The organism is Leptolyngbya sp. AN02str (assembly GCF_050565595.1).
Classification (GTDB): Bacteria; Cyanobacteriota; Cyanobacteriia; order Elainellales; family Elainellaceae; genus Kaiparowitsia.
The window spans coordinates 57,672-115,342 of sequence record NZ_JBNXVR010000005.1; the positions used below are offsets into that span (position 1 = coordinate 57,672).

A 57,671-nucleotide genomic window follows, 5' to 3' on the forward strand; every position below is an offset into this window, starting at 1 on the left:
CAGCATTTCTGCGGTGGTGCAGCATTTGGCCCAGCGTGACATGCTGCCCGCCATCTACTTCATCTTTAGTCGGCGCGGATGTGACATGGCCGTGAGTGAAATGCAGGGCCAAAAGCTGATTACAAGAGAAGAGCAAGCGTCTCTAAAAGCGCAAATTGATGCCTTTTTAGAACGCAATCCCGAAGCTGCCCGCGCTGGACAGGTTGAGCCGTTGTATCGGGGCATTGCCGCCCACCATGCCGGAATTTTGCCCGCGTGGAAGGTGCTCGTTGAGGAGCTATTTCAACAGGGGTTGATCAAAGTGGTGTTTGCCACAGAAACGCTGGCAGCCGGAATTAACATGCCGGCTCGCACCACTGTCATTTCTAGCCTGTCGAAGCGGACGGATCGGGGGCATCGCCTGCTCAATGCCTCAGAGTTTTTGCAGATGGCGGGGCGGGCCGGACGACGCGGAATGGATGAGCGGGGCTATGTGGTTGCGGTGCAAACTCGATTTGAGGGCGCAACAGAAGCCGCTTATCTGGCGACCGAAGGCCCGGATCCGCTCGTGAGCCAGTTCACTCCGGGCTATGGCATGGTTTTGAACTTGCTGCAAACCCATACGGTTGATGAAGCGCGGGAGCTGGTAGAGCGCAGCTTTGGGCAATATTTGGCGACGTTGCACTTGCAGCCACAGCAGCAGGCGATCGCGGATATTGAAGCTGAAATTGAAATGCAGGAAGCGCAGTTGGCCCATGTTGATATGCCCCAACTGTTGCAATACGAAAAGCTGAATGAGCGCTTGAAGGAAGAACGGCGACTGCTCAAAATTCTGCAACAGCAAGCTATGGAAGTGCGATCGCAGGATTTGCTGACGGCCTTGCCTTATGCCATTGGGGGCACCATTCTCACCCTCAAGGGCAAGCATGTTCCGGTTGCGACCCCTTTGCCTGCCGTGTTGGTGAGTAAGGTGCAAGGTTCGGGCCAGTTTCCCTACTTCATTTGCCTATCGCGAGAAAATCGTTGGCAGGTGGTGACTGCGCATGATGTGGTAGGTCTGCATGCTGAGTTTCCCCGGATTCAGCAGGTCGATCATCTAGAAATTCCGCCAGAGCTGCCGCATAAGCCAGGACAGGCCCGCTCCGGTGGAGATGAGGCGGCTGCGATCGCCCAGCTGATTCCTTCTATTACTTCCGAAACCTACACCGCGCCCGAAGTTCAGGCCCAGCAAGAACGGGTCGAAGCCGTCGAAGCAGACTTAGCCAATCACCCGGCTCAACATTGGGGGAATCCGGCTCAGTTGCTGAAACGGGTGCGCCGACTCCAGCGTTTGCAAAATGAGATGGGCGATCGCCAGCAAAAGCTGGGCAGACATGTGCAGCGCTATTGGCAAGAATTTGTAGACCTGATGAACATCTTGAGTGAGTTTGGCTGCCTGGAATCGGAAAATGACAGCGGGCGTGTTGAGCCAACGATTCTGGGTCAAATTGCGGCTGCCATTCGGGGGGACAACGAGCTGTGGCTCGGGTTGGCGATGGCCTCTGGCGAACTCGATGCACTCGATCCACACCATTTGGCAGCGGCCTGTGCCGCGCTGGTGACCGAGGTTTCTCGGCCCGATGGCTGGACTCGATTTGACCTGTCTCGCGAAGTGGAAGAAGCGCTGGAAGGTTTGCGCAGTACGCGCCGCCAGCTCATTCGCTTGCAGCTTCGCTACCAGGTGGCGCTGCCCGTGTGGATGGAGTACGACTTCATCTCCCTGATTGAACAATGGGCATTGGGCCTGGAATGGACGGAACTGTGTGCCGGAACCAGCTTAGACGAGGGCGATATCGTGCGCATTTTGCGACGCACGCTCGACTTCCTCACTCAAGTTCCCTACGTGCCCAACCTGCCAAGCGAACTTAAGCAAAATGCAATTCGCGCGATTCAACTGATCGATCGCTTCCCGGTGAAGGAGGCAGTGGATTGACCTCCAAACCGATTGTGAAATTACGTTAAGCTGAACGTTGGGTGCGATCGCCTGTCATCCTTGTCCTTGGTTGAGGATGAAAGCGCCCAGCTTCCCGGCTTCATTTTCACGATCCGGGGGTGTTCAGTGAGCCCAGGTTAGGAGCAAATACGCATGGTGCAACTTGTCACTCAGGACATTGAGGCGATGCTAAAAGGGCAACGCGCCTACTTTGCCACAGGAGCCACTCGGGATGTGGCCTTTCGACTGGAGCAGCTTAAGCGTTTGCGGCAAGCCGTGTCTCAGCATCAAACCGATTTGGTAGAAGCGGTACAACAAGATTTGCGCCGTCCCACCTTTGAGGCGTACACCTTTGAAATTGGCGTACTGATGGAAATCGACTACGCTATCAAACACCTGAAACAGTGGGCCAAGCCGAAGCGCGTGTTCACCTCGCTGTTGCAATTTCCCTCGACAGCCAAAATCATTTCGGAACCGCTGGGTGTGGCGCTCATTATTGGCCCCTGGAACTATCCCGTTCAGCTAATGCTGTCGCCGCTGATAGGTGCGATCGCTGCGGGCAATTGTGCTGTGCTCAAGCCTTCTGAACTCGCTCCTCATACCTCGCGGGCGATCGCCACTCTCATCAAAAACACCTTCGACCCCGCCTACATTTCTGTCGTTGAAGGTGGCGTTGAAGCCAGCCAAGCGCTGCTGGCTCAATCGTGGGATCACATCTTCTTCACGGGCGGAACCGAAGTGGGCAAGGTTGTGATGCAAGCCGCCGCTCAGCACCTGACCCCCGTCACGCTAGAGCTGGGTGGCAAAAGTCCCTGCTTTGTCGATGCCGACGTAGACATTGAAAAAACGGCGCAGCGCATTGTGTGGGGCAAGTTCATCAATGCGGGACAAACCTGCATCGCCCCCGACTATCTTTTGGTCGATCGCCGCATCAAGCCTGCCCTGATCGATGCCATCTGTGCAACGGTGCGCCAGTTTTATGGCGATGACCCAGCACAAAGCCCTGATTTTGGACGCATTGTGAGCGATCGCCACTTTCAACGGGTTTCCCAGCTGTTGGCCAGTGGTAACACCATTCTCGGGGGCGAAACCAATGCCAGCGATCGCTACATTGCCCCTACGGTGCTCGATCAGGTCTCCTGGAATGACCTCGTCATGCAAGAAGAAATCTTTGGCCCCATTCTGCCCATTTTGGACTACGACAACCTGGATGACGCAATCGCCCAAGTGACCAAACGAGCAAAACCGTTGGCGCTTTACATCTTCTCGCGTGATCGCGCTTACCAGAAAACCATTCTGGAGCGTACTTCCTCTGGCGGCGTGTGCATCAACGACGTGGTGCTGCAAGTGGCCGAATCCAACTTACCCTTTGGCGGCGTTGGCCCCAGCGGCCTGGGTAGCTACCACGGCAAAGCAAGCTTCGATACCTTCTCCCACGCTCGTAGCGTACTGTACAAGTTTTTCCGATTCGACCTCGACTGGCGCTATGCCCCCTATGCCGACAAGACGGGGTTCTTGAAAAAGCTCATCAAGTAGCCCTTTTAGAACTGATGCACGTGTGGAGTGTGTCGAGTTTGAAGCACTCGATACACCCCACAAGCGTGCTTGATTTGGCGGGTTTGCGGAGTCCTGCGTTTCTGCTGAGCTCTCCAGCTCCCAATCCACACGGTTCATCTGGCGATCGCGATGGTCTAAATCACCACTCAACATGATTGCAATTATTGCAAGCTCGCTCTCTGTCTTGGGTCAAAGACGGATGGCGAGCCGCTTTGTTTTGCAAAACTTTTTGCACATAACGCGTAATTGTCGCGTAAGATACCGAAAATATTGGGTCAGGGTCAACGATTTTGGCTGGATGCCAAGTCGTGTTCCAGTAAAAATTCTGTCCCTCCTCACAGTTTTCTCATTTTTCCAGCCCATAATCTGAGAAATCTGTTAGAGATTTCAGTCTTACATACCCCATTTGTCAGATTTCCTTTGCTTGCGAAACCCATATCTTTAAGAGGATTTAAGCAATTTGCAAAGTTGTGCCATAAGGCGATCGCAACCGTTATAATCTTCAACATCAATCCTGAAATTTTGTTTCAAAACTTAACAATACAGAAATTTGCTTCATATAGGAGAGTCGTTATGGCAGGAGAGTCAACACAGGCCCGGTTAATTCGTTTCCTCAAAGATGAACTCGCGATTCCGGCGGCGTCTATTCAAGTTGCGCTCAAGCATCCCGAACAAGATTCCAACATGCTGCCCATGGTGCTGTGGCAGTACGGCCTCATTACGCTAGAGCAGCTCAACCGCATCTTTGACTGGATGGAGACGGCCTAAGCTTACGTTGCCAACGACTCTCTCTAAGGCAGGACCTGAGCGTCCTGCTTTTTTTGTGCATTGTAGGGGATAGGCGATCGCCATGGGCAGCCGATTGAGCAGCTCCAGCCTGCCGAGTTTCTCAATAGCCGTAACCTTCCTAAAACCAAGGGGGGATGAGGTTCGGATTTCCAGCCCTGAGAAGGAGCCAGCTCCACCCCTGCAAAGTTTTAAGATAAGTAACAAGGATGTCTGTACTACAGATTTGGAGCTTACGCATGGGTGCTGGGGGTGGAATACGACGCCCACCCGCACGCAGCTACTGTTGGTTCAGTAGATTATTCGTGGATGAATTGAGTGGACTTGCGTAAGTTCTGAGATTGTTGGGCTTCGAGAGTAGATTGCGGGCGTCACGTTTCCCACTCGGCGCTGGGTCAAGTTGCTGCGGTGTTGTCCTGGTTCGATATAGCCAAGTGCAACCACAAGTACCCGATCGCGATCGCGCTCTCTTTCCTTGCAGGCCACGGGTTCTATTTCTGAGGAGCATTCCCAAATGCCAGTAAAAAAACAACCAAGACCGCCGCGATCGCGCCTCTTTGGCACGGTTTTGTTGCTGCTCTCAAGTGCTTATTTAATTATTAGCTTGGTATTTCCGAGTCTGTTTGGGCCATCGGTTCCCCGGGTTCCCTACAGTCTATTTATTCACGAAGTAACCGAGGGCGACGTGGCTCGGGCTTCCATTGGGCAAGACCAAATTCAGTATCAGTTGAAAGATGAAAACGGAGAGCCTGGTGAAGTCTTTTCCACAACCCCCATTTTTGACCTGAACTTGCCCAACCTGCTTCAGGAAAAAGGGGTTGAGTTTGCTGCCATTCCCCCTGCTCGCGGCAACTGGTTTACCAGCCTGTTGGGATGGGTGATTCCGCCGTTAATCTTTGTGGGCATTTGGCAATTCTTTTTGGCTCGTGGCGGCGGTGGCCCCCAAGCCCTGTCGATTGGTAAAAGCAAAGCCAAGGTCTACTCGGATGAGGATGGCGGTCGGGTCACGTTTACCGATGTAGCAGGTGTTGAAGAAGCCAAGACCGAACTGGTCGAAATCGTTGAGTTTTTGAAAAATCCCAAGAAATTTACCCAACTTGGGGCGCGCATTCCCAAAGGAGTGCTGCTCGTTGGCCCTCCAGGAACGGGTAAAACCCTAATGGCGCGCGCGGTGGCGGGCGAGGCTGGGGTTCCCTTCTTTAGCATTTCGGGTTCCGAGTTTGTGGAGCTGTTTGTGGGGGTCGGTTCCTCTCGTGTACGAGACCTGTTTGAGCAGGCAAAAAAACAGTCTCCCTGCATCATCTTTATCGATGAATTGGATGCAATTGGTAAGTCTCGCGCCAGCAATGGCTTCTACGGTGGGAACGACGAGCGCGAACAAACCCTGAACCAGCTGCTCACCGAAATGGATGGCTTTAACGCGGGGGAACAAACGGTGATTGTGCTGGCGGCAACCAACCGTCCCGAAACGCTTGACCCGGCCTTGCTGCGTCCTGGTCGTTTTGATCGCCAAGTGTTGGTCGATCGCCCTGATTTGGCTGGTCGATTGGCCATTCTGGAAATTCATGCGAAATCGGTCAAACTGGGCGAGAATGTTGATCTAAGGGCGATCGCTACCCGCACTCCAGGCTTTGCCGGAGCCGATCTGGCTAACCTAGTCAACGAAGCGGCCCTATTGGCTGCTCGTAACAATCGCCAAGCAGTTGCCCAAGAAGACTTTGCCGAAGCCATTGAGCGAGTTGTGGCTGGTCTGGAGAAGAAGAGCCGCGTGCTCAACGAAAAAGAGAAAAAGATTGTGGCTTACCACGAAGTCGGTCATGCCATGGTGGGTGCGCTCCTATCCGGCACCAACAAGGTTGAGAAAATCTCGATTGTTCCGCGCGGTATGGCGGCACTGGGCTATACCCTGCAACTGCCAACCGAAGATCGCTTCTTGCTCAGCGAAACTGAGCTAGAGGGTCAAATTGCAACCTTGTTGGGAGGGCGATCGGCAGAGGAAATTGTGTTTGGCAGCATTACCACTGGAGCCGCAAACGACCTGCAACGCGCCACCGACCTGGCTGAGCGCATGGTAACGACCTACGGCATGAGCAAGGTGTTAGGTCCCTTGGCCTATCAGCAAGGGCAGTCCAACAATTTCCTGGGTGGCGAGATGGGCAATCCCCGTCGCATGGTGAGCGAGCAAACCGCCGAAGCTATCGACCGCGAGGTCAAAGGCATTGTGGAGACGGCGCATCAAAAAGCGCTAGATATCCTCGCTCAAAATCGCGACATTTTGGAGGAGCTATCGACCAAGCTGCTGGATCGCGAGGTGATTGAAGGGGCAGAACTGCATAGCTACCTTGAGCGAGTGCAGGGGCTCAACCACAAGGTTGCAGAACCTGTGTAATATCTGGGTTAGATGGCGATCGCGACTGCCCGTGAACCGCCATAATTGCTAGAAAAGAGCCTTTAGCATTGCTGAGGGCTCTTTTAATTTGCGTGGCAAGCCTGTTGGAGCCTGTACTTGCTGAGGGGAAAATCAGGTGGGAACTTCGCTCATAGGCTTTTACCTGCGATTTCCCTGAACTACATGTTTGACCGTGGTTAGGCTTTCAAGCGAGATAATGCCGCGTCGTTGCCCCTTTTGATTGGACATACCAAGCGAAATGGGCATTCCTCGTGCGGGGTTGCGATGAAATCGAGGCGATGTGTTGATGTACGTGACTGCGCTATTGATGCGCCGGGCAAATTCGTAGCTTTCGGTATAGGACTCGGTCGCTAAGCAGTCGGCGTGTCCGCTGCTGTAGGCATTAATCCACAGGATTGCCTCATCCAAATCATCCACTACTTTAAATAAAATAGTGCGATCGAGGGAAGCTCGAGACCATTGAGTATCTTCGGCCAGGATGAGGTCAGGAAATTCAGAAACCAATGCCTCATCTCCCCGAATTTGGAATTTTGCCTCTCGAAGCGATCGCCACAATCCCTGCAAAGTCGTCAGATCCTGATTGCGATGTACCAAAACTTTTTCGATCGCATTTACCGGATCGGGCTCACCTTCATAGCTGTCCAAAACCATCCATCGAGCAGTCTCCAAACTGCCCGATGGCGACCAATATAAATAGCAGTTTCCAATGGCCGTTTTCAACACGGGAACCGTTGCTTGCCGCACAACCTGCTTCACCAAACTCGTGCGCCCATAGGGAATCACCAAATTGATGTACTGCTCTTGCGTAATCAACGGTTGCACCAGATCCCCTTGATCCGGGGGAATCATCCCCACACAGCCCAAGGGCATCCCCGCTTCTTCCAGCGCAAACTGCAGTGATTCTGCGATCGCCTGGTTGGAATGGCTCGCCTCACTGCTGCCCCGCAGCACCAAACTGTTGCCCGTACGAATGCAAAGCCCCGCCGCGATCGCCCCCAACTCAGGAAACGCCTCATAGACGAGCGCAATCACTCCCAACGGCATCAGTTGACAATACGTATGCGCATTCTCAACCTGAAACGGAGTATTGAGTAACTGCTGCACTGGATCGGTTAATTCAGACAACCGCTGCAAAATTTGAATGGCACTGTTAAGCCGTTCTGGAGTTAGCTTCAGCCAATCCAGCACCAAATCTGGCAGGGCCATTTCGCGCCCAGTTTCCAGATCCATCGTGTTGGCTTCCAAAATTTTGTCGCGATCTTCCTTTAGTGCCTTCGCCATCATTTGCAGCGCAGCACTACGCTCAGTCCCTTCAATGACGGCCAGGTCGAGCGATGCTCGATGGGCGCAGCGCAAAACCTCAATCCAGTCAGGAACAGAATTCAAGGAAGGATTACCAATCACGAACGTCTACAAGCCAACCAAAGCATAAAAACTAGCATCATAGACAGAGCCAGCGCTGCAATCACCCGAAAAGTTACACTTGAGCTTAGGGGCGACTGCAACGTGGTCACCAGCAGTAAAAACACCAACCCAAAGATGATGAGCAGCGTTAGTGGAATGTAGCCTCGGCTCAGGTTGGGATTCACAGAAACCCACTGATGCCCTGTCCATCGCCATACCCGCTTGTAAGGATAGTTGGTAGATAGCTGCTCAATGGAGTGACCGCTGTCTTGCACGACAAAGATTTGCTGACATCGATCGCACCCAAATGCCTCAGTCAACGCGATCGGAACTAACCGCCCACGCCGCCGACATGGGCAGGGATATTCGTCACCAAGGTCAATTTTTTGGGGCTTTTGGGTTTGCACAACGATGAGAATGTTAAGAAGTGAGGAGGCAAAAACCTGGGATTTATTTGAACGTTTGGGGAAGAAACCAGTCCGATTCTACCATTCCCCTTCTGAGGCGCTATCCTTCTCAGGGTTTCCTATCGATACTTTATACAAAACGCAAGAGTCTTGCTTGGAAAATCCAACCAGAGTCAGAGAACACGGTCCTACTCAAAACTGACTCTCCACCATGAACGATGGCTGTACACAATCGGTTTCATGTAAGTGCGCGAAGAAATTGCACCCCAAACGAGCAGCCTGAACTGAATCTTTTCCCTAAACCCATGAATTCAGGCAACGTCATTTTCAGTGCAAGCCGAGCCTGACCGAAACTTAAGTGATCAAGCCTGAGAGATAGACTGCTCAAAAGCGGGTAACGCGATTCGAACGCGCGACATTCACCTTGGCAAGGTGACGCTCTACCACTGAGCTATACCCGCATCATTTTGGCTCTCTAGCCAACCGCTCAGCAACTGCTTTCAAGGCGATTTCACATTGAAAGCGGTTAATCTGAAAGCGGGTAACGCGATTCGAACGCGCGACATTCACCTTGGCAAGGTGACGCTCTACCACTGAGCTATACCCGCATCACTTGCGCTTCTGTTTTGCATTTAGCGCATTAACTAGAATGCCAAAGTTATCTGCCTCTGTCAATACTTTTCAGCCCATTTGTTCAGGAAAAGGTGAGAACTGGCACGATGGGCTGAAAAGAGGTGTCTAGGATGAGGCTAGTCGGCAGTGTCGGCAGCGGCACTTTTCAACGAAGGCATGAGGGCAGGATTGCTGGCAGCCGCGATCGCCCCTTCTCGCCCCTTGGGGCTGGCTGCATAGATTTGGCGCATGAGGCTACCCATCTCAATGGCACTCATGGCAAATTCCCAGCCCTTATTGCTCTTAATGCCTGCCCGCTCTAGCGCTTGCTGTAGCGTATCGGTCGTCAGCACTCCAAAAACAACGGGAACCCCAGTTTGCAGCTGAGTAGAAGCAATACCCTTGGATACCTCGCCTGCCACATAGTCAAAGTGAGGAGTTTGCCCCTTGATCACAGCCCCTAAGCAAATGATGGCGTCGTAGCGTCCCGATAGGGCCAATTGCCGCGCCACCATGGGAATTTCAAAACTGCCAGGAACCCAGGCGTAATCGACCTGCGAACCTTGGGGATCGGGGTCAATGCCGTGCCGCTTCAAGCAATCCTGACAGCCTTCCAACAGTTTGCCCGTTACTAGGTCATTGAATCGGCCAATGACAATGGCAAACCGCAACGGTTCTGCCGCAACAAAGCTTCCCTCAAACACTGCCATGCACGTTGCCTCTCATTACCGTTTTGAACGTTAATCCAGAAATGCGAAAATGGGCGCTACATATGCGCCGTCACAAAAAATCGCCCACGTTGATAGCAACGATCTGGGCGACAACATTTTAATCAGTTAAACAACTAGGTAGTTTAGTGCTCCAACCAGAATCACCAAACCTACCCAAGCCAGCGAACCCAGCAGAATTAGGCGCTTAGATTGATCCCAATTCTGAGGAGAGGCGTAGGCAACTGGAACTCCAATCACCATGGCAAACGACATGAGCACCAAAGCGGCAAGCGCAATCTGGAACAGAATGGTCATTACTTTCCTCCCAACGAAGCAAAGGGCGTCTTTAATCTAAATGGATTACATCAAGATTTTTTTAATAAAAAGCCCCAGTAGTTAAGCTATCAGAAATCGACCCCACGCGGGATGTTCTCTGACAAGATTGAGACAAGACGTGTTTAGAGAGGGGCTAGGATTTAGGGGCTAGGGGCTAGGATTTTGGGGCTAGGTTGGCGGTCGGCATACCGATTTCAAATATCTGTCAATTACTTGCTAATACAGATGATTTGGCTGCTCACTCTTACCTCAAACTCACTCCAAACTGCTTGTGCCTCAGTTGCTGACGTGCTCTGACGTGCTTTCCATCTGTTCCGAACTCCTCGCCTTTAGTCCCTGACTCCTCCCTAGCCCCTAATCCATAGTCCCTAGTTCCTAGCCCCTTCTCATGGATCTCATCCTTTGCCACACCACTGCCGATTTCGATACGCTGGGCGCAGCGGTAGGGTTGACGCGGTTGCATCCGGGAGCCCGAATTGTATTGGCGGGTGGGGCGCATCCGGCGGTGCGTTCTTTTTTGGCGCTGCATCGGGATGAGTATGCCCTGATTGAGCGGCGGGCTGTCAATTCCGATCGCATTCGAACGATCTATGTTGTAGATACTCAATGGCGCGATCGCCTGGGTAAAGCTGCAGAGTGGCTAGATTTGCCCCATGTAGACGTTTTTGCCTATGACCATCATCTCGAAAATGGAGGCGACTTGGGCGCGCAGCGGCATCAGGTTGAGCCTGTGGGAGCCACAACCACGCTGATTGTGGAGCAGGTGCGACAGCAAGGGCTCACGCTGAATCCAATGGAGGCGACGGTGATGGCGTTGGGGATTCATGTGGATACGGGGTCTCTTACCTATGACCATACAACGGTGCGGGATGCGGCAGCGCTGACCTGGCTGATGGAACAGGGGGCCAATGTACGGGCGATCGCCGACTATGTAGAACCTGGCCTCTCTCCCCAACTGCAAGACTTGCTCACCGAAGCGCTGGATACGCTCCATACCGAAACGATTCAGGGATATACCCTGGGCTGGGTCATGCTGAAGGTGCCGGAATATGTACCGGGGCTATCGAGCTTGACCAGCCAGTTGGCAACGCTGACCGAGTGCGATGTGCTGCTGCTGGCTGCGCGCTATGGCCGATCGGAGCAGGGCGAGGAGCGGGTGACGGTGATTGGGCGATCGCAAGGAGCAGCCCTAGCCGATGCGGTGAACCTGAGCCAATTGTTTGCGCCGATGGGTGGAGGTGGACATCCCAAAGCGGCGGCATTGACCGTGCGATCGCGCAATCCGGGTGAGGTGATGACTCAGCTCCTTAAGCAGTTGCGCAGCCAAATTCCCCATCCACCTACAGCGCGGGAGCTGATGTCGTCTCCGGTGCGCACCGTTCGGCCCAACATTACCATTGCCGAGGCGCAGCGCATTTTGTTGCGTTATGGGCATTCGGGGCTATCGGTGGTGGATGAGCAAGATCAGCTTGTGGGCATTATTTCGCGGCGAGACCTGGATATTGCCTTGCACCATGGCTTTAGCCATGCGCCTGTAAAGGGGTACATGACCACCAATTTGCAAACGATTACGCCTGATACCACCCTGCCTGAAATTGAAGACCTAATGGTGACCTACGATATCGGACGGTTGCCCGTGCTGGATGGGCACGATTTGGTGGGCATTGTGACCCGAACTGACGTGCTGCGGCAGTTGCACCAGCAGCAGATTGAGCGCGACCCCGATGCCAGCCTGAAGCGCCAGCGCTATTGCCCAATGCCCGATGCCGTATGGGATATGTTGAGCGATCGCCTGGATGCTCACCTGTGGCACGTGCTGATGCGGGCGGCAGAGTTGGCTCAGGAGCGGGGCTGGCAGCTCTATATGGTGGGCGGCTCTGTGCGGGATCTGCTGCTGGCAGATGGACGGGGCAACGGAGCGATCGCCAACTCCCACGGCACTCCAGCCTTGCTCATTCCCGATATTGATCTCGTGGTGGATGGGTTTCATCAATCGGCAGATCAGGCGGCTGGGGTTGAGCTGGCTCGCGCCCTTCAGGATGCTTATCCGGCGACTCGGTTGCAGGTGCATGGTCGGTTTCAAACGGCGGCTCTGCTGTGGCATCACGATCCTGTACTCGATTCCCTGTGGGTGGATATTGCAACGGCGCGAACGGAGTTTTATCCTTACCCGGCGGCCAATCCCGAAGTCGAAGCTAGCTCCATTCGGCAAGACCTGTACCGTCGCGACTTTACCATCAACGCCCTGGCCATTCGACTGACGCCGCCGCGCCAGGGAGAACTGCTCGACTTTTTTGGAGGCTTGCTGGATTTGCAGCAGCGGCACATTCGGGTGCTGCATACCAACAGCTTTATTGAAGACCCAACGCGCATTTACCGGGCGGTACGGTTCGCGGTGCGACTGGGCTTCACGATTGAACCCCAAACCGAAAACTATATTCGCCATGCGATCGCCAGCGGAGTTTACCTGCGGGCTCACCAAGAGGGAACCCGTGCGCCAGCGTTGCAAACGCGGCTCAAGCGAGAACTCAAGTACATTTTGGAAGCGCCCTACTGGCGGCGAGCCATGCGTCGGTTGGATGATTTGGGTGCGCTCACCTGTCTTCATCCCACGTTGGAACTGGATGCGAGGCTGTGGCGACAGATGCAGCTGGTCGATCGTGGGTTGAAGCGCTTCTCCCAACCTGAAGCGGCTCCTGCATTAGAACATTGGCAGGTGTTACTGGAGTTGGTGATTGCTCACTTGGCAGCCGAGGTGCGCGGTGCCGTGGCGGAAGGATTACAGCTTGCCGCAGATAGCATCACCCGATTGAGCCAGTTAGCTCAAACGGAGGCGAATATTGCGACCCACTTGGCCCAGAGCGATCGCCCCAGCCACGTGACCCAAACCCTGAACGCCTACGATGTGCCAACGTTGGTGCTGGTGGGTGTGCGCAGTTCTCGCCCTCAGCGCCGCCTCATTTGGAAGTACATGATCGAGTGGTCTCAAGTGTCTCCTCTGCTGAATGGCAACGATCTCAAGCAACTGGGATACAAACCTGGCAAGCAGTTCAAGCCAATGCTCGATGCCGTACTCAACGCCACCCTGGATGGAGAGGTGCGATCGCGCCAGGAGGCAGAAGCATTTTTGACAGCGCGGTTTGGGCCACCCAATGAACCTCCGGCCTGAATGATTCGGACTGACGCCAGCCCCCACCCACAACATTAGGGCGCAAGTTCTATTGAAAGCAAACCTGGCAATCTCCCGTGCCCCATGTTTTCGGGTTTCCAAAGCCGAGAGTTTGCGTTATGAGGACATCAACTCTGAGGTTTGAAGCTCAACTCAGAATTGCATCTCTCACTCTGGGCTTTTTCCATCGTTTCCATAATCGCGCTAGCATAGGTTGAAATTTGTTCTTACGTTTTTGAGCAGCCGCAACTATGGCGTTAACACTGGGGTCTTCTTTGCAAGCAGGGCGATACACCCTTGAAGAAACACTATTTGTTGACGACTACTGCACGACGTATCGGGCCACACAGCAAGAGTCCGATCAGCCTGTCGCGCTACAGGTGTTGAATGCGGTGGGTGCCGACGCGACCCCAACCGATGGGGATGAGGCGGAGAAATTCAACCCGCTGCAACAAGAGTTTTTGGCGACTGCGCGCGATCGCATACATCATCCCTCATCCGACTTTCCCACCGTGCTGGATAGCTTTGTGGAGCAGGGTTTGCCCATCGTTGTGTTTGAGTATGAGCGCGATCGCCCGATTCCGAGTGTGAAAGATTGGTTGCCATCACTAGAGGTGGTTAAGGCTATCGAAGCGCTCCCCGCTCCCAGCCCTCTTTCATCGGAAACTGACGAGAGTCCCGTGGTGGATGCGCATCAGGCCAGCCAGCCAGCCACCGAGCCAGAATTGGCGATCGCCCCACCTTCCCCTGCAGAAGCGCCCGAACCAGGGCTGACGACTCCATCTGTAGCAGCCACATCGGAGCCTGCGCCAGATGCGATCGCCACTCCCACCACGACTCCGACCACCGTGCAACCGACCCGAGAACAGATCGATATCGATCGCCAGTTTGCTGCCGCCCGAGCTGCCGCGGAGGCGGCTCCCCATTCATCCATTCGGGTAACAGTTAGCCCTCGGCCCAGCATGGTGCAGCGCTTGGCGATTCCCCTAGGGTTGGTGCTAACCGCGGCCGTCACGGGTGGGGCGGGTGCGGCGATTGGGTGGCATTTGCGCCACGGAGAGGCGGCATCGGACGGGGTGCCAATCCTTGGGCCGCTGTTAACCAACGAGCAAGCGTTTCCGCCGATCGAAGGCTGGCCTAGTCGGTCTGGCTCACTGCGCGATCGCCCCGAGATGGAGCCGAAGCAAAGCCGCCCCAGAAGCCGTTCTACGGCAGACTATATTCCTATTTCCGAAGCCCCAATTTACTACGATCGTCAGCATCGGATGCGGGCAACGCGAGAAGCTCCCACGGAGTTTGTGGATGAGAGCTTACCGCTCGATCCCGTGCCGCTCTATCGCAATACGGCAGCTCCCCTGTACTCCGCTCCAGAGTCGAGCGATGAGGAGCCTGTTCTATCCGATCCGATAGCGACCGATGACATGCCTACAGGAGAAGAAGACGCGATCGCCCCGAATGCTGCAGAAGCCCCTGTTGCTGCACCTCCTGCCCCATCCAAGCTTGGTCAAGAGCTGCCACTAACCCCGCCCCCTGCCCCGGTTGCCGCACCTCCTGCACCCGCTGCACCCGCCGCTGCACCCGCTCCACCGCCAGCGCCCACTGCCATCGAGCCTCAGCCAGCGACTAGCTTGCCGCAGTAAAGGTCTCATCATTGCAGACAGGAGCAAACAAGCGCCATAACCCAGAGACCCTCGCTTAGCGAGGGTCTCTGGGTTATGGCGCTGTCATCCCGTCCAAACTAGCGATTATGGCGCGGCCTCAAGATATGCATCAATGGGTAAGCAGGAGCAGACCAAATTGCGATCGCCATAGGCATTATCAACCCGAGCCACCGCAGGCCAAAACTTGTTGTCACGCGTCCAGTCCGAGGGATACACCGCCTGCTGACGTGAGTAAGGCCGATCCCACTCATCCGCAATCACGACTGCCGCCGGATGGGGAGCATGCTTCAACACATTATTTTGGCGATCAGCTTTACCCTCTTCTATTTCCCGAATTTCTGCTCGGATGGCGATCATAGCCTCGCAGAAGCGATCTAGTTCCGCCAGAGACTCACTTTCGGTAGGCTCTACCATAATGGTGCCAGCCACCGGCCACGACATCGTCGGCGGATGGAAACCATAGTCAATCAGCCGCTTGGCCACATCCTCTGCTTCAATGCCCACACTCCGCTTAAAGGGGCGCAGGTCAATAATGCACTCGTGAGCCACCAGCCCGTTTTGCCCCTTGTACAGCACCGGAAAATCATCTTCCAGCCGCTTGGCAATATAGTTGGCGTTCAGAATGGCCACTTCTGTTGCGCGGGTGAGGCCCTCAGCGCCCATCAGCGCAATATACATCCACGAAATGGGCAGAATGCTGCTGCTGCCCCAGGGAGCAGCGGAAATAGCTCCAATGTTTGATGGGCCTGTGCCCAACGGCACCACGGCATGACCCGGCAAGAACGGCACCAAATGTGCTGCCACGCCAATTGGCCCCATTCCTGGCCCGCCGCCCCCATGGGGAATGCAGAAGGTTTTGTGCAAGTTGAGGTGGCACACATCCGCGCCCAAGTCCCCAGGACGGCACAACCCCACCTGGGCATTGAGGTTTGCGCCATCCATATACACTTGGCCGCCGTGCTCATGCACGATCGCACAAATTTCTTGAATCGCCTCCTCAAACACTCCATGGGTAGACGGATAGGTGACCATCAAGGCTGCCAGGTTGTCGCTGTGTTTCTCGGCCTTGGCCCGTAGATCGGCCACATCAATATTGCCATCGCGATCGCACACCACAGGCACCACCTTCATTCCGGCCATCACAGCACTGGCTGGATTGGTTCCATGCGCCGACTCGGGAATGAGGCACACCGTCCGGTGTGTATCCCCCCGCTGGAGATGATATTCCCGAATCACCAGCAAGCCCGCATATTCACCTTGAGAACCGGCATTGGGCTGGAGGGAAATGGCGGCAAACCCTGTAATCTCTGCGAGCCATGATTCCAACTGGCGGAACATGTGCTGATAACCCTGAGTTTGGTCAAGCGGGGCAAAGGGATGAATTTGCCCAAATTCGGCCCAGGTCACAGGAATCATTTCCGATGTGGCGTTGAGCTTCATGGTGCAAGAACCCAGGGGAATCATGGCTGTAGCCAGGGACAAATCCTTTTGCTGCAAGCGGTATAGATAGCGCAACAGCTCCGTTTCGGAATGGTAGCGGTTGAAAACGGGATGGGTGAGGAACGGCGAGGTTCGGCGCAACGGTTGTAGGGTGGCTGTTGCTGGATGAGGATTGGCCGATAGCGCTTCGGGGGTAGGGCCAAATAGGGCGATTAAGTCGCGTACATCTGCTGGGGTGGTGGTTTCGTCGAGGGTCATGCCAATAGCGCGATCGCTCAGTTGTCGCAGGTTGATCTGGTTGGCGATCGCCTGTTGCATCACTTCAGTTGCATTGGAAACCGAAACCCGTAGGGTGTCGAAGAAGGGTTCGTGGCCTAGCTCATAGCCTAACTCGGTGAGTCCGTTGGCGAGGGCTTGGGTGAGCTGGTGAATGCGGGTGGCAATGCGCTGCAATCCCTGCGGGCCATGGTAGACCGCATACATTCCCGCCATGATAGCCAGCAGCACTTGAGCCGTGCAGATGTTGCTGGTGGCTTTGTCGCGGCGAATGTGCTGTTCTCGCGTTTGCAGCGCTAGCCGTAGAGCTGGATTGCCCATGGCATCTTTGGAAACCCCCACCAAGCGACCAGGAATTTGGCGCTTGTAGGCATCTCGGGTGGCAAAGAAAGCGGCGTGGGGGCCACCGTAGCCCAAGGGCACCCCAAATCGCTGGGTATTGCCCACCACAATATCGGCTCCAAATTCGCCCGGTGGCTTCAAGAGCGTTAACGCTAACAGATCTGCTGCAACGGTGACCAGGGCTCCTGCTACATGGGCGCGATCGCACACCTCGGCATAGTCATAGATGGCCCCATCCGTAGCGGGATATTGCAGCAAAATGCCAAACATGGAAGCATCGGGCTCTAGCTGGCGATGGTCGCCTACCACGACTTCAATGCCTAACGGCAGCGCTCGGGTTCGCACTACATCAATGGTTTGGGGATGGCAGGCTTCCGAGACCCAAAATACGTTGGCCTTCCCCTTGTGGAGACCGTAGCTCATGCTCATAGCCTCGGCGGCGGCGGTGCCTTCATCCAATAGCGAGGCGTTGGCAATTTCTAGGCCCGTCAGGTCGGTCACCATGGTTTGAAAGTTCAGCAACGCTTCCAATCGGCCTTGCGAAATTTCGGGTTGGTAGGGGGTGTACTGCGTATACCAACCGGGATTTTCCAACACGTTTCGCTGGATTACGGGTGGGGTGATGGTGTTGGCATAGCCCATGCCAATGTACGAGCGAAAAACCTGATTTTGGCTGGCGATCGCCTTGAGTTCTTGCAGTAGGGTGTACTCATCTTTGCCTGGACCCAGGTTGAGCGATCGCTGCAGCCGAATTGCGGATGGCACTGTCGCGTCAATCAAGTCTTTGAGGGAGGAATAGCCCAAGACTTTGAGCATGGCGTCTACATCCGCAGCCGATGGGCCAATGTGGCGTGGCACAAAATCATCGGGGGGCTGTAAATCGGCAATGGTGACGGTGGGGGCGATTGCCCCATCATTTGCCTGGGAAGACTCGCCCGTTGCCCCATGGGACACAGGAGATGTCTCACTCACAGGACGATTAGACCCAACGTGCGAAAACGTAGAAGACTCAGGCGACATAGATGAAACTTGGGTAATAGGTTGGCTGAAAGCTTGGTTTAAAAAAGATTTGGGGCAAATCTAGCAATCTCTACCGTTTGCTAGAGGACAAATCCCTCTCCCTATTATGAACACGACTTCGCAGAACGAGCCTGTAGAGCATTTTCCCCTGAGCAAAGATTGGCGATCGCACCGGGAACCCCAGGAGAGACCAGCCCCGTTCGCTCTGGTGTCAGCGAGTCCAGTAGGTTCAGCGTGGCTACGAAAAAGCAAAACCGCGTGCAGAAGAGAGGATTTCCATCTGCGCACGGCCAAGCTTGATGATGAAGTTTGATGATGAAGCGAGTTGATGCCTACAAACCGATAGGGTGGATTACTCGCCTTCAACCTGAGCTTGATACTCATCGGCAGACATCGCATCTTCCAACTCATCGGGATCGGAAACCTTGACCTTGAGCAACCATGCCTCGCCATAGGGATCGTCAGCCAATTGTTCGGGAGAATCCAGCAGGGGATCGTTGCGGTCTACCACGGTGCCCGTCACCGGAGCTTTGAGGTCTTCAACAGCTTTTACCGATTCGACGGTGCCAAAGGTTTCGCCCTTTTCCAGTTCTGCGCCAATATCGGGCAGCTCAAGAAATACAATATCCCCCAGCTGGTCAACCGCAAACGCCGTAATGCCAATGGTGGCAATGTCACCATCGAGTCGGGCGTACTCATGGGAGTCCATGTATTTCAGGTCATCTGGATATTCAAAAGCCATAGATACCTACCAAGTCATGTGGGCCAAGGATGAGGTCTGGTGATGGGTCAGCCGCGATCGCAGCACATTTCATCATCGATAAACATACACCCTAAATCCTGATGCCACAACGAGTTTGAGCGGCGACTGTTTCTCAAGGTTTCTTGAATTCAAGTTCTTCATGGCCTCTGTGGGTGCCATGGCTACGCAAACTTGGCAAGGTTGGGCGTTACATGCCTGATCTGGGTGGTCTTTTAACGTTAGTTTCGTTTAAGGTCTTTTCTGAGGTTTTCGCGGTGCGAAAACCTCAGAAAAGACCATTTTTGAGTGCGCAACGCGCACTCAAAAATGGGCACTTCAGCTTATCTATAACTCACGTGTCTTTTAGGCTAGGTAGGGGCTTTTGTAAAAAGGCCGCTTCACTACGGTTGCGGGAAAATACTTGCCGCGAATTTCAACATTCAGGGCTTGGCCAACTTTGCTCAACGTTGCCGGAACGTAGGCCAGAGCAATGGGATATCCCAGGGTTGGCGATAGGGTGCCACTGGTCACCACTCCAACGGGATCGCCCTGATGCAGCACCGGATAGTTGTGTCGAGCAATGTTGCGTCCCTCCAACTGCAGCCCAACTAACCGCCGAGGGATTCCTTGCTCTTTTTGCCGTTCAATCACGGGGCGAGCGGTAAAGTCGGTAGCTTTGTCGAAATGCACCAACCAAGACAGCCCCGCCTCAAGTGGCGAGGTCATGTCGTCAATATCTTGTCCGTACAGGGCCATGGCCGCCTCTAGGCGCAGGGTATCGCGGGCACCCAGTCCGCACGGAGTCACCCCCAACTCTAGGAGCGATCGCCACAGCTTTTGGCCTGTTTCCACATCGACCATCACCTCAAAGCCATCTTCTCCGGTGTAGCCAGTCCGCGCCAAAAAGCCTGGATGGCCCAGCACCGTTCCCTGTATATGGCCAAATCGTTTTACGGCTGACAGGTCTTCATCGACAACCTGCTGCAAGGTTTGTACGGCTTGTGGCCCTTGTACCGCAATCAATGCTTGCGATCGCGACACATCCTTCAGCACAATATCGCCACTCAAATGGTTCAGCAGCCAGGTTTTGTCCTTGTCGGTTGTGGCTGCATTCACGATGAGCTGCACCCGGTCGTTTCCGTTCCAAGAGCCTTGATAGTACACAATCAAGTCATCGACGATGCCACCCAGCTCATTGAGCAAAACGGTGTACTGCGCTTGTCCACGTTGCAGTCGGCTCAAGTCAGATGGAACGAGCGTTTGCAACTGTTGAATGAGACCTGCTCCTTCCAGCACAAACTTTCCCATGTGCGAAATGTCAAACATTCCCACACGTTGGCGTACGGCTTGGTGTTCTTGCAAAACACTGCTGAACTGCACCGCCATTTCCCAGCCTGAAAACGGAACCATGCGACCCTTGTGGGCGATCGCCAATTCATACAGTGGAGTCCGAAGCAGAGAGGCAGACATAGAGGTATCGCAGATATGAACGTATTCTGTACTGTTACGCTATCACTCCCAGGATAGATCTTGCGTAGGAGTTATGCCGTAAATGCGTTTTGGTAAACCGAGTCCACAAAAAGCACTTTAAAACCTGTCGGATACCGTAAAAAAGGTCTCCATTCTGCTGTGGTCAAAGACCGTCAGGGAAAGAATGCTTCAAAATGGGAGAGATGCTCTAAAGGAAAAGCACCATGCGAATGCTGCACACCATGTTGCGGGTTGGCAACCTAGACGAATCACTGAACTTTTATTGTGATGTGCTAGGCATGAAGCTGCTGCGCAAAAAAGACTACCCCAGCGGAGAATTTACTCTTGCGTTTGTTGGCTATGGCGACGAATCGGATCACACCGTGATCGAGCTAACCTACAACTGGGGAACCGATGCCTACGACTTGGGTAATGGATATGGCCACATTGCCTTGGGAGTGGATGACATCTACGGTACTTGCGATGCCATTAAAGCTCGTGGTGGCAAGGTGACCCGTGAACCTGGCCCCATGAAACACGGCACGACTGTGATTGCGTTTGTGGAAGACCCCAATGGTTACAAAATTGAACTGATTCAACTAGGTACTCAAGGTTCTGAGCAGAAGCAAGAAGCAACGGCAACGGCTTAGGAGCCAGAACGAAATGCTATGGCTGCGGTAGGGGCTTGGTATTGCCAACCCCTGACCGGGCAAGGGATCGCATCGGTTCACACCGGTTCGCACAGATTTGTACAGATTCGCACAGATTGTTAATTCCGGTTCCTCCAGTTCAAATAGGCCCAACCGCGAAGGAAAGGGGTTTAGATTCTTTCCACCTCCACCATAGGAGATATTTTTTTCCTCTACCGTAAGGCATATAAAACAAAAACGAGACAACTAGTTTCAACTAGTCGTCTCGTTTTTTGGAAATTTAGCTGGGATCGCGAGGATTTGCCACAGCGGTCGGTTGGGGCAGCAGCCGTTATGGCTTCACTCGGGGATGCGACTCCATGAGCGATCGCACCTGTTCGGCATGGTAAGAACTGCGAGTCAGCGGCGACGACACCACCTGTAAATATCCCAACGCTTCGCCATATTCGCGCCACGCATCAAACTGCTCTGGCGTGATGAAGCCCTGAACCTGCAAATGTTTGGTGCTGGGCTGCAAGTATTGGCCAATGGTCAAAATATCGCAATCCACCGATCGCAGATCGCGCATCACCTCGCGCACTTCGTCATCGGTTTCGCCCAAGCCCACCATAATGCCTGACTTGGTGTAAATCCATGGGGCAATTTGGTGCGATCGCCGCAATAGCTCCAACGTGCGCGCGTACTCTCCCTGAGGCCGCACCCGACGATACAGCCGGGGAATCGTTTCAGTGTTGTGGTTCACAACCTCTGGGCTGGCCGCCAAAATAATTTCCAATGCTTCCCAATTGCCACACAAATCGGGGATTAACACTTCGATGGTGGTGTGAGGCGACACGTTGCGGATGGCAGCAATGCACTTAGCAAACTGATGGGCACCACCATCCGGCAAATCATCCCGATTAACTGAGGTAATGACGACATGGTTCAGCCCCATGCGGCGCACTGCTTCGGCCAAGCGAGTTGGCTCGGTGGGGTCTAGCGGTTTAGGCTTCTTCTCAAAATCAATATCGCAATAGGGACAGGCCCGGGTGCAGGCTGGCCCCATAATCAAAAAGGTGGCCGTTCCCAGGCTAAAGCACTCTCCAATATTGGGACAGGAGGCTTCTTCACAAACGGTGTTTAGCTCCAGATCTCGCAAAATGTCTTTGACATTGCCCACACGCTCCCATTGAGGAGCCTTCACCCGCAACCATTCCGGCTTTTTTGGAGTAAACGTCACGCTTTTTGCCCAAGAGAAACTGAAATTTGTCACTGTTTATTTTAGCAATCTGCGCTAACGCAAACATGCTGTGTGTTGACAAGGACGCTAAACCTTCAAAAAACCACCGAACTCTGTAAGTTTTAGTGATCGGTAGCTCTGGTTTTTTTTGATGAGGTTGGGAAAAGGCGTTTACCTCCTCAACGTCCCTTAAAAGATGGTTTTGATAGATTTGCGAGATGACTCGAATCTATTTTGATGAATGGCCAGGTGTGATAGTCTAGATAGGTGATAACGGGATGTAGCGCAGCTTGGTAGCGCACTTCGTTCGGGACGAAGGGGCCGTGGGTTCGAATCCCGCCATCCCGATTTTTGGAAAAGCAGCTTGTCTGGGTATGGGGCTGGATGGTTGTTTAGGCTTTCGATGTCTAGCCCACCATGGTTTTGTGGCGATCGCGGGTTGGTAGATTTCGATTTGGTGGATTTCGATAGGGCTCTTATTGCTCTTCCGGGGCAAAGAGGGGAATTTCGATCACAAATTGGGTGCCTTTGCCAGGAGTGGAGTCGCACCACAGATTGCCGTTGTGGTTTTCGGTAATGATTTGGTGGCTAATGGAGAGGCCCAATCCGGTGCCTTTGCCCACAGGTTTGGTGGTGAAGAAGGGATCAAACAGGCGCGATCGCACCTCTTCGGGAATGCCAGCGCCGTTATCGGCAATCACAATCCGAGCATTGTGAGATTCGGTGATGGTGGTGTGAATTTCGATAACGTTGGGCTGAGCGGTAATGTCTTGATAACTGCGGCCTTGGTTACTTTCTTCCAACGCATCAATTGCATTGGATAGCAAATTCATAAACACCTGATTGAGTTGGCCGCCGTAGCATTCCACTAGGGGCAAATCGCCATAGTGTTTGATCACCTGAATTTCGGGACGTTCTGAGCTGGCCTTGAGCCGATGATGCAAAATCATCAGCGTATTGTTAATGCCATCGTGAAGATTGACAGGGGTATAGGCGGCTTCATCTAAATGAGAAAAGTTGCGCAACGACACCACAATTTCTCGAATGCGATCGGAGCCAACCTGCATCGACTGAAAGATTTTTTTCAGATCTTGGGTCAAAAAGGGGAGGTCGATCGCGTCCAGATCGGCCTGTAGGGTGTGGGGCGGGGTGGGGTAGTGTCGTTGGTAAGCCTGAAGTAGCCGCAATAGGTCTTGGGTGTATTCGTACATGTAGGTGAGGTTGCCATGTACAAAGTTCACGGGGTTGTTAATCTCGTGGGCAATGCCAGCGACCATTTGCCCCAGGGCCGACATTTTTTCGCTTTGAATCATTTTCCCTTGAGTTTGGTGCAGCTCAATGAGGGTTTCTTGAAGCTGCTGGTTGGTGGTTTGCTGTTGGGTGAGCAGCTGTTTTACAAACTGCATGTAATAGTTAAAGGTTTCCGCCAAAATGCCGACTTCATCGTGGCTGGTGACGGGAATGCGCAAATCAAAGTTGGCATCTTGGGTGGATTGCTGCACCGTTTGGGTCATCGTTTCGATTGGGCGCACAATGGTGCGGGTGGTGCGCCATGCCAAGATTCCGGCGATCGCCCCGGCTAGCAACATACTCACCACAATAATGAGCTTCTCTAGCCCTTGAGCCGTTTCCATCACATTGGCGGCTCTTGACTCCTGGTTTTGGGCGACTTGAATGAGGGCGAGTACATCGGCTTCGCTTTGATCCAGACGCTCGGCATGTTGCTCAATAATTTGGTGCAGGGTTTCGTGAGGAGATGGCAGAGTTAGGGCTGCTTGAATTGCTGCTGCCTGCTCGTTCAATTGCTGGTTGTAACGCTCTAGCACCTCGGTAATTTGCGATGGTTCCTCTGCTGCAATCCAGGTTGGGTCATCGGCCAAAAAAGCTGCTAGATCGCGTTTCAATTGCTCGACTTTGGCAAGGCTGACTTGCAAGCTCTCAGCTTCGCGCTGCATGGCGGTAGGGTTGTCAATTAACGCAAGACCCCTGGCTCCGTGGAGTTGTGCTCGGTTTGCGGCTTGCTCAAATTCGCTAAGTAGGGTGGCTTGCACCTGGGCATCGGTGAACTGAAACACACCTTGGCCTTGAATGTAGTCGGCCACCAACAGGCCCGTCATTGCCCCAAAAAAGCCCATGGAAATCGCCCCTGCATAGCCGTAGATAATCTTTTGGCCCAGGGGGAGTTGATGCAGCCACTGCTTCCATGCGGGATGGGCGGATGGCGGCAACTTGGCAGATGGGGGCTTCTCGTTGGCTGGGTGAGATGGCAGCGACGAGGCGGAGTAGGGGCGACTAGGTGGCATCTGCGCTCAGCGTTGGTTTGAGGATTGGTGGGGATATTTCAAGATTAGAACCATGTTTCCCAAACAGATGGGCTTGCTGTTTAAATTTGCACGGTTGCACAACAAAATCAGCAAAATAGCTGAAAAACGTGAACCTTCAATGATCCGCTAGACACAAAGCGGGTATTTATGCTTGCTACGCAAGCTTGAGTTCGCACGTTTATCCCCAACAAAAAAGCCGCTCTACCTTCTAGTAATGAAGATAAAGCGAGCGGGGCGATCGCACTTTGCGGTTTTGAAATGCTGGTGGATGGCTATCGCACCAGCACGGTCATGACTTTGCCGTTGGCAAATGGTGCGGGAATGATGGGGGTGAATTTCACTCGGTCACTTACCAGCTCTTTCACCATCATTTCATTCATAATGTGAACGACTTGCTCTCGCGTGCCAATAATCCAAATCTGCGGCTTGTCGGCCTGTTGCGTGGGCAACAGGTCGTTAAACTCTGAACTCATATTTTGTTCCTCGCTAATGCAATAGAAATGTGTGGAAAAGAAAAAGCTTAAGGCGTGGTTTCCTAACCACTTGTCAGCATTAGCGAGGTGAAACATAATCGATCCAGCCTAGCTCCTGCCCTGTTCAGGAGTCAGGTTAGCTGGTTAGGCAGTGTTGCAGCACTCCTAACTAGCGTCCTCACCTTAAGCTCATCTTTGGTTAAAATCACCGAAACGAATTCCGGTATCGCCCACAATAAAACAAAGCGACAGGAGATCACAAGTATCACCTGTCGCTTTGTCATCATTTCTTGATCTTTCAGCCAATCTATCCAACCAACTCCGCAACCGACATAAAAATATGCGGAAAAATTCTTGCGATTTAACGTGAGCGGCATATTATGCAGATTATTTCTGCATAAGCATTAAATTTGGGATATTATGCCGAATCACTCTGCCTATCCACCCCAATTTAGGATCTTATGCAGAAATCTTCCGTCTATTAATAGTTATACGGCTTCCATTTGGAGTTAGGGCTGTCCACAAAATTCTCTGTCAGGCAATGATAATTACTTTTCTTACTTGTAAAGTATGGTTGTGTATATTATCCTTTGCGCTAATTGCAATTTTTGAATAATAAGTACGTTTTTGAAAATGTCCCAATTGTCAAGCATCGAAAAGAGGAAAATTGAAAAATTGTTAGAGTCAGCAAAGGGTAGGGGTTACATTCTTGATTTTTCAAACAGGACATTTAAAGAATTTATTATTGAAAGCGTAGATATGGATATCTACGATGACAAGTATGCCTACTTGGGTGATTCTAAAGCCAATCGTCTTAGAGCTTTTTGGGAGCAGGAGCCGGATCACATCGTCGGGAAACTAATCCTAGATTTATTGAAGTATCGAAAAACGCAAAAGCTCATGGATGGAATAGAGATAAGTCAGGTAGAGCAAACTCTATATGAAGACTGCTCTGAAATTTCAGAGAGACTAATGCAGATTGTAACTAAAGAAGAGACACTGACTGAGAAAGCTGCAAGTGTTATCGAAGAAGCTCAAACGATCTCTATCCTTCTCTTATCAGCTGATCCAACCAATGCTACTAGGCTAAGAATCGGGGAAGAGTTAAGGGAGATTCAGGAAAAGCTCCAATTAGCTAGATTACGAGAGAAATTCAAACTTGATCAGAGGATGTCTGTACGACCAACAGATATTAGTCAAGCATTGTTGGATATACAGCCGCATATCGTACATTTTTCAGGTCATGGCACAGAGAGTGGTACGCTATGTTTTGAAAATAGAGTAGGAGAAATTCATCCAATAATGCCTGATGCATTGGCAGCATTGTTTGAACAATTCGCTAGTCAAGTATGTTGTGTATTGCTAAACTCCTGTTACTCAGAAATTCAAGCTGCTGCTATTGCTGAACACATTGATTACGTTATCGGGATGAATAAAGCAATTGGTGATCACGCTGCTATAGCCTTTGCAACAGGCTTTTACCAAGCACTGGGGGCAGGTCGTACAATTGAAGAAGCCTATAAATTGGGGTGTGTTCAAATTAGATTACACAGCATCCCCGAACATCTAACTCCCGTTCTTATTGAGAAAGGGAAAGGCCCAGTGCAGTTAGCCGTATAACAATCTGCTTGCACCCGACCGTATTCAGGGTGCTAGTTAGGTGTGAAAGATTCGTGGCGGCGGGTGAAGCAGACCGTTAGGCTGCTTACGTTTTGGGTGAGGACAGTAGTTTGAAGCCTACCTGGCGGCATTTGAGATGAAGTTGTGTAAAAGGTTTTGAGTGAAGCAGTATTTCTTGGGTTGTTACAATCAGTCGAAGGAACCAGTTAAGCGTTGCAATTCACATGCTATCCCTAGCTCATCACTTCCTTACGATGGCTTATAACAATGCCTGGGCAAACCATCGCTTATTGAAAGCCTGTTGTGGCCTTAGTCAAACTGATTTTGTTGCGACAAGAACAAGTTTCTTCCCCTCAATTAAAGCCACATTAAACCATCTATTAACAGTTGATTGGTACTACATTGATGCATTCGAGCGAAGCATAAGAAGCGATCCGCCCAATGCCGAGGCTTGGAAATTTTTCGAGCCTGAAGAGCCGTTTGACACCTGTGCAGAACTACACCAGGAACAACAAAAAACGGATGAACGCCTAATTACATTTTGTCGGTCAATGACAGATGCGCTTATGGCTGAACCAGTGAGCATCCCAAGATCTGATGGAATTCATGCCGAGCAGAGGTCGCGCCTGCTTGCCCATCTCTTTCAACACCAGATTCATCATCGTGGACAAGTTCACGCAATGCTTGCAGGAACACCCGTCAAGCCGCCTCAACTGGATGAGTTCTTTTGTGCTGATGAGGCCCAATTGCGAGAGCCTGATTTTCGAGAGCTTGGGTTTTCCGAACAAGAAATATGGGAGCTTTAACCATGAGGCAAGTTGTGGTCAGCAGTTGGCGCATCATATCAACAGCGCTGCTCTGGAACATATCAAGATAGTTGTTGCGTTGCAAAGGTTATTTGCAATCCGGTGAGCGCGATCGCTCGACTGTTAACCTTTAATAGTGGTTATGGTCACTTTTGAGCGAGTGTTGGAGATGGTTTGAACCAACGGAAGACAACGAATGAAACACTGGATTGGCAGTCCCCCAGAACTGGGAAGGCGTGGGCGAATGCAGGATATTTGCCACGGTTCAAACACCCGCTGAGGGCGATCGCCGATCAGGTTGATGGGATAGTGAGAGATTGGATAGAGGAAAATTTGAGGATAACCTTAAAACGTGAAAACAATCTGTTTCGTGAACTATGAGCACACTTGAAAAAGCAATTCAAATAGCAGCGATCGCTCACACAGGGCAAATAGATAAAGCAGGAGAAACCTACATTCTGCATCCACTCAAAGTGATGATGCGAGTCGAAACAGAAGCAGAGAGAATTGTTGCCGTATTGCACGATGTCGTAGAAGACAGCGATTTCACCTTAGAAGATTTAGAAAAAGCAGGGTTTTCCCAAGAAATTTTAGAAGCTGTTGATGCATTGACGAAAAGAGCCGGAGAAACAAGGCTTGATGCAGCAAAAAGAGCCGCACAAAACAAAATTGCCCGTGTTGTAAAACTGGCAGACAATGCAGAAAACTCAGACTCAACCAGGATTAAAAAACCAACCCAACGCGATTTTGAAAGATTAGAAGAGTACGCAAAAGTGCGTGAGCTATTAGAAAACTTCCAACAACCATAGAAAAGCCCCATCTTTCGCAAAGAAGATGGGGCTTTTTGCTAGGACGAGTAAACGCAAACGAGCGGCTTAGGCAACCAGGCTAGGAACCTTGGTGGGAGCAAAGTACTCATCTTGCTCTGCCCGGAGGCGATCGCACAAGCGGCCTTCTGGCAATTCCACATCGTCGTAGGTCAGCACCTGGTCTTTGGGGATATCGTGCTTGAGGCGGCACCCTTCCACCAAGCCCATCGGCAGCAAGCGCTGTTCGCGAGTAATATCCGCCCGCTCACACTGGCCATAGGTCATGTAGTAGCCAATGCCATCCAGCGTTTCGCCCGCCTTCAGGTCAATCTTGGCCGTTGCCACCACATCCACCACAGGCCCACCCAACGGAGCCAAAATCACATCATTCAGCAACACCACCCGCGCCACCGACAGCGGCACCTCAAAATGGCAGAGGTGATAGGGATGGTAGAAGCTGTACAGTGGGCCTTCACCCAGCTTGTACAGGTTCAGGTAATGCTGCTGCTTGGGATCATCATGGCTGGCGAAGACGAAAACGCCAGGGCCGGGACGCACACCCACCACATAGTCCACAATGCCGCCCAGTTCCTTCAGCATGTCCACGTCGTACATCTTGGTCAGATCATCCACGTGGCCCGTGTAGTTGAGGCCAAACTGTTCAATCAGTGCCTCTTTGTTACGATTGAAGTCATAGCCCAACATGCCGCGCTTGGCGATAGTCATGCCCGTACCGTTGGCTACGATCGCCTGCTCAAACGAGATCTTGGTGCCATCGGCAAAGCTGGTCACCATGTGGGCTTTTTGGCCCCACTGCTTGGCAAATCCTTCCTGTGTGGTTGGGTTGCGGTAGGGGTCTTGCAAACCCTTAATGTTGCCGCAGAGCAAGGGAGTCAAGCCCAGGCTCTTGACATAGCGGTACAGGTTCATTTCCACACCGGGCTGGTCGCCATCGCAGGCCGTCAAGATCACCCCTTCGCGATCGGCATACACCTTGAGGATAGGGCCAATGGTGCTATCCATCTCGGCGTTCATGAGGATAACGTGCTTTTTGTGGGCGATCGCCTCCAGCACCACATGAGCCCCAAATTCGATGGTTCCCGTGACTTCCACCAGGGCATCAATGTGCTCAGCGCGGCACAGCAGCATCGCATCATCGGTAATGGCGTAATTCCCTTTGGCGATCGCATCTTCCAGCTCACCGACCGACTTCACCACCACCACATTTTCGATGCCAGCCTGATTGTAGGCAAAGCGAGCTGCCTCAATATCTCGGCTGTAAATTGCGACCAACTCCATTCCTGGAACCGAGTTGGCAATTTGGTTAGCAATGCCCCGGCCCATAAAGCCAGAACCAATCATGCCCACCCGGACCGGATTACCCGACTCGGCCCGAGCTTTTAGCGCGGTATCAACAATGATCATGGCTCACTACACTCCTACTGCAACAGATTCAAACGGAGCCCAGGCGGCATCCTTCTCCGAAATCACAGTGACCTCCATCGGCCACTCAATGCCAAACGCCGGGTCGGCATAGTGAATGCCCCGCTCATAGCCAGGGGTGTAAAACTCACCTACTTGGTAAATCACCTCGGCGTCATCCGTCAACGCCTGATATCCATGGGCAAACAGCTCTGGCACATACAGGGCGCGGCGGTTGTCTGCCGACAGCTCCGCACCAATGTGCTGCATGTAAGTGGGCGAATCGGGACGCAAATCGATAATCACGTCATAAATGGCACCCTTGGTGCAGCGCACCAGCTTGGTTTCGGCAGCAGGGGGAATTTGGTAGTGCATGCCCCGCAGGGTTCCGGCCTTGTGGTTAAACGACATGTTGCACTGCGCCACGCTGGACTTTAGGCCATGCTCCTCAAACTCTTTCATGCAGAAAGTGCGAGCAAAGCCGCCGCGATGGTCTTCACGAATGTCAACATCAATGATGAATGCGCCTTTCAGCTTGGTTTCGGTAAAGATCATGGCTTGCTCCAGAAGAAATCTTGGTCAATTTGCTGAGTGCGAATCAGGTACTCCAGCTGCTTCAGGCGGGTAAAGCCATTGGATTGAAAGACTTCCTTCGTCATATCAATTTGGCTAAACACCTTGTAGAGCTGTTCCGCACCCCGGCGCACATCCCACTCACACTTAAAGCCAGGAAGTTGGGTGTTGATCTTCTCAAATGACACGCGGTAGCTGCGGTTGTCGGCTCCGTTTTCGCCAAAGCTGACGGTGCAGCCGGGGAAGGTTTCTGCCACGATTTCGGCCAGCTCTTTCACCCGGTAGTTGTTTGCGGTATCGCCCACATTAAAGATTTCGTTGTGAACGATATCGCGGGGTGCTTCCAAGGTGCAAATGATGGCCTTGGCAATATCCAACGCATGCACCAGTGGACGCCAGGGTGTACCGTCGCTGGTCATGTTAATTTCCTTCAGCGTCCATGCCAACCCGGATAGGTTGTTCACCACAATGTCGAACCGCATGCGAGGCGACGCGCCAAACGCGGTGGCATTGCGCATGAAGGTGGGCGAGAAGTCGTCATCGGCCATCTTGCTCACATCCCGCTCCACAAAGGCTTTGCATTCTGCGTAGGCCGTTTGGGGATTGACCGGAGTCGTTTCATCAGTGTAGCCATCGGCTTTGGCTACCCCGTACACACTGCAAGAAGACATGTACACAAAGCGGCGAACGCCCGCTTGCTTGGCCAACTCTGCCAACCGAATCGAACCTTTGTGGTTGATGTCGTAGGTGATGGTGGGAGACAGTTGCCCTGTGGGGTCATTCGACAATTCAGCCATGTGAACGATCGCTTCAACTCCTTCTAGATCTTCTAGAGAAATATGGCGAATGTCTTTATTGAGGGTTTTAGCGGTGAGGTCGGTGCCGTTGTACAACCAGCCAACCTTGTAGAATCCGGTATCAACCCCAATCACCTCATGGCCACGCTCCATCAGCAGCGGAGCCAGCAAACAACCTAGATACCCTTCGGTACCAGTAACCAAAATTTTCATAATCGTCCTTATGCGTTAATGATTGCGCGTAAATGTTGCTGTTCAGGAATTTGCTCAACCACGGCCTTGCCAATTTCTAGGGATGAGGTGGCCGCAGGGGAGGGAGCATTGCATACGTGAACCGAGTTTTGACCTTTGATAATCAGGAAGTCGTCCACCAGTTTGCCGTCATTCATCAGGGCTTGGGCGCGCACGCCAGCATGGGTAGGAACCACATCTTCGGAGCGCACTTCGGGAATGAGCCGCTGCAAGCTTTGCACAAAGGCAGCTTTGCTAAACGAGCGAATAATTTCCTTGATGCCCTCGTCGGAATGTTTTGCGGCCAGCTTCCAAAAGCCGGGATAGGCCATCACCTCTGCAAAATCTCGCAGATCAAAGTCAGTTTTTTTGTAGCCTTCTCGCTTTAGGCTGAGTACCGCATTCGGTCCGGCGTGAACGCTGCCGTCAATCATGCGGGTAAAGTGAACTCCCAGAAATGGAAAGGCCGGGTTGGGAACGGGGTAGATGAGTCCCTTAACTAGATAGCGCTTTTCGGGTGTGAGTTCGTAATACTCTCCACGGAAGGGAACAATTTTGGCTTGGGGATCAACATTGCCAAGTTTGGCGATGCGATCGCTATACAAGCCAGCACAGTTCACCACCATGCGGGTTTTGAACTCACCCTGAGTGGTTTCAATCGTTTGCCCATCCGCCTGTTCAACAATGTTGAGCACGCGAGTATTGAGCCGCAGATCGCCCCCCTGCTGCTGTACGATTTCGGCGTACTTTTGCGTCACCTTCTTGTAGTCGGCAATGCCCGTAGAGTGAACGCGTACCCCAGCCAAGCAGTTTACATGAGGCTCATATTCCTTCACCTCGTCAGCCGTGAGGCGAGTTACCGGCACGCCATTCTGCAAGCCGCGCTGGTACAGGGTTTCCAGCATGGACAGTTCATGTTCCTCCGTGGCCACGATCACCTTGCCGCACACCTCGTGAGGAATATCGTGCTCCCGGCAGAAGTCCACCATCGACTGGCAGCCATCGCGACAAAACTTTGCCTTGTAGCTACCCGGCTTGTAGTAAACGCCCGAGTGGATCACACCACTGTTGTTTCCAGTTTGATGGAAGGCCCAGCTGCTCTCTTTTTCGAGAACCAGGATACGAGCATCGGGATATCGCTTTCCTAACGCCATCGCGGTAGAAAGCCCGACAATGCCCCCTCCAATAATTGCAAAATCGTACATGAAACTCGCCTCTATTGCGCTGTATCGCGAAATGAAAGTTGCTTGAGTTGAAGACGCTAGGCTGAACTAAACCGGGCCGCAACCAGGCCGCACAATGCCTAACAGAATGCCTGACAGAATGCTGAACAATCAGAGAAGTGGAGTGCGCGTTACCAAACCTTCCAGGGAGCTTCGTTGGCCTGCCAAAGCTTTTCCAGATAGTTCTTATCTCGCAGGGTATCCATCGGCTGCCAAAAGCCGTTGTGCTTAAATGCCGACAGCTGGCCCAAATGAGCCAACTTTTTCAACGGCTCTTGTTCCCACGTTGTGTCATCTCCTTCGATGTGGTCAATCACTTCAGGCTCTAGCACAAAGTAGCCGCCGTTGATCCAGGCTCCATCCCCTTCGGGCTTTTCGTGGAAGCTGGTAATCTTGGTTTGCTCTTCACCCAACACGATCGCCCCAAAGCGACCAGGAGGCTGCACAGCCGTCATCGTTGCTTGTAAACCCTGAGCCTTGTGGAATGCCAGAAGTTCGGTAATGTTGACGTCGGAAACGCCGTCTCCATAGGTGAAGCAAAATGTCTCATTGCCAAGATGCTCACGCACGCGCTTGAGTCGGCCACCGGTCAGGGTATTGGCTCCGGTATCAACCAACGTGACGCGCCATGGTTCTGCTTTACCTGCATGCACGTTCATTTGATTGAACCGCATGTCGAACGTGACATCGGACATCCGCAAAAAGTAGTTTGCAAAAAACTCTTTGATGACGTAGCCCTTGTAACCACAGCAAATGATGAAATCATTGATGCCGTGGGCGGAGTAAATCTTCATGATGTGCCACAGCACGGGCTGACCACCAATTTCCACCATTGGCTTTGGTCTGATGCTGGTTTCTTCGCTGATGCGAGTACCCAGCCCTCCTGCGAGTATTACAGCCTTCATGCAACTACTACCTCCAGTGAATGTTTAGGCCGCGCTCAACTCAATAACTTACGGGAATCTATAGGAACGTTAACAGTCCCCTGATGGGCAGGGTATAAAGCCTAAGTGAATATATGTAGATTTTGTGCAAAGATTAGGGCAAAGTGACCGAATTTAAGGATTTGAAACCCTTAAATTTTCAAAATATCAGAAAATTCACTGACAAGAGGTTTTTAAGAGTTATACATTACTGATTTTGGATGAACAAGTTTTAACCCTTTGGCTTTAAAGTTTGCTCACAAATAAAGCTCGCATCCAATTTTTATCCGTCAAGAGTATAAATGGGATGAGGTTGCCTATTGTTGATCAATCGGCAAACAGTTTTTAGGTGTGAAAGCCTTAGATTCCAGGCTGTTAGAGCTTGAGGGTATGAATTAGGCGTTCTAATTTTTCAAGGTTAACGATGATATCTCCCTGTTTTGATTGAGGGCCTACCGGCTCGCAAAACAGACAAGCGTAGGGAAATTGAAGGGAACTTGTGAGCTGAAAGAAGCTCCCAGTAAAAAATGCGCTAAATAAATCGATGATGACTGGTTTCTTCGTTGAAAAAATCATGTTCACCAGTCCAGAACCATGAATTCCTACGATTGCTTCTGCCTGAGAAAAAAGTCGAACCTCTTCACTAAATGTCAACTCTTCCAAGACGTATTTTTTGAAGCCTAAAGGGGAAAGGAGTTGCATCACGTCTTCTTCATTGACGATGCGTCGGCCTGATGCATTGCCTCGTGAAATAAAGATGCGACTGGAGTAGGGAAGGCTGCTGTCTTGTACGGACGGCAAGTTGTGGATCATGCGATCGCGCATCCACTGGTAGGCACTGGGGTCCGACCAGCGGGCCTGCCGCCGAAACGATGGCACCACCAGCCGATTTACCCGAGCGATGCCCCCTGTCCAGGGAACATAGTCTTCGGGTTGGTAGCCCAATAGCGCCAGCGATTCTTTTTGCCAACTTTTCAATTGGGCGTGGACCAGCAGCGTTGGCTTAATGCCAGTTCTCTGCTGGTATCGTTCCAGTCCTTCTAGCCGGGTTAAATTTTCTGCAAGCCAGTGTGCATAAACCTTGCGCCCCCATCCATTAACCAAGGAGCAGGCTGTATCTAGCTCGATGGTGGGCGATCGCAGCGAACGATGACTGAGGGTGCGTAGGGGCAGTGCCTCAAAGGAGGGGAACTGGCGATCGCTATTGGGCATCACCGTTTCCATTAAAATGGAGCGATCGCTGGCAAGGCCAACCGCCGTAGGGCCAACCAGATAAGCATTGGGCACCTCCGCCACAAAGGGCTTGCGTAGCGTAAAGCCTCCTCGTAGGGTATGAATGATGTCGGGAACTGCATCTTCCGCATCCATATAAGGCATCGACGGAAGAATCCGAAATTCTTCGCCAAACTCTTGCAGCCGATACATCTCAGGCTTGGCTATCATATCCTCGCGGGTGGTTACCCGAAGGCCAAACCATTGCCACAAACTGGCAAAAATGTTTTTACGAATTTGCTCGCGGGAAATAACCTGCTTGAGGGTTTCAACACTTTTGCGCTGAAAAGTGCTGAGCCACTGCGTTAGAACATCCTTGGCGGATGGGGTGGCATACCTCATTTCTGTACGCATGAGATGACCTACGAGAATTTACAGAGGGAATGAACAACAGCTCCGGTTCATGATGAACCCAAGGAAAAGCTTGAGAGATATACAGGGCATCATTTACTCGGCTCAGAGAAATGATGTGGGCAACGCACCCGTTTCAGCGTTAAGCTCAGAAGCGCTTGGAGATTCTGCATTTGCTGTCATGGTGGAATCATACTGGAGCCGTCCTTATTACCGCAGATTTACGGTGATGCCTACTTAATTTCTTTATAGAAGAGGCCGTGAATGATTAAGTTCGCATGAAGCAGCCGCTGCGATCGCCTTAGGGGCTGCTCTTGAAGCGTCTAGGGAGGTCACCAGAGCGATATCATCACTTATGGTAAGCAAGCAGCTCGATGGATTTATGAAGATTCGGATTGGCAATGGCTATGATATTCACCAATTGGTGCGCGATCGCCCCCTCATTCTTGGCGGAGTTGCCATTGAGCACGAGCTAGGGCTGCTGGGGCATAGTGATGCAGATGTGTTGACTCATGCCATTATGGATGCCCTGTTGGGTGCGCTCAGTCTGGGAGATATTGGCCACTACTTTCCCCCTACCGATCCCCAATGGAAAGGAGCCGATAGCTTGAAATTGCTGGCTCAGGTCAATCAACTCATTCGCGATCGCGGTTGGGAAATTGGCAACTTAGATACGGTCATTGTGGCAGAACGGCCCAAACTTAAGCCCCACATTGGCACCATGCGCGATCGGCTAGCCAGCGTGCTCAATCTTGATCCCGATCAGGTGGGTGTAAAAGCCACCACCAACGAGAAACTAGGCCCTGTTGGTCGCGAAGAGGGTATTGCCGCCTACGCTGTTGCTTTATTAACCGCAGATTGAAATAAACCGCAGATTCACGCTCTGAATTCACCTGTAAAAATATCCTCTTATTCTTCTACCTATCTTGCAATGTCAACCTCCTCCGAACAGCCTCAGCATCTTAGCCAAAAAATGTTTTATCAAGGCCGCAAGTTTGCCTTTGATGTGTCTCGTTTGCGGTTGCCCAACGGGGCAGAAGGCGAGTGGGAGTGTGTACGGCACCCGGGTGGAGCATTAGCGGTGCCCGTAACACCTGATGGTAAGTTTGTGCTGGTTCGCCAGTATCGGTTTGCGGCAGAGCAGCGCTTGCTCGAGTTTCCGGCGGGCACCGTTGAGCCCAATGAAGACCCCTTTACCACGGTAGAGCGCGAAATTCAGGAAGAAACGGGATTTCGTGCTCATCGCTGGCAAAATCTGGGGCAGTTTTACCTGGCTCCCGGTTACTCCGATGAAATTATCTACGCTTATTTGGCGCTGGATTTGGAACCGCTAGAACACCCCCCGGCACAGGACGAAGATGAAGATATTGAACTTGTGTTGATGACGGCACAAGAGCTGGAGCAGGCAATCTTTCAAGGTGCCCCCATTGATGCAAAGTCGATTTGCAGCTTTATGCTGGCGCAAAAGGCACTCCAGCAATCTGCAGATGGATGACGGGCGATCGCACGAGTTCAACCCAAGCCTTCTGTGATGGGTTTGTGAATGGAAGAGTGGATATTTTTCCGCATACTAAAACGCGCGAAGCTGCGATGTGTTTGTGGACGAAACAGCGAATCGCGTTCTACACATCAAATGTCCCAATCGGAATTGGCTGGATTGAACATCAGTTCTAGCCAGAGCAACCCTGACCTACAACAGTCGGGATTTACAATGGGGATGACAAAACACTACCCAAAAATGATTGGGAACTTTTGAAAGATACTTAACGCTAAGAGTTGGAAAGATAAGGAAGTTTAGCCATCAGAAATCGGGCAGGCTTTTTCATGCTGGCTTGAGGGCTGCAATTCGCGCTTTAGCCCACAGTTTTCGTGTTTTAGCGCACAGTTTTATGGCCCAAGAACGTGGTTCAGTGTGCCGATGTAATTGTCAGCAAGCGATAACATTCATGTCGCTTCCGTCAAGGGTGTGGCAGCAACATATTAAAATATGTGATTGGCTTGATATTCAGGATTAGTCAACCCAATTATTCTGATTGCCAGTGATCGCACGATGAAAGCGCGATCGCCTGCGTGGTTTTGTCGCCCGCAGAGATGTTTCAGATCTGCCTTGCCCCACCGTTCGTCTACCTTCTACAAGTGCCCAAGCTTTACTTATGACTTCCTCAATTCGTTTTTTGATGTGCGCTCCCGATCACTACGACGTGGATTATGTAATTAATCCGTGGATGGAGGGCAACGTTCACAAATCATCGCGCGATCGCGCCGTTGAGCAATGGCAGGGGTTGTATCACATCCTCAAAGATCGGGCAATTGTTGACCTGGTGAAGCCCCAAAAAGGTGTACCCGACATGGTATTCACCGCCAATGCGGGCTTAGTGCTAGAAGACAAAGTGGTGCTCAGCCGCTTCTTTCACAAAGAGCGCCAAGGCGAAGAACCGTTCTTCAAAGCCTGGTTCGAAGAAAACGGCTTTACCGTTTACGAGTTGCCAAAAGATTTACCTTTTGAAGGTGCGGGGGATGCCCTGCTCGATCGCGAAGGCCGCTGGCTGTGGGCTGGCTACGGTTTCCGCTCGGAGCTTGATTCCCATCCCTACCTAGCTAAATGGCTGGATATCGAAGTGCTGTCGCTGCGCCTGATGGATGAGCGCTTCTACCATTTGGATACCTGCTTTTGCCCGTTGGCTGATGGCTATCTGCTCTACTACCCTCCTGCGTTTGATGCGTACTCCAATCGGTTGATTGAAATGCGGGTGCCTGCGGCTAAGCGCATTGCCGTGGATGAGCTGGATGCGGTGAACTTTGCCTGCAACGCGGTCAACATCAATCACACCATTGTGATGAACAAGGCCACCGACGAGCTAAAAGAACGGCTGAACACGCTGGGCTTTGAAGTGGTAGAAACGCCTCTGACTGAATTTTTGAAGGCGGGTGGTGCGGCCAAGTGCCTAACCCTGCGTACGACTGAGCCGCTCATGCCGTTGCATCATGCTGTGGCCACCATCGAAAGCCGGGTCATTCAGCTGGAAGGGCATTTGCTCGATTCTGGCTTGATCAACCGTGCGCTGGATTTGATTGTGGAAGGGGGCGGCAGCTTCCAGGTGTTGAACTTTCGCCTGGGCGAACAGCGCAACAGCACCTCCTCTGCCGAAATTCGCGTGACGGCTCCCAGCCATGATGTGATGGAAAAAATCATGTCGCAGCTGATTGATATTGGTGCGGTTGCGGCTCCCCAGGAGGTGTGCGACAACCCGCTGGAAGTGGTGGATATGGACGGGGTTGCGCCTGATGATTTCTACGTCACGACGATTTACCCGACCGAGGTACGGGTGAACTGTGAGTGGGTGCGGGTGCAAAATCAGCGGATGGATGGCGCAATTGTGGTGAGCCAAACCCCCGAAGGCCCGGTGGCCGAGTGCAAGCTCTTGCGCGATCTGAAGCAGGGCGATCGCGTCATTGTGGGTGTGGAAGGGATTCGCACCGTTCGCAAGACGGAATCGCGGGAGCAGCGCACCAGCAACGACAAAGAGTTCAGCTTTATGGGCTCGGGTGTGTCGAGCGAGCGCCGAGTCGAACTGGTGGTGGAGCAAATTGCCTGGGAACTGCGCCAAATTCGCGATCGCGCTGGCAAGGTCGCCGTGGTGGCGGGGCCAGTGGTGATTCACACTGGCGGAGCCGAACATTTGTCTCAGCTGATTCGAGAAGGCTATGTGCAGGCGCTGCTGGGGGGCAATGCGATCGCCGTTCACGATATGGAGCAGGCCATGCTGGGCACCTCGCTGGGGGTGGATATGAAGCGGGGCGTGTCGGTGCGGGGTGGTCATCGCCACCACCTCAAGGTGATCAACAGTGTGCGGCGCTGCGGCAACATTGCCAATGCGGTGCAGCAAGGCGTGATCCAAAGCGGCATCTTTTATGAATGCGTCACCCACAATGTGCCATTTGCTCTGGCGGGCTCCATTCGCGATGATGGCCCCTTGCCCGACACGGAAATGGATTTGCTCAAAGCGCAGCAGGATTATGCCCGGTTGATTCAAGGTGCCGATATGATTCTGATGCTGTCGTCGATGCTGCACTCCATTGGAGTAGGCAACATGACTCCCGCTGGGGTGAAGATGGTGTGTGTAGACATTAACCCCGCCGTGGTGACCAAACTGAGCGATCGCGGCTCGGTGGAATCGGTGGGTGTGGTAACCGATGTGGGCTTGTTTTTGAGCATGCTGACCAAACAGCTCAATCGCCTAACCCGGCGCTTCGATTTGGCACAAACCGTGTAACTGGATTCCTCAACGGCGATCGCGCCCATCGTTCTCGCTTAGCCAAGAGAACTTGAAAGAAGCAAGAGCTATCTTGCTTCTTTTTTTTCGGCCATTTCACCCGACTAAACTTTCCTAAAGTTCATGATTTCTCGTTTCAAATCGGGAATACTAATCATGTTGACGCATCAGTACAGGCTGCATTCATCCCTCCTAAGTCATAAATCACCGAGACAGTTAGTACTAAAATTTGCGGATTTAGTCTATGAAAATTGAACAAGCGCTATGGTCACAACTCAACGGATGGGTGCCGTCGTCAATGGGTGATCTGGGTGCAGCGGCGCAGTTGGTGCTGTTGTTTGGTAGCCCGCAGGCGCTCCAGACCCAGTCTAATTGGGCCAATTTGCGGCAGCACTACTCCAATGCCCTCATTCTGGGCTGTTCCACCGCTGGCGAAATTTGTGATACCCGCGTGTATGATGAGTCGCTGGTGGCAACAGCCATTCAGTTCGAGCATAGCCAGGTCAAGGGGTATCAGCTTCAGCTCCAGCCTGGGGAAAGCAGTATGGACGTGGGCGATCGCTTGGGTCGGCTATTCGATCCCAACGGTTTGGTGCATGTGTTTTTGCTGTCGGATGGGCTTCAGGTGAATGGAAGCGAGCTGGTGCGTGGACTGGTGCCGCATTTGCCGCTGGGCGTGACTGTAACCGGGGGCCTATCCGGTGATGGCGATCGCTTTCAACAAACGTTGGTGTTGCTAAATGACGACCCCCAGCCTGGACGCATTGCCGCTGTGGGCCTGTATGGCGATCGCCTCAAAGTTGGCTACGGTTCTTTGGGCGGCTGGATCCCCTTTGGTCCCGAGCGCACCATTACTCAATCTCGGGGCAATGTGTTGTATCAGCTGGATGGCCAGTCTGCCCTAGAGCTGTACAAAAAATACTTAGGAGAGCACGCCGCCGAACTGCCCGCCTCGGGGCTACTGTTTCCCCTCAGCCTGCATACCCCATCGAGTCAACATCGTTTGGTGCGCACCATTCTCTCCATTAACGAGGATGAGCAAAGTATGACCTTTGCAGGCGACATGCCCGAAGGCGCAACGGCCCAGCTCATGCATGCCAGCTTTGACCGATTAGTGGATGGGGCGATCGCTGCCGCAGAAACCTGTGCAACTGCAGGCCATCCATCGCCTGAACTGGCCATTCTCATTAGCTGTGTAGGCCGCAAGCTGTTACTCAAACAGCGGATTGAAGAGGAAGTTGAAGGCGTACGAGACATGTTGGGTTCGGGCACCGTTCTCACCGGATTTTACTCCTATGGAGAAATTGCCCCGTTTACCGCTGGGGCACCCTGTGAGTTGCACAACCAAACCATGACTGTCACCACCTTCACAGAACTTTCCTAACGCTTCCATGCAAGAACCGCACCGCTTGCTACAACGTCAAATCCGACGCTACTTTGGCAGCTTTGAACAAGTTCCAGAAGGCGTCAAACCGTTTATTGATGCTGTGAATGAGGCATATTGGCAAGCTGAGGGCGATCGCACCCGGCTAGAGCGCAGCCTAGAGGTCAGTTCGCAAGAGCTGCTACAGGCCAACACGGATATGCAAAACCTGTTGCAAACGGTTGAAAAGCAAGTTGAAGATCGAACCCTAGAACTACAGCAAGCTAATGCCGAACTAGCGCTGACCCTAAACGAGTTGCAACAGGCCCAACTGCATCTTGTGCAAACGGAAAAGATGTCGTCTTTAGGGCAGTTGGTGGCTGGGGTTGCCCACGAAATTAACAACCCCATTAACTTTGTTCACGGCAACATTACCTATGCAGCAGACTACATTCATCAACTGCTGCACATCATCGAGCAATACCAAAAGCACTATCCTCAGCCCACAGCGGAGCTGCAACAGGTGCTGAGTGATATTGATCTGGACTTTATTGCCAATGATCTCACCAAACTGTTGTCTTCGATGCGCGTAGGCTCGGAGCGCATTCGGCAAATTGTGCTCTCCTTGCGCACTTTCTCCCGCATGGATGAAGCCGAAATGAAGGTGATTAGCATCCATGACGGTCTTGAAAGTACGCTGATGATTTTGCAACATCGGCTCAAGCCGAGCAATGGCTTTCCCAAAATCAACATTGTGCGGCAGTACGATGCCCTGCCCGATGTGGAATGCTACGCCGGACAACTCAATCAGGTGTTTATGAATTTAATTAGCAACGCGATTGATGCATTGGAAGGGTGTCCCAAATTTTCCATGCTCAGCGCAGAGCAAACTGCGGCAGTTGGCACAAAGCTTCAGGATGGGGTGCCGCGATCGCACGATGCCATGACCTGTTGGGAAACCCCACAGCCCACCATTTGGATTCGCACGGAGATGATGGGGGAAGATTGGGTTGCGGTTCACATTGCCGACAACGGCATTGGAATTCCCGATGCGTTCAAGCAGCGCCTGTTTGATCCCTTCTTCACCACCAAGCCCATTGGCAAAGGCACCGGACTGGGGCTATCGATTAGCTACCAAATTGTGACCGAGCGCCATCGGGGTCATCTCATCTTTCAATCTGTCCCCAACGCTGGCACAGAATTTGTAGTCAAAATTCCCGTTCGGCAACGCCAGCGCGATTAGAGGTGCCCAGGTTCAACCTGGGTTTAGCTGGCATTGTTGAGCTGTACGGTAAAGGTTTGCCCTAGGGTCATCAGGCGATCGCCCGATACTAGCTTGCGTCCGCGCCGAGTTTCCACCACGCCATTCACCTTGACCTCGCCAGCCTGAATCAGGAGCTTGGCCTCGCCGCCCGTTTGCACCAGGCCCATCAACTTGAGGTATTGATCTAACTTAATGATTGCGGGTTCATCAGTCATAGGGCGCTCATTCATCAAAAACCTTTTTCCATCCTATTGACTACTATCCTATGGCTACTGGGCCGCTACGGAGGCTGGAATTTCCTGCTGCCAATCCATGGCTTGAGTGGAGGTAAACAGTGGAATGGATGCATCGGTGACTTCCAGCCGCACTCGCGATGTTTTGGCGAGTTGGAGCTTGGTCGAGGTACGGGCATAGAGCTTGCGGCCCGACGGTGTGATTAGGCTATATCGATACTCGCGACCCAGGAATTGGCGATCGCCGACAATGACATTTCCCTGATCATCTGCGATGGGAATGATCGCTTCTTGCCGCAGCATCAGTTCGCCCTGGTGCAGCCCTTCTTCCATCGCGTGAACCAAACTGGCATCAAATTGACCAATTTCTGTGTGCCAATGGGTGCCTTGGTGAATGGCCGGAATAAAGTTGGCCTGGGTCACAAATTCTGCGACAAAGCGCGATCGCGGCTGTTGGTAAATCTCTTCGGGGGTGCCTTGCTGTTCTAGCGATCCCTGCCGCATCACCGCAATGTAGTCGGCGATCGCCATCGCTTCTTCCTGGTCATGGGTCACAAAAATGGCAGACGTGCCTGTGGCTTTCAAAATCTCTCGCACTTCCTGCCGTAGATACAGCCGCACTTGCACATCCAGGTTGCTCAACGGTTCATCCAGCAACAGTAGGGCTGGTCGAGGTGCCAAGGCGCGGGCCAGGGCCACCCGCTGCTGCTGTCCACCCGATAACTCATGGGGAAACCGTTGCTCTAGTCCCTGCAAACCGACCAGTGCGATCGCTTCTTTGACGCGATCGCGCTGGGTTTTGGGATCAACTTGCTGCAAACCAAAGGCAATGTTTTGGCCGACGGTCAGGTGTGGAAATAGGGCAAAATCCTGGAACACCATCCCCACCGAACGACGCTCAGGTGGCACCATCCGGCCTTCGCAGGCTACGGTTTGGCCGGCTAGCTCAATCGTGCCATGTTGGGGTTGCTCAAACCCGGCAATCATCCGCAGCAGCGTCGTCTTGCCACAGCCCGATGGCCCCAATAGCGCCAACACATCTCCCTCCACCAGCGTGAGTGACACCTGATGCACCGCTGGATAGGCAGCCCCAGGAAACTGACGAAAGACCTGATCGAGCAACAGAATTGACGCAGTTGACATGGCGAACGTAGAAATCTGAAAAGTTGGTGGATGACCAGGCGAACGTGAGAGAATCAGCCAGGTGGTAGTACGGGCAACTTTATTGAGAGTAACATTCAATAAGTCCCGGTCCTGCCATTTTTATAGAGTTCGTTCAAACCCGATTAACCCATGAGGCTATCTCCACCCTCGCCCCGTTCGTCGAATCTGGCTGCCCTGCAGATTTTTTTCGATAAGCTGCGCCCAGATGGATGGACGTTGTTGGTTGGCGCGATCGCCCTACTCATTGCCTCGCCCGTGTTGGTTGTGCTGATGAGCCTCTTCACTCCCTCGGCCGAGGTGTGGCAGCATTTGGTTGAGACGGTGCTGTGGCGCTACATTGGCAATTCGCTTGCTCTGATGATGGGCGTTGGCATCGGCGTCATCACCATTGGGGTGGGAACGGCATGGCTGGTTACGATGTGTCAATTTCCGGGTCGCCGCTGGTTTGAATGGGCACTGTTGCTGCCGTTGGCGGCTCCGGCCTACATTCTGGCCTTTACCTATACGGAATTTTTGGAATACTACGGCCCGGTGCAAAGTCTTTTGCGACGGCTCATGGGCTGGCAAAGTGCGGCAGACTACTGGTTCCCCAATATTCGCTCGTTGCCGGGGGCGATCGCACTGCTGACGCTCACCCTCTATGCCTATGTGTACCTGCTGGCGCGGGTGGCCTTTTTAGAACAATCGGTATGCACCCTTGAGGCCAGCCGCAGTTTGGGATGTAGCCCCTGGCGGAGCTTTCGTCGGGTGGCGTTGCCCTTGGCCCGTCCGGCGATCGCGGGGGGAACGGCCCTAGCCCTGATGGAAACCCTGAGTGACTTTGGCACCGTGCAATACTTTGCGGTGGATACCTTTACCACGGGAATTTACCGCACTTGGTTTGGCATGGGGGAACGCGCCGCTGCCGCCCAACTCGCCGCTTTTCTGATGGTGTTTGTGTTGGGTTTAATTCTGACAGAGCAATGGTTTCGCCGCCAAGGCCGCTACTACCAAGCGGGGCGTCGCACGCAGTCGGTGTCGCGCTATCTGCTGACGGGCTGGCGGCAAACGATCGCCATCATGACCTGTGCGCTACCCATTGGTTTGGGATTTGCGCTGCCAGCGCTGCTGCTGGTGCAAATGTCGCTCAGTAATTTGGCGCAGTTAACGGATGGTCAATTTTGGGCCTATGCCCGCAATAGCATGCTGTTGGCCAGCACTAGCGCCGGATTGGGAGTGGCGATCGCCCTAATTATGGCCTATGGATTGCGCCTACGCCCTTCGGCAGGCATGAGCCTGGGGGTTCGCACGGCAGCCATGGGCTATGCCATTCCAGGTTCGGTCATTGCCGTTGGAGTGTTGGTGCCGCTGGGTCGGTTCGACAATGCGGTGGATGCCTGGATGCGAGCTAACTTTGGCATTTCTACCGGACTGCTGCTCAGTGGTACCATGGTCGCGCTCGTGTTTGCCTACCTCGTTCGGTTTTTGGCGGTCGCCTTTAATACGGTGGAAGCCAGCCTTGGCCGAGTCAAGCCTAGCCTGGATGATGCTGCGCGATCGCTCGGCCACAGCCCAACGGCTACTCTCCGCAAAGTTCATGCGCCTTTAATTGGCAGTGGTTTGCTGACCGCAGCTTTGTTAGTTTTTGTCGATGTGATGAAGGAACTGCCTGCAACGTTGATTGTACGACCCTTTAATTTGGATACTTTAGCGGTGAGAGCTTACCAACTGGCCGCAGATGAGCGGTTGGCCCAGGCTGCTCTACCCGCTCTTGCTGTGGTGGTGGTTGGAATTGTTCCGGTCATCCTGCTAAGCCGCCAAATTCAACGTCAAGCCTAGTTGCATCTTGTTGTCTCCCTGATATTTTCTCGTCGCTATGTTCAAACCTGTTGCTTTACTCTCTCTAGCGATCGCGCTTGTCACGTTGACCTCCTGCGCCGAGGCCGATCCCCGCGAATCTTTTTTAGAAACCAAAGAATGCCCTAGTTGCGACCTGGCTCAAGCGAATTTTGCCGATCAAGACCTGAGCCAAGCTGTGTTGAACGAAGCCAACTTGAGCGGCGCGAACCTCAGTAACACCAACCTTACAAGCGCCCTGATGGACAAGGTAAACCTGAGCGATGCCAACCTCAACGGTGCTCAACTCAGCAAAGCTGGATTGACCTCCGCAAACTTTACGAATGCCGACCTCACCAATGCCGACCTATCGGGCGCGTACCTGCGCAATGCCAACTTCACCGGAGCCAAACTCTCCGGAGCCAACTTTACCGATGCCGACCTGCTCGGCGCAACCATTGACTACAACACCCTAAATGAAGCGACCGTTAAGGGCGCTCTCATGCCTGATGGCTCCTTTGGTCAAGACTAAACTTGGAGATGTTCTCGGCATATGGAGGCTGGTTGTGGAAGGAGCCATGGAGCCGCTCGTTTACAACTAATCTCCATACACCTCCATACATAGGAAAACATAACCGCAAACTTCATACCGTTTGGCCCGGTTTCAACCTTATTGCAATCGCTAAGCTGGTTTTGCTTGGGACTGACGCACTTCATCCGAAAATCAAAGGGTTGAATGATGGTTGGAGCACTAAGCACTCCAATCATCATTCAGCTGCGTCAGTCCTGTTGCTGTTGCAAAGACCCTTTGGCCTAGCATAGGGCCGCATGCTAGCGCCTACCTGCCAGCGGTTGACATGGGCTGTGGCTTGGCTAAGCTTCATCCAACGGTTCGACGGTAGTGCTGGTCGCTGAAACTGGGGTTGGCCGTGCCTCAACCGGATTTTCTAGCGAGCCAATGCCCTCAATTTCAACCCGAACGCGATCGCCCACCCGCAGGGCACCCACCCCCTCGGGTGTCCCCGTGAGGACCACATCCCCCGGCAGCAGCGTCATCACCTGGCTAATATAGGCCACCACAAACTCCGGCGAAAACATCATGTCGCTGATAGGAGCCGACTGCACCGGATTAGGATCATCGTTGATAAAAGTTTGCAGCAGGGCACTTGGGTTTACCTCGCGCACAATCCATGGCCCCAGCGGGCAAAACGTGTCGAACCCTTTACCCCGTGTCCACTGTCCATCCGAGCGCTGCAAATCGCGTGCGGTCACATCGTTGGCAATGGTGTAGCCCCAAATTTTGGCCCGGGCTTCCTCTGGGGTACAGTCTATGCAGCGATCGCCAATTACAACTGCCAATTCGCCTTCATAGTCCACCCGTTGCGACAGGGGCGGATACAGAATAGTTGATTCTGGTGGGATCACCGTTGTGGGCGGCTTTAAGAATAAGAGCGGCTCCTTTGGCACCTCATTGCCCAATTCAGCCGCATGTTTTACATAGTTTCTGCCAACGGCCACAATTTTAGAAGGAGCGCAGGGCGACAAAATTTGATAGCTGTCGGGCTCCAGTTCCTGCTCGGTGGGCTGCCCCTGCAGCCAGGGAGGCGCATCTAGCACTAGCACTCGGCGGTCGAGCTGTAATAATCCATAGTGCAGATGGCCCAAAAGAGTTTGAACCCGAACATACCGTTGCGCCATAAAAGTTAAATTAGTTGATGTATTCAAACCAGTGATAGAATTGTAAGTCCTTGCCTCTTGTGAAAGTGTTTATTGGCGTTGATGAAAAAACAATTTCATCGAATCCAGACTCATTTGCAAGAAGCCGTTTGTCCACAAGGAGAACCTTAAAATCCCATGGCCTACGAAACGATGTATATCGTTCGCCCCGATCTGGGCGATGACCAGCTCAATCAAGTCATCTCTAAGTACGAAACCTTCCTCAAAGAGCAAGGCGCAACCGATATCGAAATTACCATTCGTGGTAAGCGTCGCCTCGCTTATGAGATTGCCAATCAGCGAGAAGGCGTTTACGTGCAAATGAACTACGAAGCAGCCGGTAGCGCGATCGCCCCCCTAGAGCGCGCCATGCGCCTTAGCGAAGAAGTTATTCGCTACCTTACCATTAAGCCCGAAGCCGAGGTTGAACTAGCCGCTGCTGAATAGGCAAGCGACATCAGTCTAGGCTGCTTAAAACCAGGCAGCATTTTGCTTCACAAATCAGCATCTCATGTAAGCTGTTAGCCTATAGCTAACGGCTTTTTTTTGGCACACGCATCCATGAAACTGTCTAAGAAAAATCTGCACGAACGGCTGGAGCATGTTTACGATGTCATCATCGTTGGCGGTGGTGCAGGTGGGTTGTCTGCCGCCCTTTACCTGCAACGCTATCGCCTATCGTGCCTGGTAATTGAAAAGGGGCGCGGCCGATCGTTTTGGATGCAAGATTTACGCAACTATCTAGGATTGCCGCCCAATACGCCAGGTCGAGATCTGCTGCAGCAGGGCCAAAACCACATCCTGTCTCTGGGAGCAGATTACCTGCTCGGCTTTGTCGAAGACGTGCAAGATGAAGGCGACACCTTTGCGGTCAAAGTCAAAGTGGGAAAAAAAGATAGCACTTACCCAGTCTTTCACTCCAAGTATGTGATCGCAGCAAGTGGCATTATTGACCATTTGCCCCAGCTCGACGACATGCAAAATGTGTACGACTACGCGGGCTACAACCTGCATGTGTGCATGATCTGCGATGGGTACGAGATTGCCGATACCCGATGCGGCCTCTTCGTCAACACCGAAGGCAATATCAACACCGCCTTTGTTCTCAACTGGTTTACGCCCTACATTACCGTGTTCACTCAGGGATTATTTGAAGTTGGCGAAGAAATGCGTCACAAATTGCGAGATCACGGCTATCCTTTAGTGGAGCAGCCCATTCGGCGATTTTTGGGCCATAACCACGAAATGACGGGCGTGGAATTGGTTGATGGATCGGTCGTACCGTTGGAAACTGGGCTGGTTGCAATGGGGTCGCACTACTTTAATGAGTATCTCAAGGGCTTGGACTTGGAATGGAGCGGCAGCAATCTGGTGACAGATTCGATGTGTCGTACCTCCCACCCTCGACTGTTCGCGCTAGGAGATCTTAAGGTAGGTCTCAACCAAGTATCCATTGCGGTTGCAGATGGTACATTGGCAGGAACAGCCATTTGGCGGGAAATCCGCCGAGCTTCGCCCCCCCGTCGCTGGGAAGAAAACCTTAGTGAGCCAATTGGAGCGGTATCGTGAACCACTCAACATCGTCCATGAGTTTTAATGAACTGCAGGCCGAAGTGCTGCGCCTACGCGAAGAGCTGCAAATGCGGGATCAGCTGGTACAACAGCTGTCGCAAGAGCTATTTCGTTTGGTAAAAGACAATGCCAGCGCCGTACCAACGGGTGCTTCTTCTGAGCATTCTCAAATTGAGGTGCGGGCGTTGCGAGAGCAACTGCAAGCAGTTGAGCAGCAGGTGCAGTTTTATCAAGAGCAAATTGCCTCCCGCGATGCTGAGGTGTATCAGCTGCGGCAGTCTGTACAGGAGCTAACCGATCGCTCTCGAATGCTGGAGCAGGTGGTGCAAGAGCTACCTCGGGTGTATCGCCAAAAGTTTGCTGAGCGCATTGCGCCGATTAAGGAAAAAGTGGCTGCGATTCAGCAAGAGAATCGCCGTTTGCACGCTGAGCTACAAAGCGTTAGCTACCGCTTGGCCGTTCGCAATCGCCGCAACAATCATATCGACCTACCTGCGTTTTCTCCGCCGGTGGGTGTGTCTGTAAGCCTTCCTGGTTAATTCAGTTCTGGATTTTGTTTTGTAGAAACCAACGATCTAGTTGGCTGATAAGGTTTTGAGCGATCGCCCTGGTGAATTCAGTGCGCGATCGCTCTTTTGCGTCTTGAAATCTTTGGATTCTGAGAACAGATGATCATCGGCATGTTGCCCATCGTGAGGCTAGGGAATCGGTGAATTGGCTACACGGTAGGGCAATCCCCCTGATTTCACAATTGACACGATCCCGCTCTCTAAGCCAAGATCAATGATGAGAATGAGTTAAACTTTGTGAAGGCCAATATTCATGGCGTTTGAATTGGTATCGATTGAAACCGCTCAAGAACTAGCGCATGAGTATGGCTATTGGTCGGTATTTTTAGGAATTCTGCTCGAAAATACAGGCATCCCAATTCCTGGTGAAACGATTACCCTTGTGGGTGGTTTCTTGGCGGGCAGTGGCGACCTGCAATACAAATATGTGCTGGCTAGTGCCACGGCTGGCGCTGTTGTTGGCGATAACTTAGGCTACTGGATTGGCTACTTTGGCGGCTGGCCGCTGTTAACTCGCCTGGGCAAGCTGTTTCGTATTGATGAATCCAAGTTGGTGGAAGTTCGCAATCAGTTCAGCGAAAATGCGGCAAAGGCTGTGTTTTTGGGGCGGTTTGTTGCGCTGTTGCGCATCTTTGCAGGGCCGTTGGCTGGGATTGCCCGCATGCCCTACCCTCAATTTTTGCTCTGCAATTCGGCTGGGGCGATTGTGTGGGCCGGAGCCATGGTTACCCTTTCCTATGTGGTTGGGCAAATGGTGCCGCTGGCAACGCTCATTGGCTGGGTGACGCAGTTTGGAGTAGTGGCTCTGCTGGTGGTGATTGGGGCGATCGCCCTCTCCATCTGGCTCGACAGCCGCACCAAAGAACAGCTCGGCGATTAGGCTCAAGCTGCATCACGCTTGCTCCACTCCAACCGATCAAGTTTTGCGATAAGCAAACAGCAGAGAGGCCGCCCGTTGAAGGCGGCCTCTCTGCTGTTTGCTTAACCGAGTTGCGCGTTAACCCCGAACCTTCTCAGACCAAACGCGAGTAGGCAAGCCCCACACATAAATGAAGCCTTCCGCTGCCTTGTGATCAAAGGCATCGTCTGCCCCATACGTTGCCAAATCTGGCGCGTACAGCGTGTTTTCAGACTTGCGGCCCACAATTGTGGCGTTCCCCTTAAACAGCTTGACCCGTACAACACCCGAAACCCGCTCCTGGGTTTGATCAATGAACGCATCGAGCGCGGCCTTGAGGGGGCTGTACCACAAGCCGTTGTAAATCATTTGAGAGTAGGTTTCCTCGATGCCCCGCTTGTAGTGGGTGACATCTGCCGTCAGGGTCAGGCTTTCCAAGTCGCGGTGGGCTTGAATCAGCACCAGCAGTGCAGGGGCTTCGTAGATTTCACGAGACTTGATCCCCACCAGGCGATTTTCCACCATATCGATACGGCCAACGCCATGGTTGCCCACCAACTCGTTCAGTTTGCCAACTAAATCAACGGGAGCAAATGCTTCGCCATTGAGGCGAACGGGCGTGCCTTTCTCAAATCCGATCTCCACATACTCGGGTTCGTTGGGGGTGTCGGCGATCGCCTTGGTCATGGCGTACACTTCTTCCAGCGGTTCTGTCCAAGGATCTTCTAATGGACCCGCCTCGATACTGCGGCCCAGCAGGTTTCGGTCAATACTGTAGGGCGATGATTTCTTGACTGGGGCAGGAATGCCAAACTTTTCGCCATAGGAGATCGTTTCTTCTCGGCTCATGCCCCACTCGCGGGCAGGAGCCAAAACCTTAATATTTGGATTGAGTGCGGCGATCGAGACATCAAACCGAACCTGATCGTTGCCTTTGCCAGTGCAGCCATGGGCTACAGCATCGGCTCCATATTCCTCGGCTGCCTCTACCAACAGCTTGGCAATCAGAGGCCGTGCCAGCGCTGTGGACAGCGGGTAGCGGTTTTCGTAGAGAGCATTGGCCCGAATCGCAGGAAATGCATAGTCTTGGATAAAGCTAGCCTTGGCATCGGCCACCAGCGACACTGACGCACCTGAGGTCAGCGCCTTTTCTTTAATGGGTCCCAGTTCTTCACCCTGGCCTAAATCTGCTGCCAGAGTAATGACCTCCTTTACGCCCCATTCTTCTTTGAGGTAGGGGATACACACCGATGTATCTACCCCACCCGAATATGCCAGAACGACTTTCTCGGCACGACCCATGATGACTTATCCGTAAACCACAACTCATCATTATGGGGCTAATTGGTTCAAAATCTGTTCCGCAGAGTACGGTTGAAATTTTATAACCGTGTCGCGATTGCCCCTATCGAGGCCGCCGAGGCTCAAACTCAACCATATCTTCTCGCAGCGTGATATCGAAATATTGAAAAAAATCTTGCCCCAATAAGCCAATATCCATATCGGGCAACCCTACAGCCACCGCAACATCCAGTACTTTGGCCCCTTGCACTTCCATCGAACTGACGTAGCCCATATCCAGAAGCACAATGCCGTTTACGGTGGCGGTACGCACCTGTGCGGTTGGCTCAACCTGGAGCAATTGCGCCATTTCGGGGGTAATTAAGGTGCCGCTTGCCCCCGTATCCAGCATCATGGGAAACGTTTGGTTTCCGTTGAAGGTGACGTTAATGACGGGAATTCCGCCCATGCGCTCAATGACAGGTGCCCGGTAAATGCCTGTATAGTTGAGTGATGCTTTCGCCAGGGATGGGGTTCTAGAGACTTGCCGCAGGGCTAAGTCGCTTACTGTGCGCAGGTTCGCTCCCACAAACATCATCAGCAAGGAAACCAGAGTGACAAAGGCGACCTGTTGACCTGAGAGGTAATTGGCCGGTTTGGATGAAACCGAACGGCTTGTTAGGGGTGGGTGCGATCGCCCAGAAGGAGACTCCGCAGTAACCGGAGCGGAAATTTCACCTGTGGGCACGGTTGGAGTGGCCTCAATGGTTGGAGTGGCCTCAGTGGACACGGGTGTCAAAGATAGGGTTTGGCTCCAAGCTGGAGCGGTTGCCAAGCGTTGACGACCCTGAATCTGAACAGTGCGAATGTCCGCAGCGTTGAGCTTTTGCAGACTGTTCTTTAAGTAGGGAATAAGTATCTGTTCGTTGGGGACTTGTCCCCCTTCCAACATGAGGTGAAGACAATGGCCTTGAAGCGCGGCATGGGCACGCAAATCTTGCGCGCTGAGAGCCTGGTTGATGAGATGGGCGATCGCTTTTGGGTTGCCTGCTCTAGCTAAACGAAGCACATGTGGAGTGTCCATGCTGCATCAGAAACAAACATTAAGGTTCGCAAACAGCAAGCCTAATAAAAGGCTCGCGAACTCAATTTGGGGGGCAAACTTGGGGCGAAGTTTGGCGATTTTCTAGAAATAGCGGATGGGGAGTTCCTTCAAGCTTACAGCTTAGCATGGGTGCCAATTGTCACTCGTGCACCCACTGGCAGAAATCTAGGGAGCCAAGCACGAACTGGCATGGCGTTGTAGGAAAAGGCATCTGCTATACCGCCATGCCTTCTAGCAAAAGGCGCTCGCCCGGTTTTGGATCAATCACCTGTGTGGACAAACTATGCTCTGTCAGCAGCGCTTGAAATTCTGCAACGGTTCCTGTTGTTTTCAAAACTTTGGACAATACACCTTCGAGATGGACATCGCCTCCGGCTGCCGTTGCCAACATATAGCGAGGTTGAAGCCACGTTGCTAACTGGAGTGCGGTGGCCTGGCCTTTAATAATGGGGCCAACCAGCGGTAATTCCAAATTGACAATTGGCGTGATGGCAACATCGACCGGCGCTTCCTGCTGTAAAAGCGGCGCATGGTTGCCGTGCGGTTCGTAATATAGACGGATGCCTTGTTGACTGGTGATGAGGTAACCATTCTCAGTGAGCAAGGGGCCTAGTGGAGAACCCGGAACCGCTTTGATCGTGATGCGATCGCTCAGCACGTAGGATTCTCCATGGGCCAAAGCTGTAACCTGTGCAAATCCAAATGTGTTGGCTACCTTTGCGCCATTGGGCGAAGCCACAACCGGAATCGATTTATCCAGGATGTGTAGCGTGTCGGGATGGGCATGATCTTCCAAGCCCTGAGACAGCAAGATCAGGTCAATGGAGTCTGGAATGGGAAGCGGGCGATCGCGATACAGCCTGAACAACCAGTCTGCTTTGCCAAAGATCACATCACCTACCAGCCACGGGTCTAGCAACACGCGCTGTCCATCCAGCTCAATTAGCCATGAGTTGCCGTCCAGATAGGTTAAATGCATGGAGTCGGATCACTGCTTAACATTTCTTTATCCACTATACAACAGTGCTCCGATAGCCAAAATTCTCGCGAGCTGTCAGCCACACATCAAGACTGCTCCATGCTTTGCGAAAGCATTCCCATGGGCCATGAGGCTGTGACACGAGTTGCATCACAGCTTCGTGGCATACGGTTGAATGACACTGCACATTAATGACACTGCACAATCGCTGCAATCAGGTTGCTGCCTGGCGCACCCTGATGCTCATTTCCGGCTGAGGCTAAAACCATTGTGTCTCCTGCAACGGAGGCCACAATCGCGTTTGCCACGGCTTTGGCCATAATTCCTGCGTAGCCTGCCAAAAAATCGCTATGCATGGTGTGTCGCCGTCCCTGCACTGCATTGACGGCATCTGCTCCACAATTCACAAAGAGTTGAGTGATGCGTGCTTGTTGCTCAGGGGTGAGCGACGTAGTTTTATTTTGGGAGAGCAGGCCAGCAGAGTGCAGCGCAGCATACACACCAGACACATCAAGCTGATCGGTCATAACGCCATGGCCAACCCGGTAGCGACTAACGGAGCGATCGCTATTTCCCATGACCAACACGCGACAGGCCGACTGCTCCCCCCCAGCCGAGACCGACCCCCGCTGCGTATACAGTGCCCGATTGCGATTGATGACCGCATCCGTGAGTTTTTCGGCAGGAATTTCCTGTAGGGCCAGTCCAATTCCCAGGGCACAGGCTCCTTTGGCCATCGAGCTTGCCTGGTTTAAATTGGTGCTAATGACCGATGTGCCTCGTTGCTCGGCATCTTGCAATCGGGCGGGTGTCATGGCAGGGCACTTAATTTCTACACAATGCACATCATCAAGAGACGAAATGCCTGCTTGGGCGATCGCGGCTTCAACCGCTTCCGCAACCAACTTGACCTGAGTCATCGTGCCGTATTCTTCAGGCAGCAGTACCCGCGTATCTGCAATTCCAACGGTCAGGCGCTTTTCTGAAGGTGGTGATGCGGGAGCCTCAACGGTGCGTCGAGTAAACACGGTGTAATGGGGGCTCATCAATCCGCCACACAGACCAATCATCATCATCGGAATGCGATCGAACACGGCTTGAGGAGAAATATCCAAATACTCTGAAAGAAGGAGTTGCATACATAGCGATGAATACCCTCGTGCAAACCCTGTTCCTTCGGTTTGAGCAATAATGCTAACAATTTCATGGGCTTGAATTGTGCCTGACTTTAATAAAGCACTCAGTTCGCTGACATCCTCTGGAGAGGCCATGGGAAGCCGAAAAACATCAACATCGACCCATGTACTGGTAATGGATTGGTTTGCCATATCAAAATAGAGTTAGTGAAAATAAACAGCAGAACAATGAACGCAAAATTGCGGGAATGAAGCCAAGAGATGAACAAGAAACTGATAACAGCCCGCGCATGATTTGTCGATGGTGGATGACTGCCCAGGCTGGATATGCACTCTAAATGTGAGTAATCGGTCTCCTGCTTCATGAAACTGCGTCACGTTTATCCATGACTTAGCACGTTGCGTGCGGCTTCTAGCGTGGATGTAATGTGGGAAACTGCGATCGCGATCGCGCGTTCGACATCCCTTTGTCGGTAAGCATCCAGCAACTCTCGATGCTCTCGATCCGAGGATTCACGCTGCATGGGATTACCGGAAAACGACAGATTGATGTACAGATCGGCAAAGTCAGAAAGCTGTTGCAACAGCGTTTGTAAACGAACGTTAGGATGTGCCCGGTATAGCATGCCATGAAATTGTCGATTCAGTGCGAGCCAATTGGTCGGGCTCGTTTCTGCTTCCATGCAGTCCAAAAGTTTGGCGGCTGCATCCAAATCATTTTTCGTTAACTGATGAATTCCCTGGCGGATATTCAGGGGTAATAGCTCTGCTCGAATCTCAAAAATATCTTCTAGCTCGTGAATGGTTGGCGTATGAACGACTGCACCTCGAAACGCGTCCAAATCAATTAAGCCACCCGTACTGAGCTCTCGCAAAGCCTCTCGAATGGGAGTCACGCTCACATTCAACGCTTCCGCTAGCTCAGCCTGAACCAGTCGGGTTCCCGGAGCTAGTTCTCCAGAAAGAATTGCCTGACGTAAATATTCGGTGACGGTTGCTTGGGTTGTGCGAGTCAACCCTTTTACTGGGGTCAGCGGTAGCTTCGCAGTCAAGAATTTGATCTCCCAACGTAAACAAGAATGAACGTTTCTTGAAACTAATCGATTGAAGAGGAGCGAAACTTTAGAGACGGATTCACAAACCGATTCAGTCCTATTGTGATAGAAGCTAATTTTACGATTGCAATCCGATACGAGCCGACTTACGAGCCGGCTGATGAATCATCGTGTCAACCATTGTTAACGATCAATCAACGGATCTACCAGGGGATAGGGATAACCCGTCTCAATTGAAGTCGGCATCCATCCATAACAACATTCAGGCATATAGAGCAATATTCAGCAAGCTTCAGCGCTAAGGAGCGTGAGCGCTAACAAGACTAAAGCCCGGCAAGCTAGATCAACCCAGAACACCCAGGATCAAGAACACACTGAACCAGAACACACGGAGCAGTAACAACAGTAAATCTTGCTACTCTTGTTATTTCATATATCATATATGATGTGTTTGGCAAGCGATTTGTCGAAGAAAGCTTGATCTCTCAAAAGGCCATGATTTCAGGAGTGCCAGCAAAAACTTGAACTTCGCTAACCGTTCTCTGCAGCAAGGTAGTGGCTAGTGCTCTACCGTTCAGCTTGTGCCAAACGTTACCGAGTTGGCTCATCTTGCAACCTGTTCAGCAATCCGTCCACGTCGTCATCCAGCAATCCGTTGAGCTGATGGCTTGATCCGCTGTTGCCAGAGATAATGCATCGTCATGATTGGATTTATTGTTGTGATTTTAGGTTCGTTGTGCTTGGCTGGCCAAAATGTGTTGCTCCGCGTTATGTTTGCGGAAGGCAATATCTTTGGACAGTTTGCCTGGGGCGGTTTTGTGGAAGCTACAGCTGCGAATTCGCTCCTCATCTTACAAATTCGCTCTGTGATGATTTTGCCTATCATGTTGGGCTTGGCACCGCATCTATATCCTGCAACCTGGAGTACGCTACAGTTTGCAGTGCAGCCATCGCAGCGCAAGTTGTTGGCTCGGGCGGTTGCTAGCAGTAGCTTTTTGTTTTTGGGCTTGGCGCTGCTGTTTGTGGCGATCGCCTATATTCCTGCAGGTGTTGCAACGGTGTTGTTTTTCACGCATCCTGTGACAACAGGATTGTTGTCGTGGAAGCTATTTGGCGATCGCCCAACGCTGTTGCGGATTGGGGTGATGGTGATGGTGCTTGGGGGGAGTGCCTTGGTAATGCCCAGTTTATCCACTGCGACTGAATCCCAGAGTGCGATCGGGGTTGCGGCAGCGTTGGGAGCCAGTTTGGCTTATTCATTGCAGGGCATTTTGGCTCAAACTTGCTTTCAGCGCATTCATCCTGTTCCGTTTACCGTCATCAACTTTGCAGTCATGGCAGTTTGGTCTACTGTCTGCTTAATCTGGTTCAATTTCGCCATTGAACCGACCGCATGGGGGCCGATTTGGATCATTAGCGGTGTTGCTGCGCTATTAACTCTGACAGGTCAACTGCTGTACAACGTGGGAATTCATTTAGTGAGTGCGGCGTTGATGGCAATTGTTGCGGTGAGTAACCCCATCTTTACGGCAACAACGGCTTGGATTGTGCTGCAAGAAGTCTTGCAGGAGCGACAAGTTTTGGGGATTGTGTTGGTTGTGTTTGGAATTATAATTTTGGGACAGGAACGGTTGCAAAAACAACAAGATAGCTAGGCAGAGCTATCTCATCTTCAATTTCTCATCTGTTTAGATCAGGACTTACGCAAGCCCGCCAAATATAGTGTGTTGGTGTTGTGTGTGGGGTGCGAAGCACCCCACACACAACACCAATGCGTAAGTCCTGTAGATGAGAAATTGAAGATTGTACACAAATTCTGAATTTTGAGACAAGATTGGGTTTGCTTGACGGTACAGCAAAATTGAAGATTGGTTTGGTTGTTAATTAGATAGTGAATGGGATATTCGCTTGACATAATGGACAATCCTTTGGCGCAACAGCATCCATATTTTCAAGCGTGATCAACACTTCTGTAGGATAATTTAGCTCAACCTGAAATAAACCTTTGGTTGCGATTAAGCCAACTCCAATTGGTTTTGCCTGGGCCGATTCGGTAATCTGGATTAACTGTTTTACGGTGCCCCCTGTTGTTGTAATATCATCGACAATTAATACAGTTTCACCAGGCTGCAAATGAAACCCTGGAATTAGGGAGTAGTGCTCTGATTTCTGCCGTGCGATCGCAACTTCTGCGTTTAATCGTTTTGCTACTTCAAAAGCTAGGATACTGCCTGCTTCATTGGCTCCAAGCACGTATTGAA

Annotated in this window: 47 protein-coding genes and 3 tRNA genes (2 of these 50 cut by a window edge); 23 read left to right on the top strand and 27 right to left on the bottom strand. The window is 52.3% G+C overall.

What is annotated here, in order from left to right:
- The 4 genes from ACQ4M4_RS05330 to ftsH form a co-directional block, all read left to right on the top strand.
- Positions 1-1,951: the 3' portion of a DEAD/DEAH box helicase gene (locus ACQ4M4_RS05330; RefSeq protein WP_430683435.1), read on the top strand. Its footprint begins 737 nt before the window's first position; the window shows 1,951 of its 2,688 coding nt (coding positions 738-2,688); the start codon falls outside the window, past its left edge; its stop codon occupies positions 1,949-1,951.
- Between the two features lie 153 nt (positions 1,952-2,104).
- Positions 2,105-3,487 carry an aldehyde dehydrogenase gene (locus ACQ4M4_RS05335; protein ID WP_430683436.1) on the top strand — a complete coding sequence of 461 codons (1,383 nt, stop codon included), beginning with the start codon at positions 2,105-2,107 and terminating at the stop codon, positions 3,485-3,487.
- A 594-nt stretch (positions 3,488-4,081) separates the two neighbouring features.
- A complete protein-coding gene (locus ACQ4M4_RS05340) occupies positions 4,082-4,276 on the top strand; it encodes a DUF2949 domain-containing protein (RefSeq protein ID WP_430683437.1) in 195 nt (64 codons plus the stop codon).
- Positions 4,277-4,808: 532 nt separating this feature from the next.
- The gene (gene ftsH / locus ACQ4M4_RS05345; RefSeq protein ID WP_430683438.1) at positions 4,809-6,683 is read left to right on the top strand and encodes an ATP-dependent zinc metalloprotease FtsH; all 1,875 of its coding nucleotides are present in this window, start codon (positions 4,809-4,811) and stop codon (positions 6,681-6,683) included.
- Between the two features lie 159 nt (positions 6,684-6,842).
- Here ftsH and ACQ4M4_RS05350 read toward each other — a convergent pair whose 3' ends face one another.
- The 6 genes from ACQ4M4_RS05350 to psbZ form a co-directional block, all read right to left on the bottom strand.
- Entirely contained in the window at positions 6,843-8,090 is a 1,248-nt protein-coding gene (locus ACQ4M4_RS05350; protein WP_430683439.1) for a glutamate-5-semialdehyde dehydrogenase, read from the bottom strand.
- A 14-nt stretch (positions 8,091-8,104) separates the two neighbouring features.
- Complete coding sequence (locus ACQ4M4_RS05355) at positions 8,105-8,515, bottom strand: hypothetical protein (protein WP_430683440.1); 411 nt, start codon at positions 8,513-8,515, stop codon at positions 8,105-8,107.
- 389 nt (positions 8,516-8,904) lie between these two features.
- Positions 8,905-8,976, bottom strand: a tRNA-Gly gene (locus tag ACQ4M4_RS05360).
- A 75-nt stretch (positions 8,977-9,051) separates the two neighbouring features.
- Positions 9,052-9,123 (bottom strand) — tRNA-Gly (locus ACQ4M4_RS05365).
- A 141-nt stretch (positions 9,124-9,264) separates the two neighbouring features.
- The gene (gene ribH, locus ACQ4M4_RS05370) at positions 9,265-9,837 is read right to left on the bottom strand and encodes a 6,7-dimethyl-8-ribityllumazine synthase (protein ID WP_430683441.1); all 573 of its coding nucleotides are present in this window, start codon (positions 9,835-9,837) and stop codon (positions 9,265-9,267) included.
- Between the two features lie 126 nt (positions 9,838-9,963).
- The gene (psbZ, locus tag ACQ4M4_RS05375) at positions 9,964-10,152 is read right to left on the bottom strand and encodes a photosystem II reaction center protein PsbZ (protein WP_430683442.1); all 189 of its coding nucleotides are present in this window, start codon (positions 10,150-10,152) and stop codon (positions 9,964-9,966) included.
- 409 nt (positions 10,153-10,561) lie between these two features.
- On the opposite strand from psbZ, the gene ACQ4M4_RS05380 reads away from it, so the two are divergent.
- Together ACQ4M4_RS05380 and ACQ4M4_RS05385 are read left to right on the top strand one after the other, a co-directional pair.
- Positions 10,562-13,342 (top strand): CBS domain-containing protein, encoded by a 2,781-nt coding sequence (locus ACQ4M4_RS05380; protein ID WP_430683443.1) that lies wholly within the window; start codon positions 10,562-10,564, stop codon positions 13,340-13,342.
- A gap of 251 nt (positions 13,343-13,593) precedes the next feature.
- Positions 13,594-14,982 (top strand): hypothetical protein, encoded by a 1,389-nt coding sequence (locus ACQ4M4_RS05385; RefSeq protein ID WP_430683444.1) that lies wholly within the window; start codon positions 13,594-13,596, stop codon positions 14,980-14,982.
- 105 nt (positions 14,983-15,087) lie between these two features.
- Here ACQ4M4_RS05385 and gcvP read toward each other — a convergent pair whose 3' ends face one another.
- The 3 genes from gcvP to gcvT form a co-directional block, all read right to left on the bottom strand.
- On the bottom strand, positions 15,088-18,081 hold the full coding sequence (gcvP, locus tag ACQ4M4_RS05390) for an aminomethyl-transferring glycine dehydrogenase (RefSeq protein WP_430683445.1): 2,994 nt from the start codon (positions 18,079-18,081) through the stop codon (positions 15,088-15,090).
- Between the two features lie 352 nt (positions 18,082-18,433).
- On the bottom strand, positions 18,434-18,823 hold the full coding sequence (gcvH, locus tag ACQ4M4_RS05395; RefSeq protein WP_430683446.1) for a glycine cleavage system protein GcvH: 390 nt from the start codon (positions 18,821-18,823) through the stop codon (positions 18,434-18,436).
- 363 nt (positions 18,824-19,186) lie between these two features.
- Complete coding sequence (gcvT, locus tag ACQ4M4_RS05400) at positions 19,187-20,293, bottom strand: glycine cleavage system aminomethyltransferase GcvT (protein WP_430683447.1); 1,107 nt, start codon at positions 20,291-20,293, stop codon at positions 19,187-19,189.
- Between the two features lie 224 nt (positions 20,294-20,517).
- Here gcvT and gloA point away from each other — a divergent pair, with 224 nt between their 5' ends.
- On the top strand, positions 20,518-20,943 hold the full coding sequence (gloA, locus tag ACQ4M4_RS05405) for a lactoylglutathione lyase (protein ID WP_430683448.1): 426 nt from the start codon (positions 20,518-20,520) through the stop codon (positions 20,941-20,943).
- A 331-nt stretch (positions 20,944-21,274) separates the two neighbouring features.
- On the opposite strand, the gene lipA is transcribed toward gloA, so the two are convergent.
- Positions 21,275-22,162, bottom strand: a complete 888-nt coding sequence (lipA, locus tag ACQ4M4_RS05410; RefSeq protein ID WP_430683449.1) for a lipoyl synthase — start codon at positions 22,160-22,162, stop codon at positions 21,275-21,277.
- A 274-nt stretch (positions 22,163-22,436) separates the two neighbouring features.
- Here lipA and ACQ4M4_RS05415 point away from each other — a divergent pair.
- Positions 22,437-22,510, top strand: a tRNA-Pro gene (locus ACQ4M4_RS05415).
- A 128-nt stretch (positions 22,511-22,638) separates the two neighbouring features.
- On the opposite strand, the gene ACQ4M4_RS05420 is transcribed toward ACQ4M4_RS05415, so the two are convergent.
- Together ACQ4M4_RS05420 and ACQ4M4_RS05425 are read right to left on the bottom strand one after the other, a co-directional pair.
- Positions 22,639-24,465, bottom strand: coding sequence for an ATP-binding protein (locus ACQ4M4_RS05420; RefSeq protein ID WP_430683450.1), 1,827 nt, complete (start codon positions 24,463-24,465; stop codon positions 22,639-22,641).
- A gap of 293 nt (positions 24,466-24,758) precedes the next feature.
- Positions 24,759-24,959 (bottom strand): hypothetical protein, encoded by a 201-nt coding sequence (locus ACQ4M4_RS05425; protein WP_430683451.1) that lies wholly within the window; start codon positions 24,957-24,959, stop codon positions 24,759-24,761.
- 633 nt (positions 24,960-25,592) lie between these two features.
- On the opposite strand from ACQ4M4_RS05425, the gene ACQ4M4_RS05430 reads away from it, so the two are divergent.
- The 3 genes from ACQ4M4_RS05430 to ACQ4M4_RS05440 all read left to right on the top strand — a co-directional run bounded on the left by ACQ4M4_RS05430 (position 25,593) and on the right by ACQ4M4_RS05440 (position 28,194).
- Positions 25,593-26,579 (top strand): CHAT domain-containing protein, encoded by a 987-nt coding sequence (locus ACQ4M4_RS05430; RefSeq protein WP_430683452.1) that lies wholly within the window; start codon positions 25,593-25,595, stop codon positions 26,577-26,579.
- Positions 26,580-26,833: 254 nt separating this feature from the next.
- Positions 26,834-27,385, top strand: coding sequence for a DinB family protein (locus ACQ4M4_RS05435; RefSeq protein WP_430683453.1), 552 nt, complete (start codon positions 26,834-26,836; stop codon positions 27,383-27,385).
- Positions 27,386-27,762: 377 nt separating this feature from the next.
- Positions 27,763-28,194: a phosphohydrolase gene (locus ACQ4M4_RS05440; RefSeq protein ID WP_430683454.1), complete on the top strand. Its 432-nt coding sequence runs from the start codon at positions 27,763-27,765 to the stop codon at positions 28,192-28,194.
- Between the two features lie 66 nt (positions 28,195-28,260).
- Here ACQ4M4_RS05440 and ACQ4M4_RS05445 read toward each other — a convergent pair whose 3' ends face one another.
- The 6 genes from ACQ4M4_RS05445 to ACQ4M4_RS05470 all read right to left on the bottom strand — a co-directional run bounded on the left by ACQ4M4_RS05445 (position 28,261) and on the right by ACQ4M4_RS05470 (position 34,989).
- Positions 28,261-29,619 (bottom strand): NAD(P)H-dependent oxidoreductase, encoded by a 1,359-nt coding sequence (locus tag ACQ4M4_RS05445; RefSeq protein ID WP_430683455.1) that lies wholly within the window; start codon positions 29,617-29,619, stop codon positions 28,261-28,263.
- Positions 29,620-29,625: 6 nt separating this feature from the next.
- Complete coding sequence (gene rfbC, locus ACQ4M4_RS05450) at positions 29,626-30,171, bottom strand: dTDP-4-dehydrorhamnose 3,5-epimerase (RefSeq protein WP_430683456.1); 546 nt, start codon at positions 30,169-30,171, stop codon at positions 29,626-29,628.
- Positions 30,168-31,199 carry an NAD-dependent epimerase/dehydratase family protein gene (locus ACQ4M4_RS05455; RefSeq protein ID WP_430683457.1) on the bottom strand — a complete coding sequence of 344 codons (1,032 nt, stop codon included), beginning with the start codon at positions 31,197-31,199 and terminating at the stop codon, positions 30,168-30,170. Before ACQ4M4_RS05455 ends, rfbC begins: the two co-directional genes overlap by 4 nt.
- Positions 31,200-31,207: 8 nt before the next feature.
- The gene (gene lhgO / locus ACQ4M4_RS05460; RefSeq protein WP_430683458.1) at positions 31,208-32,422 is read right to left on the bottom strand and encodes an L-2-hydroxyglutarate oxidase; all 1,215 of its coding nucleotides are present in this window, start codon (positions 32,420-32,422) and stop codon (positions 31,208-31,210) included.
- Positions 32,423-32,571: 149 nt separating this feature from the next.
- Positions 32,572-33,345: a glucose-1-phosphate cytidylyltransferase gene (gene rfbF, locus ACQ4M4_RS05465; protein ID WP_430683459.1), complete on the bottom strand. Its 774-nt coding sequence runs from the start codon at positions 33,343-33,345 to the stop codon at positions 32,572-32,574.
- 393 nt (positions 33,346-33,738) lie between these two features.
- Positions 33,739-34,989: a glycosyltransferase family 61 protein gene (locus ACQ4M4_RS05470; protein WP_430683460.1), complete on the bottom strand. Its 1,251-nt coding sequence runs from the start codon at positions 34,987-34,989 to the stop codon at positions 33,739-33,741.
- Positions 34,990-35,341: 352 nt separating this feature from the next.
- Here ACQ4M4_RS05470 and ispF point away from each other — a divergent pair, with 352 nt between their 5' ends.
- From ispF to ACQ4M4_RS05495, 5 genes are all read left to right on the top strand, one after another.
- The gene (gene ispF / locus ACQ4M4_RS05475; RefSeq protein WP_430683461.1) at positions 35,342-35,848 is read left to right on the top strand and encodes a 2-C-methyl-D-erythritol 2,4-cyclodiphosphate synthase; all 507 of its coding nucleotides are present in this window, start codon (positions 35,342-35,344) and stop codon (positions 35,846-35,848) included.
- A gap of 69 nt (positions 35,849-35,917) precedes the next feature.
- The gene (locus ACQ4M4_RS05480; RefSeq protein ID WP_430683462.1) at positions 35,918-36,481 is read left to right on the top strand and encodes an NUDIX hydrolase; all 564 of its coding nucleotides are present in this window, start codon (positions 35,918-35,920) and stop codon (positions 36,479-36,481) included.
- A gap of 658 nt (positions 36,482-37,139) precedes the next feature.
- Positions 37,140-39,260 carry a TIGR00300 family protein gene (locus tag ACQ4M4_RS05485; RefSeq protein ID WP_430683463.1) on the top strand — a complete coding sequence of 707 codons (2,121 nt, stop codon included), beginning with the start codon at positions 37,140-37,142 and terminating at the stop codon, positions 39,258-39,260.
- A 244-nt stretch (positions 39,261-39,504) separates the two neighbouring features.
- Entirely contained in the window at positions 39,505-40,644 is a 1,140-nt protein-coding gene (locus tag ACQ4M4_RS05490) for an FIST signal transduction protein (protein WP_430683464.1), read from the top strand.
- Between the two features lie 7 nt (positions 40,645-40,651).
- A complete protein-coding gene (locus ACQ4M4_RS05495) occupies positions 40,652-41,866 on the top strand; it encodes a sensor histidine kinase (protein WP_430683465.1) in 1,215 nt (404 codons plus the stop codon).
- 23 nt (positions 41,867-41,889) lie between these two features.
- Here the strand turns inward: ACQ4M4_RS05495 and ACQ4M4_RS05500 are convergent, their stop codons facing one another.
- Together ACQ4M4_RS05500 and ACQ4M4_RS05505 are read right to left on the bottom strand one after the other, a co-directional pair.
- A complete protein-coding gene (locus ACQ4M4_RS05500) occupies positions 41,890-42,102 on the bottom strand; it encodes an RNA-binding S4 domain-containing protein (RefSeq protein WP_430683466.1) in 213 nt (70 codons plus the stop codon).
- A 54-nt stretch (positions 42,103-42,156) separates the two neighbouring features.
- On the bottom strand, positions 42,157-43,263 hold the full coding sequence (locus ACQ4M4_RS05505) for an ABC transporter ATP-binding protein (protein WP_430683467.1): 1,107 nt from the start codon (positions 43,261-43,263) through the stop codon (positions 42,157-42,159).
- A 150-nt stretch (positions 43,264-43,413) separates the two neighbouring features.
- On the opposite strand from ACQ4M4_RS05505, the gene ACQ4M4_RS05510 reads away from it, so the two are divergent.
- Together ACQ4M4_RS05510 and ACQ4M4_RS05515 are read left to right on the top strand one after the other, a co-directional pair.
- Positions 43,414-45,102, top strand: a complete 1,689-nt coding sequence (locus ACQ4M4_RS05510) for an ABC transporter permease (RefSeq protein ID WP_430683468.1) — start codon at positions 43,414-43,416, stop codon at positions 45,100-45,102.
- 37 nt (positions 45,103-45,139) lie between these two features.
- Positions 45,140-45,631 carry a pentapeptide repeat-containing protein gene (locus ACQ4M4_RS05515; RefSeq protein WP_430683469.1) on the top strand — a complete coding sequence of 164 codons (492 nt, stop codon included), beginning with the start codon at positions 45,140-45,142 and terminating at the stop codon, positions 45,629-45,631.
- 341 nt (positions 45,632-45,972) lie between these two features.
- Here ACQ4M4_RS05515 and ACQ4M4_RS05520 read toward each other — a convergent pair whose 3' ends face one another.
- Entirely contained in the window at positions 45,973-46,797 is an 825-nt protein-coding gene (locus ACQ4M4_RS05520) for a fumarylacetoacetate hydrolase family protein (RefSeq protein WP_430683470.1), read from the bottom strand.
- A gap of 156 nt (positions 46,798-46,953) precedes the next feature.
- On the opposite strand from ACQ4M4_RS05520, the gene rpsF reads away from it, so the two are divergent.
- The 4 genes from rpsF (at position 46,954) to ACQ4M4_RS05540 (ending at position 49,836) form a co-directional block, all read left to right on the top strand.
- On the top strand, positions 46,954-47,262 hold the full coding sequence (gene rpsF / locus ACQ4M4_RS05525; protein ID WP_430683471.1) for a 30S ribosomal protein S6: 309 nt from the start codon (positions 46,954-46,956) through the stop codon (positions 47,260-47,262).
- Between the two features lie 114 nt (positions 47,263-47,376).
- Positions 47,377-48,384, top strand: coding sequence for an NAD(P)/FAD-dependent oxidoreductase (locus ACQ4M4_RS05530; protein WP_430683472.1), 1,008 nt, complete (start codon positions 47,377-47,379; stop codon positions 48,382-48,384).
- 17 nt (positions 48,385-48,401) lie between these two features.
- Positions 48,402-48,926 carry an Npun_F5560 family protein gene (locus tag ACQ4M4_RS05535; protein ID WP_430683473.1) on the top strand — a complete coding sequence of 175 codons (525 nt, stop codon included), beginning with the start codon at positions 48,402-48,404 and terminating at the stop codon, positions 48,924-48,926.
- Between the two features lie 283 nt (positions 48,927-49,209).
- Positions 49,210-49,836, top strand: a complete 627-nt coding sequence (locus tag ACQ4M4_RS05540; RefSeq protein ID WP_430683474.1) for a DedA family protein — start codon at positions 49,210-49,212, stop codon at positions 49,834-49,836.
- A 117-nt stretch (positions 49,837-49,953) separates the two neighbouring features.
- Here ACQ4M4_RS05540 and ACQ4M4_RS05545 read toward each other — a convergent pair whose 3' ends face one another.
- The 5 genes from ACQ4M4_RS05545 to ACQ4M4_RS05565 all read right to left on the bottom strand — a co-directional run bounded on the left by ACQ4M4_RS05545 (position 49,954) and on the right by ACQ4M4_RS05565 (position 55,407).
- Complete coding sequence (locus ACQ4M4_RS05545; protein WP_430683475.1) at positions 49,954-51,156, bottom strand: argininosuccinate synthase; 1,203 nt, start codon at positions 51,154-51,156, stop codon at positions 49,954-49,956.
- A gap of 103 nt (positions 51,157-51,259) precedes the next feature.
- Positions 51,260-52,219, bottom strand: a complete 960-nt coding sequence (locus tag ACQ4M4_RS05550; RefSeq protein WP_430683476.1) for a retropepsin-like aspartic protease family protein — start codon at positions 52,217-52,219, stop codon at positions 51,260-51,262.
- Between the two features lie 235 nt (positions 52,220-52,454).
- Complete coding sequence (locus ACQ4M4_RS05555; RefSeq protein WP_430683477.1) at positions 52,455-53,219, bottom strand: MBL fold metallo-hydrolase; 765 nt, start codon at positions 53,217-53,219, stop codon at positions 52,455-52,457.
- Between the two features lie 188 nt (positions 53,220-53,407).
- Positions 53,408-54,547, bottom strand: coding sequence for a ring-opening amidohydrolase (locus ACQ4M4_RS05560; RefSeq protein ID WP_430683478.1), 1,140 nt, complete (start codon positions 54,545-54,547; stop codon positions 53,408-53,410).
- A gap of 188 nt (positions 54,548-54,735) precedes the next feature.
- Positions 54,736-55,407 carry a GntR family transcriptional regulator gene (locus ACQ4M4_RS05565; protein WP_430683479.1) on the bottom strand — a complete coding sequence of 224 codons (672 nt, stop codon included), beginning with the start codon at positions 55,405-55,407 and terminating at the stop codon, positions 54,736-54,738.
- A 704-nt stretch (positions 55,408-56,111) separates the two neighbouring features.
- On the opposite strand from ACQ4M4_RS05565, the gene ACQ4M4_RS05570 reads away from it, so the two are divergent.
- The gene (locus tag ACQ4M4_RS05570) at positions 56,112-57,065 is read left to right on the top strand and encodes a DMT family transporter (RefSeq protein WP_430683480.1); all 954 of its coding nucleotides are present in this window, start codon (positions 56,112-56,114) and stop codon (positions 57,063-57,065) included.
- Positions 57,066-57,294: 229 nt separating this feature from the next.
- On the opposite strand, the gene ACQ4M4_RS05575 is transcribed toward ACQ4M4_RS05570, so the two are convergent.
- On the bottom strand, positions 57,295-57,671 hold the 3' portion of the coding sequence (locus ACQ4M4_RS05575; protein ID WP_430683481.1) for a phosphoribosyltransferase family protein. The gene runs 190 nt beyond the window's last position; the window shows 377 of its 567 coding nt (coding positions 191-567); its start codon lies off the right edge, out of view; the stop codon is at positions 57,295-57,297.

Coding starts and splice junctions, on each gene's coding strand:
- ACQ4M4_RS05335 (WP_430683436.1), top strand. CDS start 2,105: ATGGTGCAACTTGTCACTCAGGACATTGAGGCGATGCTAAAAGGGCAA.
- ACQ4M4_RS05340 (WP_430683437.1), top strand. CDS start 4,082: ATGGCAGGAGAGTCAACACAGGCCCGGTTAATTCGTTTCCTCAAAGAT.
- ftsH (WP_430683438.1), top strand. CDS start 4,809: ATGCCAGTAAAAAAACAACCAAGACCGCCGCGATCGCGCCTCTTTGGC.
- ribH (WP_430683441.1), bottom strand. CDS start 9,837: ATGGCAGTGTTTGAGGGAAGCTTTGTTGCGGCAGAACCGTTGCGGTTT.
- psbZ (WP_430683442.1), bottom strand. CDS start 10,152: ATGACCATTCTGTTCCAGATTGCGCTTGCCGCTTTGGTGCTCATGTCG.
- ACQ4M4_RS05380 (WP_430683443.1), top strand. CDS start 10,562: ATGGATCTCATCCTTTGCCACACCACTGCCGATTTCGATACGCTGGGC.
- ACQ4M4_RS05385 (WP_430683444.1), top strand. CDS start 13,594: ATGGCGTTAACACTGGGGTCTTCTTTGCAAGCAGGGCGATACACCCTT.
- gcvP (WP_430683445.1), bottom strand. CDS start 18,081: ATGTCGCCTGAGTCTTCTACGTTTTCGCACGTTGGGTCTAATCGTCCT.
- gcvH (WP_430683446.1), bottom strand. CDS start 18,823: ATGGCTTTTGAATATCCAGATGACCTGAAATACATGGACTCCCATGAG.
- gcvT (WP_430683447.1), bottom strand. CDS start 20,293: ATGTCTGCCTCTCTGCTTCGGACTCCACTGTATGAATTGGCGATCGCC.
- gloA (WP_430683448.1), top strand. CDS start 20,518: ATGCGAATGCTGCACACCATGTTGCGGGTTGGCAACCTAGACGAATCA.
- ACQ4M4_RS05420 (WP_430683450.1), bottom strand. CDS start 24,465: ATGCCACCTAGTCGCCCCTACTCCGCCTCGTCGCTGCCATCTCACCCA.
- ACQ4M4_RS05425 (WP_430683451.1), bottom strand. CDS start 24,959: ATGAGTTCAGAGTTTAACGACCTGTTGCCCACGCAACAGGCCGACAAG.
- ACQ4M4_RS05430 (WP_430683452.1), top strand. CDS start 25,593: ATGTCCCAATTGTCAAGCATCGAAAAGAGGAAAATTGAAAAATTGTTA.
- ACQ4M4_RS05435 (WP_430683453.1), top strand. CDS start 26,834: ATGGCTTATAACAATGCCTGGGCAAACCATCGCTTATTGAAAGCCTGT.
- ACQ4M4_RS05440 (WP_430683454.1), top strand. CDS start 27,763: ATGAGCACACTTGAAAAAGCAATTCAAATAGCAGCGATCGCTCACACA.
- ACQ4M4_RS05445 (WP_430683455.1), bottom strand. CDS start 29,619: ATGATCATTGTTGATACCGCGCTAAAAGCTCGGGCCGAGTCGGGTAAT.
- rfbC (WP_430683456.1), bottom strand. CDS start 30,171: ATGATCTTTACCGAAACCAAGCTGAAAGGCGCATTCATCATTGATGTT.
- ACQ4M4_RS05455 (WP_430683457.1), bottom strand. CDS start 31,199: ATGAAAATTTTGGTTACTGGTACCGAAGGGTATCTAGGTTGTTTGCTG.
- lhgO (WP_430683458.1), bottom strand. CDS start 32,422: ATGTACGATTTTGCAATTATTGGAGGGGGCATTGTCGGGCTTTCTACC.
- rfbF (WP_430683459.1), bottom strand. CDS start 33,345: ATGAAGGCTGTAATACTCGCAGGAGGGCTGGGTACTCGCATCAGCGAA.
- ACQ4M4_RS05470 (WP_430683460.1), bottom strand. CDS start 34,989: ATGCGTACAGAAATGAGGTATGCCACCCCATCCGCCAAGGATGTTCTA.
- ispF (WP_430683461.1), top strand. CDS start 35,342: ATGGTAAGCAAGCAGCTCGATGGATTTATGAAGATTCGGATTGGCAAT.
- ACQ4M4_RS05480 (WP_430683462.1), top strand. CDS start 35,918: ATGTCAACCTCCTCCGAACAGCCTCAGCATCTTAGCCAAAAAATGTTT.
- ACQ4M4_RS05485 (WP_430683463.1), top strand. CDS start 37,140: ATGACTTCCTCAATTCGTTTTTTGATGTGCGCTCCCGATCACTACGAC.
- ACQ4M4_RS05490 (WP_430683464.1), top strand. CDS start 39,505: ATGAAAATTGAACAAGCGCTATGGTCACAACTCAACGGATGGGTGCCG.
- ACQ4M4_RS05495 (WP_430683465.1), top strand. CDS start 40,652: ATGCAAGAACCGCACCGCTTGCTACAACGTCAAATCCGACGCTACTTT.
- ACQ4M4_RS05500 (WP_430683466.1), bottom strand. CDS start 42,102: ATGACTGATGAACCCGCAATCATTAAGTTAGATCAATACCTCAAGTTG.
- ACQ4M4_RS05505 (WP_430683467.1), bottom strand. CDS start 43,263: ATGTCAACTGCGTCAATTCTGTTGCTCGATCAGGTCTTTCGTCAGTTT.
- ACQ4M4_RS05510 (WP_430683468.1), top strand. CDS start 43,414: ATGAGGCTATCTCCACCCTCGCCCCGTTCGTCGAATCTGGCTGCCCTG.
- ACQ4M4_RS05515 (WP_430683469.1), top strand. CDS start 45,140: ATGTTCAAACCTGTTGCTTTACTCTCTCTAGCGATCGCGCTTGTCACG.
- ACQ4M4_RS05520 (WP_430683470.1), bottom strand. CDS start 46,797: ATGGCGCAACGGTATGTTCGGGTTCAAACTCTTTTGGGCCATCTGCAC.
- rpsF (WP_430683471.1), top strand. CDS start 46,954: ATGGCCTACGAAACGATGTATATCGTTCGCCCCGATCTGGGCGATGAC.
- ACQ4M4_RS05530 (WP_430683472.1), top strand. CDS start 47,377: ATGAAACTGTCTAAGAAAAATCTGCACGAACGGCTGGAGCATGTTTAC.
- ACQ4M4_RS05535 (WP_430683473.1), top strand. CDS start 48,402: ATGAGTTTTAATGAACTGCAGGCCGAAGTGCTGCGCCTACGCGAAGAG.
- ACQ4M4_RS05540 (WP_430683474.1), top strand. CDS start 49,210: ATGGCGTTTGAATTGGTATCGATTGAAACCGCTCAAGAACTAGCGCAT.
- ACQ4M4_RS05545 (WP_430683475.1), bottom strand. CDS start 51,156: ATGGGTCGTGCCGAGAAAGTCGTTCTGGCATATTCGGGTGGGGTAGAT.
- ACQ4M4_RS05550 (WP_430683476.1), bottom strand. CDS start 52,219: ATGGACACTCCACATGTGCTTCGTTTAGCTAGAGCAGGCAACCCAAAA.
- ACQ4M4_RS05555 (WP_430683477.1), bottom strand. CDS start 53,219: ATGCATTTAACCTATCTGGACGGCAACTCATGGCTAATTGAGCTGGAT.
- ACQ4M4_RS05560 (WP_430683478.1), bottom strand. CDS start 54,547: ATGGCAAACCAATCCATTACCAGTACATGGGTCGATGTTGATGTTTTT.
- ACQ4M4_RS05570 (WP_430683480.1), top strand. CDS start 56,112: ATGATTGGATTTATTGTTGTGATTTTAGGTTCGTTGTGCTTGGCTGGC.